Below are 57,671 nucleotides of genomic sequence, written 5' to 3'. Positions count from 1 at the left end.
GACGGGCGCAACATCACCGTGCTGACCGATCCGATTCGGCTGAGCTCCACGCTGGCCAGCGCCCGCGCCCGCCCCGACATCTCGCCGGACGGGCAGACGGTGCTCTACACCGTGGCTCAGTTCACCCCCGACACGTTGTGGACCGTCCCGTCGGACGGCAGCGCGGAGCCGACGGCGTTCCCCTTCGCGCCGCTCACGGCCTGCGAGCAGGGCGCCGCGCGGGCCTCGTTCAGCCCCGACGGCTCAGAGATCGCCTACCTCGGCTGGATGGAGGTGGGCACGGGGTCCGATGCCACGTGCGAACTGGCCCTCCGCGCCGTGTCCGTCGACGGCGCGACCGACCGCGTCGTGTTTGGCCCGCTCAACCGCGGGTTCGACGAGGACTGGTTTCCGACTGAGATCGCCCTCGACTGGAAGGCCGACCGCATTCTGTTCAGCTGGCCCACTCGTCGCGTGGGCGCTGGCAGTTCCCTCGCCCGGCGTGTGTCGGTCGTGAGCGTGACCTCGGGCGAGATTCTCCACGAGGTGTCCGAACTGGCCGACGTGAGCTACGACTCGTATCAGCTCTCGCCCGACGGTCGGTCGGTCGGCTACCTGAAGTACCAGCACCCCGGCAACCACTGGGTCGAGGTGCGCCGCCTGGCCAACGACGCCCTCGTGCTTGACCTCGAAGCGGTCTACCAGCACGGCGCGCGACCCTTCTTCGACTGGGCGGACGCGGAGCCGGTCCCGGAGCCGGCCCGGCTGTTGATCCAGCGCGACGTGATGCTGTGGTTCGGCCGTCGGGTCAATCTCGCGCCGCGCCTGCTCGATGCCGACGGGAACGTGATCTCGTACGTCGTAGACACCTGGAGCTACGAGCGCGGGGCAGTCCCGACGTCTGTTCCGAGTATCAACCACTTCACGAACCGGATCTGGGCGGCCCGTCCGGGCCCGGGGGTGGCGGGGAACGGGTTCCACAACCAGGTGTGCGCCCAGCAGGCGGGTCTGGAGACGTGCCGGACGCACAACGTGGTGAACACAGCCATTTTCGATTTCGAGGTGCTGGACGACGACATCGCCGAGCAGGGGCGCAACCCCGGTCGCATTCGCGCCTACCGCTATGGCCCTCATGATGAGACGGCGAGGCCGTTGCTCCAGACTTCGGGCACCCCGGTTCACTACCTCGACTACACGCTTTCGACGCCCCCCGGCTCGTACCGCTGGGGCGCCAGTTCAAACCTTGCCGACACGCTGCAGGTCCGTGAGATCACGCTGACGCCCATCGACGACGCGGTGGCCGAGGCGGAAATCGAACAAGGGGACATCAGGCTTTCGTGCACCAATTTCCCGACGGAGCTGAACGAAAACTGTCAGATCGCGTCGCCAGGCCAGGTCCCAGGTCTAGCGAATGGACTCGGCGTTTCCAATCAGGCCGGGCTCGGCTGGCGCTTCGAGATCCAGTCGAACGGGGCCGGGGCGGGCGTCGGCATCGCGAGCAGCCGCCCGCAGCGGGCCTCCAACCAGGCGCCCGCGACGCTCGTCGTGCTCGGCCAGGGCTTCGGCGACGACGCCGTCGCGACGCTCTCCGGCCCGAGCACGTTGACCGCGGACGTGACACGCGCGTTCGAGAACGGGGCCCGCCTGCGCGCCGCGTTCGACCTGGAAGGCGCGCCGCCCGGCACGTACGCCCTCACCGTCACCTCGGGCGGCGCGTCGTCAACGCTGCAAGGCGCGCTCGTGGTGGAGGCCGTCGAGCCGACGGTCCAGGTCTGGACCTCGATGATCAACAACTCGCTCCGCGTCGGCTTCCCGCGGACCTTGCGCGTGGTCTACGGCAACGACGGCAACTCCGACGCCGTGATGGTCCCGATCCGCGTTGCCTTCCCGTGGTCGACGGAGGTGACGGTCCAGAACGAGTTCTACAACCCGGTCCTCGAGAACGAGATCGACCAGGACTTGATCTGGATCCGCGAGACCATCCAGCCGGCCGAGATCTGCCCGCCCACGTCGCCCGCCGGTGCGCCCTGTCCCACGGTGACCCCGATGGACGCGCGCATCGCCGTGTTCTACATCCCGGTCATCCCGGCCGGATCGTCGGGCGAGCTGCTGCTGTCCGTCGCCGCGACGGCGCCCATGGCCAACGACAATTGGTCGGCGAGCGCCGGCCGGCCGCTCAACACGCTCGACTGGGACGCGCTGACGGGGGAGGGGCTCGTCCAGACCGGCGACTTCGCGGTCGTGTGCGACGCGTCGCGGAGTGAGGCGGCCGTCAATGAAGGGCTCGCGGCCTGCGTGTCGTGCCTGCAGGGGCTCTTCAGCGAACTGCTGCCCGACTCGTGCATCGGCGATGCGTTCAAGACCGCCATCGCGTTCGGCAACGCTGCGCTGGCCGCGACGACGGGGGAGGGCGCCGTGATTTCCGGCTACTCCCTGGGCGCGCAGTTGATCGAAACGGCCGTCTCCTGTGGGGCCATCGCCCTTCCGGGCGGTCAGGTGATCGCGGCGGGCTTCACCCTCTACGAGCTGTTTACGTCGATCAACAAGCTCGCCGGAATCGCCCAGCTGGCGAAGAACTGCTCCGACTGCTCCAGATACATCGTCAGCGACTGGCTCGGGCTGGCCCAGTTCTGGTCGTTCGACCCGAACGAGAAGACCGGGCACATCGGGATCAGGCCGGAGCGCTACGTGGCGTCGTTCGGACGCATCCCGTACGTCATCTCGTTCGAGAACCTGTCGACGGCGACCGCCTCGGCGGTGGAAGTGACCATCACCGACACGCTCGACGTGGCGACGCTGGACCTGTCGACGTTCTCGCTCGGCACCTTCGTCCTCCCGGACACGTCGTTCACCGCCCCGGCGGGCCTGGCGGCCTGGACGACGTACTGGGACCGGCGCCCGAGCGAGCCCTCGCTCGTCCGCCTCGACGCGGCGCTGGACGTGGAGACCGGCGTGGTGATGTGGCAGATGTCGGACCTCGACCCGACGGACTACACCTTGCGCACGTCGGCCGAGGCGGGCTTCCTGCCGCCCAACGGGGCCAATGGCGAAGGGGAGGGGAGCGTCACGTTCACCATCGCCGCGAAGCCGGGGCTGCCCGATGGCACGACGATTGGCAACCGGGCCGACATCCGGTTCGACCGCAACGAACTGATCGACACCGGGGTCTGGGCGAACACGCTCGACCTGTCGTCGCCGGTGAGCGCGGTCGTCTCCGCCGACCCCGGCGCGGCCGACACGCTGACCGTCGTCCGCTTCGAGGGCACCGACGGCGGGTCGGGCGTCGGGCGCTACGACCTGTTCGCACAGGCCAACGGCGGCCCGTTCGAGAAGGTGGCGACGGTGGAGGGGGGCGACGAGGTCGTCTTCCAGACGGTGCTCGGCACGACGTACGGCGTGTTCGCGCTGGCGACCGACCGCGTCGGCAACGCCGAGGCGCCGAAAACGGTCGCGGAGCTGACGTTCGTGGCGGGCCAGGTGGCCGCGGAGGGCGAGTCGTCGCTGCCGACGGAGCTGGCGCTAGCGTCGCCGTACCCCAACCCGACGCGCGGCCCGGTGGTGCTGCAGGTCGGCGTCCCGCAGGCCGGGGCCGTCCGCGTGACGGTGTACGACCTGCGGGGCCGCGAGGTGGCCGTCGTGGTGGACGGCCCCCTCGCCGCGGGGTGGCAGGCTCTCCGATGGGACGCGTCGGGGCTGGCGTCGGGCCTCTACGTCGTCCGCGCCGAGGGCGGCGGCCAGGAGGCCACGCAGCGGATCTCGGTGGTCCGGTGAGGCGCGGGGCCCTCGGCAGGGGAGTCCCTGCCGAGGGCGTCCGTAGGGACACGGCGGACGTGGGGTGAAACGCGGGCGAAGCCTGCCGAGAGGGCGTTTTTTAGATCGGGGCGCCGGTACCTTCTCGATCCGCTACGCCCCGGCGTAGTCTCACTTGCGCGGGAGCCGGAGACCCCGGCGTTTGCACCGCACCCCGATATGGCAAAGAAAATCGACGGCTACATCAAGCTGCAGATCAAGGCCGGGCAGGCATCGCCCGCGCCGCCGATCGGCCCGGCGCTCGGCCAGAAGGGCGTCAACATCATGGAGTTCTGCAAGGCGTTCAACGCCGCGACGCAGGAGAAGATGGGCCTCGTGATCCCGGTGGTCATCACGGTCTACGGCGACAAGAGCTTCACGTTCGTCACCAAGAGCCCCCCGGCGGCCGTGCTGCTGAAGATGGCGGCCAAGGTCCAGAAGGGCGCCGGCGACCCGCTCCGCGAGAAGGTCGGCAAGGTGACCTGGGATCAGTGCCGGGACATCGCCCAGCAGAAGATCGAGGACCTCAACGCGACCGACCTCGACAACGCCGCCCGCATGATCGCGGGCACGGCCCGCTCGATGGGCCTCACGGTCACGGGCGCTCCGATCGTCGACTAGTCACGGCTTCGGGGTTCGGAGGTCGATCCGACGGACTCTGAGCGCTGAACTCACAAGCGGGAGCCAGCCGACGCTGGCGTTCGCACCGCACATCCAAGAAACCCATGGCAAAGAAAGGCAAGCGTTACCGCCAGGCCGCCGAGCTCGTCGCTGCGGCGACCGAGGAGGCCGGAGGCGCGCTCTCGCTCGACACCGCCGCCGAGCTGGTCAAGAAGACCAGCGGCGCCAAGTTCGAGGAGTCCGTCGATATCGACGTCCGTCTCGGCGTCGACCCCCGCCACGCCGACCAGATGGTCCGCGGCTCGGTCGCGCTCCCGCACGGCACCGGCAAGACCGTCCGCGTGCTGGTCCTGACCAACGAGGGCAAGCAGGCCGAGGCCCGTGACGCGGGCGCCGACATGGTCGGCCTCGACGACTTCGTCGACAAGATCCAGAACGAGGGCTTCACCGACTTCGACGTGCTGATCGCGTCGCCGGACGTGATGCCGCAGGTCGGCCGTCTCGGCCGCGTGCTCGGCCCCCGTGGCCTGATGCCGAACCCCAAGTCGGGCACGGTCACGAACGACCTCGCCGACGCCGTCGAGGCGGTCAAGGCGGGCCGGATCGACTTCCGCGTCGACAAGGCGGGCATCATCCACACGTCCATCGGCAATGTGTCCTTCTCGCAGAACCAGATCCGCGACAACGCGGACGCCTTCCTGAAGGAGATCGTCCGTTTGCGTCCCGCCGCGGCCAAGGGCCTCTACGTCAAGAGCGTCACGCTCTCGACCACGATGGGTCCGGCCGTCCCGGTCGACCGCGCCGCCGTCATCTCCACCGCCCGCTAGGTCTGTTGGATCGTGGGACGGGCGACGCTGAAGGGATTCCTTCGGCATGGCCGTTCAGCTTTCCACTCTCCAACGTTCAACGCCACACGACATGCCGCTCACTAAAGCGCAGAAGCAGGAGGCCCTCGGGGCCATCGAGGAGACCCTCGATGGTGCCAACACGGTCTACCTCACCGACTACCAGGGCCTGACGGTCGAGCAGGCCACGGGCCTCCGCCGCGCCTTCCGCGAGGCCGACGTCCAGTACAAGGTCCTCAAGAACACCCTCCTCCGTCGCGCGATGGAGAAGCGGGGGGGCTTCGACGAGCTGTTCGACGAGCTCAACGGCCCGACGGCCGTCGCGTTCACGAACGACCCGGCCGGCCCGGCCAAGGTGCTCAAGAAGTTCCTGGAGGACAACAACCTCGAGGTGCCCCGCTTCAAGGGCGCCTACATCGACGGCGCCATCTACAGCGGCGGCTCGCTCGACGAGCTGGCCAAGCTGAAGAGCAAGGACGAGCTCCTCGGCGACATCCTGGGCCTCCTCATGGCGCCCATCACCAACGTCGCGTCGGCCCTCGGCGCGCAGGGCTCTGGCCTCGCCAGCGTCATCCAGCAGATCTCCGAGAAGGAGGAGGCCTAGGCCTTCGGGCCGGTTCCGGCCCTGCTGACTCCGCCCGCCTCGGCACGCTGCCGGGACGGACACCCTCATCCATAATCAGCGACGCAGCCCGACCGGGCCGAGACCGTCGCAGGAACACCCCACACCCATGGCAGACATCAACGCAATCGCCGAAAGCCTCGTCAACCTCACCATCAAGGAGGCCAACGAGCTGCTGACGGTCCTCAAGGACGAGTACGGCATCGAGCCGGCCGCCGCCGCCGCCGTCGTGGCGGGCCCCGCCGCCGCCGCTGGCGCCGAGGCGGAGGAGCAGACCGAGTTCGACGTGATCCTCGCCGGCATCGGCGGCAACAAGATCGCCGTCATCAAGGAGGTCCGCGGCATCACGGGCCTGGGCCTCAAGGAGGCCAAGGAGCTCGTCGACAACGCGCCGTCCCCGATCAAGGAGGGCGTCTCGAAGGACGAGGCGACCGAGATCCAGGGCAAGCTCGAGGGCGCCGGCGCCTCGGTCGAGCTCAAGTAAGTCCGCGCGGGCGGCTCGCGTCGCCCGCGTCGTCGCGTCTCGCCCGCTCTCCCCGGCACTGCCGTGTGGAGGGCGGGCGTTCGCGGCATCCGGCCCCATCCGTTTTCGGACGGGCCGACCTGCGCGCCGAGGCCTCCTCGGTCCCGCACACGAATCGAACGGAACACTGAGTTCCGCCGCCCGGTTCAGTCCGGTGGTCCCGCCACGTGCGGGGCCCTGGATGCCCGCGTCGGCCGAGTCATCGGTCGGCGCCGCCCGGCGGCTCCCCGTGAGCCGCGGCCGGGCCCTCTCGCATCAGCGGTCATCACACCCCAGGGGTACGCCTTGAGCAACAGCAAGAGCGCGGCGCGACCGGCGCCCAGCGGCGAAAGCACTCGCCAGTCCTTCGCAGACATCGCGCCGGTCCTCGACTTTCCGGACTTCCTCCAGATCCAGCTCCAGTCCTACCACGACTTCCTCCAGGCGGAGCTGGTCCCGGAGGAGCGTGACGAGAAGAAGGGGCTGGAAGCCACTTTCCGGGAGCACTTCCCGATCACGGACACTCGCGAGCGCTACACGCTCGAGTACCTCCACTTCACGCTGGAGGCGCCCAAGCACTCCATCGAGGAGTGCCTCGCGCAGGGCCTGACGTTCGCCCTCCCGCTCAAGGCCAAGCTGCGCCTGAGCGCCAAGGAGGACGAGGACGAGGACGAGCCCGAAGAGGCGATCCAGCAGGACGTCTACCTCGGCAACCTTCCGGTCATGACCGAGAAGGGGACGTTCGTCGTCAACGGCGCCGAGCGCGTCATCGTCAGCCAGCTGCACCGCAGCCCGGGCGTCTTCTTCTCCCAGTCGGTCCACCCCAACGGGACGGACCTGTACAGCGCCCGCGTGATCCCCTTCCGGGGCTCGTGGATCGAGTTCTCGACCGACGTCGCGAACGTGATGTGGGCGTACATCGACCGGAAGAAGAAGCTGCCCGTCACGGCGCTGCTCCGCTGCCTGGGCTACTCGTCGGACGCTGAGATCGTCAACCTGTTCGACCTCGCCGACGAGGAGAAGGTGACGACCAAGAAGGCGTTCTCGAAGCTCGTCGGCCGCGTGCTGGCCGCCACGGTCACCGTGGAGGTGAAGCACGAGGTGATCGACGAGGACACCGGAGAGGTGCTTCAGGAGACTTCCGAGCGCGAGGTCATCCTCCCGGCCGAGCATGAGCTCACCGAGGACGACTACGGCATCCTCAAGGACGCCAACGTCGAGACGGTCATCGTGCGCCGCGAGGTGGACGAGGACGACAACACGTCGCTCGACATGTCGACGCTCCTCAACACGATCAAGAAGGACACGACGCACTCGTCGGACGAGGCGCTCAAGCACCTCTACGAGACGCTCCGCAGCGCCGAGGCGCCCGATGTGGACGCCGCCCGTGCGCTCCTCGACCGCCTCTTCTTCTCCGACAAGCGCTACGACCTCGGCGCCGTCGGCCGGTACCGCATGAACAAGCGGCTCGGCCTGTCCGGCGAGGACACGTCGGTGACGCTCTCGAAGGAGGACATCGTCGCGATCATCACCGAGCTGGTCAAGCTCCAGAACGGCAAGTCGAACGTCGACGACATCGACCACCTCGGCAACCGCCGCGTGCGGACCGTCGGCGAGCAGCTCCAGAGCCAGTTCTCGCTCGGCCTCGCCCGCATGGCGCGGACGATCAAGGAGCGGATGAACCTCCGCGACGCGGACAAATTCACGCCCCAGGACCTCGTCAACGCGCGGACCGTCTCGTCGGTGATCAACACCTTCTTCGGGACGAACCAGCTGTCGCAGTTCATGGACCAGACCAACCCGCTCGCGGAGCTGACGCACAAGCGTCGGATGTCCGCGCTCGGGCCGGGTGGTCTGACCCGTGAGCGCGCCGGCTTCGAGGTCCGCGACGTGCACTACACGCACTACGGCCGTCTCTGCCCGATCGAGACGCCGGAAGGCCCGAACATCGGCCTCATCTCGTCGCTGTGCACCCACGGCGTCGTGAACCAGTTCGGCTTCATCGAGACGCCGTACCGGAAGGTCAAGAACGGCAAGGTGACCAAGCAGATCGAATACCTCTCCGCCGAGGACGAGGACCGCTACACGATCGCGCAGGCCAACGCGCCGCTCAACGAGGACGGCACCTACGCCAACGAGCTGATCCGCGCCCGCATCGGCGGCGACGTGCCGCTGGTGACGGCGGACCAGATCGACTACATGGACGTGGCGCCGAACCAGATCATCTCGCCCGCGGCGAGCCTGATCCCGTTCCTGGAGCACGATGACGCCAACCGCGCGCTCATGGGCTCGAACATGCAGCGCCAGGCCGTGCCCCTTCTCCAGCCGTCCGCGCCGTACGTCGGCACGGGTCTAGAGGGCCGCATCGCCCGTGACAGCCGCGCTATCCTCGTCGCCGAGGGCGACGGCGTGGTCGAGTACGTCGACGCGACCAAGATCACCGTCCGCTACGACGAGACGCCCGAGGACGCCGACGCGGCGTTCGAAGAGCCCGTCCGCACGTACTCGCTGATCAAGTTCCGCCGGACCAACCAGGACACCAACGTCACCCAGAAGCCCCGCGTCGCGGTCGGCATGAAGGTGAAGAAGGGCGACCTGCTGGCCGACGGCGCCTCCACGGAGCGTGGCGAGCTGGCGCTCGGCAAGAACGTCCTCGTGGCGTTCATGCCCTGGAAGGGGTACAACTTCGAGGACGCCATCGTCATCTCGGAGAAGGTGGTCAAGCAGGACATCTTCACCTCGGTCCACATCGAGGAGTTCGACCACCAAGTCCGCGACACGAAGCGCGGCGAGGAGGAGCTCACCCGTGAGATCCCGAACGTCTCCGAGGAGGCCACCAAGGACCTCGACGAGCGCGGCATCGTCCGCGTCGGCGCCGAGATCAACCCGGGCGACATCATCGTCGGCAAGATCACGCCGAAGGGCGAGACCGACCCGACGCCGGAGGAGAAGCTGCTCCGCGCCATCTTCGGCGACAAGGCCGGTGACGTGAAGGACGCGTCGCTGAAGGCCAAGCCGGGCATGAACGGCGTCGTGATCGACACGATGCTCTTCTCGCGCCGCAAGACCGACGCCATCACCAAGAAGGCGGAGGAGAAGCGGCTGGAGGAGATCCAGCGCCAGCTCGGCCGCGAGGTCGAGGCGCTGCAGCAGTCGTTCTACGAGCGGTTCTTCCAGCTCATCGGCGCCAAGAAGGCGGGCTCGGCCATCGAGCTCCGCGATGGCACCGTCGTGGTCTCGGAGGGCGGCAAGCTCAACAAGACCGCGTTCAAGGAGATCGAGCCGGCGGATCTCAAGATCCGCCAGGCTTACACCAACGACGACGAGACCAACCGTCAGGCGTGGAAGCTGCTCGCCAACTACCAGCGTCGCCACCAGGAGGTGACCGGCGCGGCCGAGCAGGAGGAGTACCGGATCCAGATGGGCGACGAACTGCCCCCGGGCATCGTCCAACTGGCCAAGGTCTACGTGGCCAAGAAGCGCAAGCTGCAGGTCGGCGACAAGATGGCCGGCCGCCACGGCAACAAGGGCGTGGTCGCGAAGATCGTGCCCGAGGAGGACATGCCGTTCCTCGAGGACGGCACGCCGGTCGACATCTGCCTCAACCCGCTGGGCGTCCCGTCCCGCATGAACCTGGGGCAGATCTTCGAGACGCTCCTCGGCTGGGCGGGCGACAAGCTCGGCGAGACCTACGCCACGCCGGCCTTCGACGGTGCGTCGATGGACGACATCGCCGCCAAGCTGCGCGAGGCGGGCCTCCCCGAGGACGGCCGCGTGCAGCTCTTCGACGGCCAGACCGGCAAGGCCTTCGACCAGAAGACGACGGTCGGGCAGATCTACATGCTCAAGCTGTCGCACCTCGTCGACGACAAGATCCACGCCCGGTCCATCGGGCCCTACAGCCTCATCACGCAGCAGCCGCTCGGCGGCAAGGCCCAGTTCGGCGGCCAGCGCTTCGGCGAGATGGAGGTGTGGGCGCTCTACGCCTACGGCGCCTCGAACGTCCTCCGGGAGCTCCTGACCGTCAAGTCCGACGACGTGCAGGGCCGCTCGAAGGCCTACGAGGCCATCGTCAAGGGCGACAACCTCCCCGAGCCGAACGTGCCCGAGTCGTTCAACGTCCTGCTCCGCGAGATGCAGGGCCTCGGCCTCGAAGTGAAAATCGACTAGGGGCCTGCCGACGCGCGTGCCGAGGGGGGCCACCCCGCCTCGGCATCGCGCCCGACACCCCCACACTCAACTACCCTAGTCTATAGATATGGCATTCGGCCTCCAGCCGGCCCAGCCGGCCCAGAAGAAGTACTACAGCTCGATCACCGTCAGCCTGAGCTCGCCCGAGACGATCCTCGAGCGCTCGTTCGGCGAGGTGCTCAAGCCGGAGACGATCAACTACCGGAGCTTCAAGCCGGAGAAGGACGGTCTCTTCTGCGAGAAGATCTTCGGCCCGGTCAAGGACTGGGAGTGCCACTGCGGCAAGTACAAGCGCATCCGCTACAAGGGCATCATCTGCGACCGCTGTGGCGTCGAGGTGACCCAGAAGTCGGTGCGTCGTGAGCGGTTCGGGCACATCACCCTGTCCGTGCCGGTCGTCCACATCTGGTACTTCAAGAGCCTGCCGAACAAGATCGGCGCGCTCCTCGGGATGCGGTCCAAGGACCTTGACCGGGTGATCTACTACGAGGCGTACGTCGTGGTGAACCCGGGCGGGGCCGTCAACCTCGGCATCGAGAAGGGCACGCTCCTGACGGAGAACGAGTACTTCGACGTGCTCTACCAGATCCGCGAGGACAACAACCGCCTGGCCGACGACGACCCGGAGAAGTTCGTGGCGATGATCGGCGGCGAGGCCGTCGAGGAGCTGCTCAAGCGGATGGACCCGGACATGCTCGCCACCGAGCTCCGCTTCCAGGCCCGCACCGAGACCTCCCAGGCCCGTAAGGCCGAGGCCCTCAAGCGACTCGGCATCGTGGAGGCCTTCCGCGCGGCCAACGCCCGGATGGAGAACAAGCCGGAGTGGATGGTGATGAAGGTCATCCCGGTGATCCCGCCGGAGTTGCGTCCGCTGGTTCCGCTCGAGGGCGGCCGGTTCGCAACGTCGGACCTGAACGACCTCTACCGGCGCGTCATCATCCGCAACAACCGCCTCAAGCGCCTGATCGACATCAAGGCCCCGGAGGTGATCCTGCGCAACGAGAAGCGGATGCTGCAGGAGGCCGTCGACTCGCTGTTCGACAACTCCCGCAAGGCCAACGCCGTTCGTTCGGACTCGAACCGCGCGCTGAAGTCCCTGAGCGACATGCTCAAGGGCAAGCAGGGTCGGTTCCGTCAGAACCTGCTTGGCAAGCGCGTCGACTACTCCGGCCGTTCGGTCATCGTCGTCGGCCCGGAGCTGAAGCTGCACGAGTGCGGTCTGCCCAAGCAGATGGCGGTCGAGCTGTTCAAGCCGTTCATCATCCGCAAGCTCATCGAGCGCGGCATCGTCAAGACGGTCAAGTCCGCCAAGAAGGTGGTCGACCGGCGGACGGCCGACGTGTTCGACATCCTGGAGAAGGTCATCGACGGCCACCCGGTGATGCTGAACCGCGCGCCGACGCTGCACCGACTTGGCATCCAGGCGTTCCAGCCGGTCCTCATCGAGGGCAAGGCGATCCGCTTGCACCCGCTCGTGACAACGGCCTTCAACGCCGACTTCGACGGCGACCAGATGGCCGTCCACGTGCCGCTGTCGCACGCGGCGGTGCTGGAGGCGAGCATCCTCATGCTCGCGTCGCACAACATCATGTCGCCGGCGCACGGTGGGCCGGTTGCGGTGCCGTCGCAGGACATGGTCCTGGGCATGTACTACATGACGAAGGACCGGGCCGGCGAGAAGGGCGAGGGCATGACGTTCTCGTCCACCCGCGAGGTCCGGCAGGCCTTCGACCAGGACGTGGTCTCGCTGCACGCCCGGATCAAGCTCCGCCTCGCGGAGCCGACGTTCGACGGCAAGCATCAGGCGGGCGAGTTCATCGACACCGCCGTCGGCCGTGCGCTCTTCAACGACATCGTGCCCGCTGGCGTCGGCTACATCGACCAGGTCCTGACCAAGAAGAACCTCCGTGGCATCATCGCGGGCGTCTTCAAGGCGACCGACTTCCCCCGCACGGCGGCCTTCCTCGATGAGGTCAAGGACCTCGGCTTCGGGCAGGCCATGCTCGGCGGCCTGAGCTTCTCGCTCTCCGACATCGTGGTGCCGGACGCCAAGGAGAAGCTGATCCAGGACGCCGACTCGCGCGTCGATGACATCCGCTCGAACTACGAGATGGGCTTCATCACCGAGGCGGAGCGGTACAACCAGGTGATCGACGTCTGGACCTCGACGAACAACGAGGTCTCGGACGTGCTCTACACGTCCCTCCAGAACGACCAGGAGGGCTTCAACGCCATCTACATGATGGCCGACTCGGGCGCGCGTGGCTCCCGCGAGCAGATCCGTCAGCTCGGCGGCATGCGTGGCCTCATGGCCAAGCCCCAGAAGTCGGCCGCGGGCTCGGCGGGCTCGATCATCGAGAACCCGATCAAGTCCAACTTCAAGGAGGGTCTCTCGGTCGCCGAGTACTTCATCTCGACGCACGGTGCCCGCAAGGGCCTTGCCGACACGGCCCTCAAGACGGCCGACGCCGGCTACCTGACGCGCCGCCTGGTCGACGTGTCGCAGGACGTGTCGATCCAAGAGCACGACTGTGGCACGCTCCGCGGCGTGCGCATGGAGGCGCTCAAGGACAACGAGGACATCGTCGAGTCGCTCCGCGACCGCATCGTCGGCCGCGTGTCGGTCCACGACGTGCGCGACCCTGAGTCGAGCGAGACGATCCTCCGCCGGGACGACCTCATCACGGACGAACTGGCCGACCAGATCGCCGCGACCGCCATCGAGACGGTCGAGATCCGCTCGGTGCTGGCCTGTGAGGCCAAGCGCGGCGTGTGCGCGCTGTGCTACGGCCGCGACCTCGCCAACGGGCGTCTCGTCCAGACGGGCGAGGCGGTCGGCGTCATCGCCGCCCAGTCCATCGGTGAGCCCGGCACGCAGCTGACGCTCCGCACCTTCCACATCGGTGGCACGGCCTCCCGCATCGCGGCCGAGTCGACCATCGAGGCGAAGTTCGCGGGCACCGTCGCCTTCGAGAACCTCCGGACCGTTACCGACGACTCCGGCGATGTCTCGCGCACGATCGCCCTCGGGCGCTCGGGCGAGGTCAAGATCCTCGACGCGGACGGCAAGCAGCGCATCGCTTACACGATCCCCTACGGCGCCGACGTGGCGGTCTCCGAAGGCCAGTCGGTCGAGAAGGGTGACGTGATCGCGACGTGGGACCCGTACAACTCGGTCATCGTGGCCGAGACCGCGGGTACGGTTCGCTTCCAGGACATCATCGAAGGGACGACCTACCGCGAGGAGTCGGACGAGCAGACGGGCTTCCGCGAGAAGGTGATCACCGAGTCGCGCGAGCGGACGCTGACCCCGGCCCTCGTGGTCGAGGGCGACGGCGGTCGCGAATACACGATGCCCGTCCGGGCGCGTCTCCAGGTCACGGCCGGTGACGTCATCAAGGCGGGCTCGGTGCTCGCCAAGCTCCCGCGTCAGTCGGCCGGTACCCGCGACATCACGGGTGGTCTGCCGCGCGTCATCGAGCTGTTCGAGGCCCGTCAGCCGTCCGACCCGGCGGTCGTGACGGAGATCGACGGCGTGGTCAGCTTCGGCGGTCGCAAGCGCGGCTCGCAGGAGGTGATCGTGACCTCGCGCGACGGCGCCACCGAGAAGACCTACCTGGTGAGCCTTGGCAAGCACCTGCTGGTCCACGAGAACGACTTCGTCCGTGCGGGCGAGGCGCTCTCCGACGGTCAGATCTCGCCGCAGGACATCCTCGCGATCCTCGGGCCCACGGCCGTCCAGGAGTACCTCGTCAACGAGGTCCAGGAGGTGTACCGCCTCCAGGGCGTCGGCATCAATGACAAGCACATCGAGGTGGTCGTCCGCCAGATGATGCAGAAGGTTCGCATCTCCGACCCCGGCGACACGCCGTTCCTGGAGGGGGACCTCGTGGACCGGCTCCAGCTGGAGCGGACCAACGACGAGCTCTACGACAGCTTCGTGGTGGTCGACGCCAGCGAGTCGGACTTGCGCATCGGGCAGTCGATCTCGCGGCGCCAGCTGCGCGACGCCAACTCGACGCTCAAGCGGGAGGACAAGCCGGAGATCGAGGTCCGCGACGCGGAGCTCGCCGTCGCCGAGCCCGTCCTCCTCGGCATCACGCAGGCCGCGCTCCGCACGGACTCGTTCATCTCGGCGGCCTCCTTCCAGGAGACCACCAAGGTGCTCACCGAGGCGGCCATCGCGGCTCGCCAGGACGACCTGCTGGGTCTCAAGGAGAACGTCATCATCGGTCACCTCGTCCCGGCCGGCACTGGCCTCCGCGACTACCGCGACATCGTCGTCGGCAGCCGTCAGGAGCTCGAAGCCCTCCAGGCCACGCAGGACGCGCTCGACCGCGGGCTTGCGACCGGCGACGGCGACCTGCTCGGGGAGCCCGCCTCGCCGAGCGGCGCGGACGACGAGACGCTCGCCGAGATCAACCGCCGCCTGGGTTAGTCCCCGACGGCTCTGACGACCGGACGCCCCGGCTGCTTCGCGCGGCCGGGGCGTCGCCATGTCGGTCCCCCTCGGTCACCGCCCCGAGGTGGGTGCGGGGTCATCGTATCGTAGCGAGCCCCACCCCTCGCTGCTGGTGCATCTCAGACCCCCTTTTATCGCGCTCCTCGTGCTCCTCGGCGGCTGCGACGGCGCTGCCCCAACCCTCCCGATGGAGGAGGAGCTGATCACGTCGCTTTCTGTGTCCGTCGACCCAAGCGGCCGGGCGCCGCTGACGGCCGAGGCGCTGCTCTCGACGAGCCGCCCCGTGTCGGTCGAGGTGACCGTCGAGGGGAAGGGCGGCGCGGGCACCGAGATCCGGCACCGGTTCGGCACTGTCGAGCGTGGGCACACCCTTCCGATTCTCGGCCTCTACCCCGGAGAGGCGACTGCGGTGACGCTGGAGCTGTTCGGCGCCGATGGCGCCTCGCTGGGCACGCGAGACCTCTCAGTGGTCGCGCCCGCCCTCCCGGCTGACTTCCCGGAGGTCACCATCGATGTGGCGCCCTCGGGGACCCTCCAGCCGGGGCTGACCCTTGTGAGCTACTTCGGGCATGCGGGAAGCGCGACCCCGCAGCGGGCCTTCGCCTTCGACGTGACGGGCGCTATCCGCTGGGCACTGGACTTCTCGGGCGACGCCACGTTGGGAGGGCTCTTCTTCGACAACGGGGTGGAGCGGCTCGCGAATGGCAACCTCTACTTCGGGGATGGCAACACGGACCGGATCTACGAGGTGGACATGGCTGGCCGGGTACTTCGGTCCTGGGGGATGCCCGGCTTCACGTTCCACCACAACGTTCTGGAATTGCCGTCCGGGGACTTCCTCGTCACCGTGAACCGGCAGGGGACGACGACGGTCGAGGATCACGTCATCCAGATCGACCGTGCCATCGGCGCCGTCGAGACCGTCTGGGACCTGCGCCAGTCGCTCGACCCGACGCGACGCGCGTGGCCGACCGACCTCGCCGACCTCGATGTCGACTGGTTCCACGGCAACGCGCTCGCCTACGACCCGACCGACGACACCATCCTGGTCTCCGGTCGCACGCAGGGCCTTGTCAAGCTCACGCGCGCCAACCAGGTGGTCTGGATCCTTGCGCCACACCGCGAGTGGCGGTCGGATCTGGCGGCCAAGCTCCTCCAGCCGCTCGACGCCGCCGGGGTGCCCATCACGGACGCCGCCGTCCTCGATGGCGCGGTCCCTCACCCGGAGTTCGAGTGGTCGTGGTACCAGCACGCGCCCGCCATCCTCGCGGATGGGTCCGTCGCGCTCTTCGACAACGGCGACAACCGGGGGTACCAGTTCCCGGGGACCTACAGCCGCGCCGTCGTCTACCGCATCGACGCGGAGGCGCGGACGATCCAGCAGGTCTGGGAGTACGGGCGCGAACGCGGTGCAGAGACGTTTTCTCGTATCGTCTCGGACGTGGACGAGCACCCGGAGGCCGGAACGATTCTCTTCGCGCCCGGGGCCGTCGCCTCGCCGGTCGGGCCGGTCGGGCGCATCGTCGAGGTGGACCGGGCAACGCGGGCGGTTCGCTTCGAGGCGACCGTTCGGGCTCCGCAGGTGCCCTTCGGGATCACGTTCCACCGCGTCGAGCGGTTGCCGCTGTACCCGGATCTCTAGGTCGCCAGGCTCGATCCTGCATCTGTCGGGTCGTCGGGCATCTCGAACTCCAGCGTGATCGTGTGGTCGGCGCCGAAGACGACGGTGCCGCGGAGGCCAGCCAACGCGCCGGTGCCAGAGCCGGGAACGATGCTGCCGAAGGACTGGGGCTCTGCCTCGGGCGCGGCGAGTCCCCCATGCTGCATCACGAAGGTACCGGCGCGTCCACCGAGGCGGCCGGTCACGCGCTCCGACACCATGTATCCCGCGCCGTCGGCCGGGGTCTGAAGGCCGCAGAACAGCCCCTCGCCGACGCTCTCACCGGTCAGGTCGCCCTCGAACGTCTTGGTGAGCGTGACGCGGGTCAGCGCCGGACCGTCCTCGGGCTGGTCGTAGACCGTCGGCTCCCAGGAGGTGACGTCGAAGCGGGCGGTGGCGATCATCGGGAAGGGGGAGAGGGAGTCTCCAGCATACCCCCTCTTGGGGGACATTCCCGCGTCGTCAGCTCCGTTTGAGCGCGAACCCCGCAGCCAGGGCGAACAACGGACCCCACAGGAACCACGGGCCACCCGTCGTGGCCGCGATGGTGCCCGCCACCAGGGACGCACCCGAGAGGAGGCCCGTCCGCAGACCCGACAGGGGCGACGGGTCCGTGCTCCGGATGCGCGACTCGATAAACCGGATGCCTTCAGCCATCAGCGTCGGGCTCTTCACGATCAGGTCCACCAACTCCGGCGCGCCGCGGAAGCTCTCCTTGAGCAGCGCGATCGGGTTGAACTGGCTCATAAAGAGCTTGTTGACGTGCTTGCGGCTCACCTCCGCCACGTCGAACCCTGGCAGGAGCGTCTGGCCGACGCCCTCGAACGTGACCAGCGCCTTCGTCATCAGCACCATCTCGACCGGGAAGTACATCCGGTATTGGCCCGCCAGCCCGACCGACTCCATGATCAACTGGCCGACGTTGACGTCGCCGTGACGTTGCGCGCGGTAGAAGCGGCGGCAGAGCTCCGCCACGGCACGCTGGAAGCCGCGCGGGTCCGCCTTCTTGCCCGCCTCGGACACCGAGGCGAGGTAGCGGGCTGCGTTCTCGGCGTCGCCGGTGACGAGCGAGAAGAAGTAGTAGAGGAGCGTCCGCCGAAGGTCGCCGTCGAAGTAGCCCACCATGCCGAGGTCGATGAAGCCGACCTTGGGGTGGATCTCGCCATTCTTATCGGGCTCCGTGTCGAGCACGAACATGTTGCCCGGGTGCAGGTCGGCGTGGAAGAAGCCGTCCTGGTAGAGCATCCGGATGATGGCGAGCGCGCCCAGGTCCACGAGCCGCTCGCGGGCGTCCAGGGGGAGCGCCGTGCTCGCGGGCGTGTCCGGCCGGATGCCCCGGAAGCGTCCCATCGTGAGCACCAGCCTCGACGAGTACTGGCGGTAGACCTGCGGGAAGAGGATGTCCGGCTGGTCGGCGAAGTTGAGCGCCATCTGCTCCAGGTTGTCCGCCTCGCGTCGGAGGTCGACCTCTCGGAGGGTGTACTCGGCGAACTCGTCCAGCACCTTCTTGGGCTGGTAGCGGCTGAAGAAGATCTGCAGGAAGGAGCCGAAGAAGCCCAGCAGCCGCGCGTCCCGCTTCAGGATGACGTAGATGTGCGGCTTGACGACCTTCAGGATTACGTCGTCGCCCTCGACAGTCGTCGCAGCGTGGATCTGGCCGATGGAGGCGCTGCCGAGGGGCTTCGGGTCGATGAAGGAGAACATCTCGTCGACCGGGCGCCCCAGGCCCTTCGCGATGCGGTCGAGGTACTCCGGAAACGGCATCACCGGGAGCCGGTCGAGCAGGTTCTTGAGCTCCTCCGTGATGAACGGCGGCAGCAGGTCCTCGCGGAGGGCCAGCACCTGCCCGAGCTTGATGTACGTCGGCCCGAGGATCTCCAGCCGGCGCCGGAGCTGCTGCTCGATGGGCAGGTCCCGCAGGTCGCGGCGGACCAGTGGACGGACGAAGAACGCGGCCAGCTTGATCAGGAAGAGCGCGAAGCCCTTCACCATCGGGAACTGGTCGCGGTCTCGCGCCACCGCCACGGCGCTGCCGTACACGAGACCGGTGGCGTTGCGGAGCGTCGTGAAGTAGCGCCGCGCCAGCGACGGCGGCTCGCCGACGTCCATGACCTCGAACCCTGCGCGCCGGGCAACCTCGGTGCCCTCGTCGAGGGCGGGCACGTCGCCGGTGCCGGATCTCCGGCGCAGGCGGGCCAGCCGCCGGAGGTCGGCCGCGACGGCCTGCTCGCTCTCGGGCCGAGGGAACGACACGGCCCGCGAAGGCCCCGGGGCGGGCGGGCGGGTCGGGTTGGCGCGGACCGGGCCGGGGGCCGCCTCCGCGTGGAGCGTCGCCTCGGGGCTGTCGCCGGTCGGACCTGCCGGACGGGCGTCGCCCTCGTCCGCGACCTCCTGCTCCGCCTCGGTGATGGAGGGCGTATCTCGGTGGGGGAGGGCGTCGCCGTCCGCCCCGTCGCCTTCGAAGGTCGCCGCAGGCGTCGGGCCGTCAGCCGCCGCGTTGGGCGGATGCAGGCCTGGCGCCGCCTCCGATACGGGGACGGGCTCGGCGTCGGGGTCGCGGTCGGGTGCAGACATGGGCGTTGGACGTGGAGCGTGGGCGGTCGGTTCGCGCCCGGCTCCTCCGGTCCGCTACCGGTTGCGCCCGAACTTCTCGTGGCTCGACACCCAGTCGTTCGACGAGATCGCCGAGGCGAGCGAGACCTCGCCCGCGAGCACGACGCCCGCGATGATCTCGGCCAGCTTGTGGACGCCGCCCTTGCCGTAGCAGCCGAGCATCTCCAGACACTCGCGCTGGGTGGCGAGGCCGGTGCCACCGCCGTACGTCGCCACGATCAGGCTCGGGATCGTGATCGAGAGGTAGAGGTCGTCGTCGTCGGTGTGCTCGGCATAGAGGATCGCCGCGGACGACTCGGACACGTTCGCCACGTCCTGGCCGGTCGCGATGAACATCGCCGTGATGCCGTTCGGCGAGTGCAGGCCGTTGTTGTTGGCGCCCGACAGCACCGAGCCGATGCCCGCGGCGACGCCCCAGTGGTAGGCCAGCCCCGCGGGCTCGACGCGCATCACCTCGCGGAGCACGTCACCGGAGATCTTGCACTCGGCCGTGACGCGCTTGCCGCGGGTCTTCATGATGTTGACCATCGACGCCTTCTTATCGGTCGCGAAGTTCGACTCGAGGTAGAAGCGGCGGATGGTGTCGTTGTTCTCCAGAATCCAGGAGCACGCCGCGAAGGTGGCCCGGCCGACCATGTTCTGGCCCGCCGCGTCGCCGGTCGAGAAGTTGAAGCGGCTGAAGGCGAAGTGGTTCGAGAGGTACGTGTCGATCTCCTTGAGCTTGCCGACGCTGGTCGTGGACTCGGCCTGGGCGGCGATCTCGTCGAAGTGCTCGGCGAGCCACACCTTGAAGTCGCGCGCGCCGCGGGCATCCTCGAAGATGAACACCGGCGCCCGCTGCATGGCGTCGTCGGAGATGGTGCACTTCACGCCGCCGGACAGGTTGAGCACCTTCATCCCGCGGTTGTAGCTCGCGACCAGCGTGCCCTCGGCGGTCGCCATCGGAATGAGGAACTCGCCCTGGGCGTGCTCGCCGTTGACCATCAGCGGCCCCGCCACCCCGATCGGCACCTGGGCCACGCCGATGAAGCTCTCGATGTTGCCGCCCGTGATGTGCGGGTCGAACGAGTAGTGCTTGACGTGCTCGAACGCCTTTCCGGTGTACTCCTCCACGAACGCCTGCCGCTCCCGGATGGCGGCCTCGGAGAAGTCGTCGGTGCGGTCGCGGGGGACCGTCACGCGGTCGGGCCGTGCCGGGGCGACCGAGTCCTTGACCTTGAACGACAGGCTGCCCATGCCTTCGATCGAGAACGCCAGCTTCAACTCGTGGACCCCCTCGTCGGCCGTGACGCCGGGCACGTGGATGGTCACGATCTTGCGCAGCGGGAAGTCCACGGGGTTGGCCGCCGAAATGCTGGTCGCTGGCCGCGTGCTGCCGTCGTCCAACGTGAGCGTCAGTTGCTCGGCGCCGACCGTCCTCCCATCCACCGTGACGCTGGCGAGTTGGGTCAGCTTGGCATCCGTGAGCCGGTTCTTGAGGCTGAACGCGACGCCGTCGCCCGTCGGCGTGAGGCTCCCGTTGGTGTAGAGCTGGCGGAGGACGAGCGAGGGGATCTTCATCGGGGGCGGGGAAGGAGGGGAGGTGAACGTAACTCGAAAGCGGTTCCGGGGTTCACAGCCGGGGGGCGGGACCACAGCCGCGCGGTGGGATGCTCCGTCGGCGTCCGGTCCTGCGTTCGCTTACACCTCCCGCCACATCACGTAGTGCGGCCCGATGCCGGGGATGTCGAACTCGGGGCCGACGGCGGCCATGCCGAGGCGGGCATAGAAGGGGACGGCCACGAGCCGGGCGTTGCACCACAGCACCGACCCGCTGCGCTCGCGCACTACGGCGAAGCACTCTTCCAGCACGAGCCGCCCCAGCCCGGCGCCGCGCGCGGCCTCCGAGGTCGCCATGCCGCGGAGGCGCCAGCTCGCACCGTCGGCGTAAGCCGTCTCGGGGATGGCGTCGCGGTTGTCGTCCGGCGGCGCCTCGGCGTAGATCGTGCCGACGCCGTGCACCGCGTCGTCGCCGTCGAGGTACGCAGCGACGTGGACGGCGACGGTCTCGTCCTGGTCGTACGTCGCCAGCCGGTCGGTCCAGGTGGGACGGAGGATCGCCGTTCGCAGGGGGCGGACGACGGCAGCGGGGACGCGGCGGACGGTGGGCATCTCGTACTGGTAGAGGAGGGGGGGGTGCCGGGCAGCGCGAGGACGGACAGCAAACTACCGGACCGATCGTGCCCTGGCGCACGGCTCGACCCGGAGGTGGGAGGCGATGCACGTCCGGTTCTGCAGTCGAGGCCCGTACCGGCACCGGGGTCCGGGTTGATCCTGAACCTCGTGCCCCGTACAATTCTCGGGCTGTCGGTTCCATACGACATGTTTCGTGCTCACTCGCTTTCCTCCTTCGGCATGTGCTTTCGCTACCTCTCGACGCTCTTCCTTGCCGCCAGTTCGCTCGCCGTTCAGGCGCAAAGCGTGACGGCCTCCAACCCTCGCAGCCTGGTCGATGCGCTCCAGTCGGCGGGGTACCGCGGGGAACTCGACGCCGACAGTTCGGGCGACCCGCTGGTTCGAAGCGCCTCGGAGGGGACCAACTGGGCGATCTACTTCTACGGCTGTGAGAACAACCGGAACTGCTCGTCTGTGCAGTTCCACGCCGGGTTCGAGGTCAGCGACAAGCTGCCCCTCGCCACCGCCAACGAATGGAACCGCAGCTGGCGGTTCGGCTCGGCGTACTCCGATGTGAATGGGAACGCCCACCTGCAGTGGGATCTGAACCTGGACGAAGGCGGCATCAGCCGGGCGCTCTTCCTCGATACGCTGGAGTTGTGGAACCTGGCCGTCGGGCGGTTCCGGGACCACATCGGCCGATGAGCGGAGGAGAGTAGGGACCGGTCCGGCAGGCCCTCCACGAGCGGGGCAGAAGCTGGACCGACCGCGATCCGCGAGATCCCTGTGGGAACAATGGTCGTTCAAACAAATAAATGGGACGCCGACCCGGTCGGCATCCCTTCAACCATCCCCCTGTTCCCATGCCTACGCTCCAGGAATCCGTCGCCGACCTCAACGCCCGCATCCTCCAGGGCGACATCCTCGGCGCCTTCGAGGACTACTACGCCGACGATGTCGTCATGATCGACCAGGGCATGCCGCCCCGTGAAGGCAAGGACGTCAACCGTGCCTATGAGGAGGCCTTCGTGAACGGCCTCACCGAGTTCCGCGGCGCCGAAGTCAAGGCTGTCGGCATCGACGAAGAGGCTGGCAAGGCGCTCGTCGAGTGGTTCTTCGACTTCACCCACGCGGACTACGGCTCGCAGACCTACGACCAGGTCGCGGTCCAGACGTGGAAGGACGGCAAGATCGTCGAGGAGCGCTTCTACAAGATCGCGTAGCGCTTCGCGGCCGGACCTTCGTCCCGCTCCGCCCGCCTCGGCCGCTGTGCCGAGGCGGGCGGTTTCGTGTGGAGCCAGGCGCAGAAATCGTGCGGGCCAATGAGCCGGTCGGGGCGGAGATGTCGTCTTCCTGATCGACCTCTTCTCCTACGACCATGACACGACGGCTACTGGTTCTCCTCGTCACGCTCCTCGCGCCCGCGGCCCTCGCGCAACCCTGCACCACGTCCTGGACCGACGCCGCCGGCGGGGCCTGGGCGGACGGCAGCAAGTGGGACAATGGCGTCCCCACGGCGACATCGGTCGCCTGCATTACGCTGGACGGCACCTACACGGTCACCGTCGGTGGCATCACCACCGACGTGCTCCGCCTCGGGGCCACATCGGGGACCCAGACGCTCGTCGCTGGAGGCACGCTCGCCTTCAGCACCTCGGCCGAGATCTCGGCCAACGGCGTCTTCGAGTGGACGAGCGGGTACATGACCTCGGGCACGATGACCAACTCGGGCCTGATCCGGCTGACCGGCAGCACGGGCTCGCGCGGCGTTAATGGCACGACGCTTCGGAACCAGGGCACGGTAGAGCACAGCGGCACCGGGCTGTTCTACATCTACCTGGGAGGGCGTGTCGAGAACACGGCGGAGTGGACCGTGACCGAGGCGGGAGACCTGGTCGGCTCGACCGGCCCGGGCACGTTCGCCAACGAGGCGACCGGCACCCTCACCAAATCCGGCGGCGGGCTGTCGACCGTCAGCGGCGGCAACCTCACGTTCGACAACGCCGGAGTCATCGACGTACAGGAGGGCGAGTTCCGCTTCGACAGGCCCTCGCTCCACACCGACGCGACGCTCACCACCGCCAGCGAAGCCGTCCTCCGGTTCAACACCGGCGGCGCGACGTTCGTCGGCACCATCGCGGGCGAACAGGCGGGCACGCTGCTCACCAACGACACCATGGTGGCCGGGGCGGGTGCCGAGTGGGCGTTCTCGGGCACCGGCATCGAGTGGACGGGCAACTACCTCAACGCGGGCACGCTGCTCAACTCGGGCCTGATCCGGCTGACCGGTACCACCGGCTCGCGCGGGGTGCGCAACGCCGACGTGGTGCTGCGCAACGAGGGCACCGTGGAGCACTCCAGCACGGGCGCGTTCTACGTCTACCTGGCCGCGGCTGTCGAGAACGCGGCGGTGTGGAACGTGACCGGCGCGGGCGACTATCTCGGCTCGACCGGCCCGGGCACGTTCGTCAACGAGTCGACCGGCACCCTCACCAAATCCGGCGGCGGGCTGTCGACCGTCAGCGGCGGCGGCCTCACGTTCGACAACGCCGGAGTCATCGACGTACAGGAGGGCGAGTTCCGCTTCGACAGGCCCTCGCTCCACACCGACGCGACGCTCACCACCGCCAGCGAAGCCGTCCTCCGGTTCAACACCGGCGGCGCGACGTTCGTCGGCACGGTCTCGGGTGAGCAGGCGGGCACGCTGCTCACCAACGACAACATGGTGGCCGGGGCGGATGCCGAGTGGGCGTTCTCGGGCACGGGCATCGAGTGGACGGGCAACTACCTCGACGCGGGCACGCTGCTCAACTCGGGCCTGATCCGGCTGACCGGTACCACCGGCTCGCGTGGGGTACGCAACGCCGACGTGGTGCTGCGCAACGAGGGCACCGTGGAGCACTCCAGCACGGGCGCGTTCTACATCTACCTGGGAGGGCGTGTCGAGAACGCGGCCGTCTGGGACGTGACCGGCGCGGGCGACTTGGTCGGCTCGACCGGTCCGGGCACGTTCGTCAACGAGTCGACCGGCACCCTCACCAAATCCGGCGGCGGGCTGTCGACCGTCAGCGGCGGCGGCCTCACGTTCGACAACGCCGGAGTCATCGACGTACAGGAGGGCGAGTTCCGCTTCGACAGGCCCTCGCTCCACACCGACGCCACGCTCACCACCGCCAGCGAAGCCGTCCTCCGGTTCAACACCGGCGGCGCGACGTTCGTCGGCACGGTCTCGGGTGAGCAGGCGGGCACGCTGCTCACCAACGACAACATGGTGGCCGGGGCGGATGCCGAGTGGGCGTTCTCGGGCACGGGCATCGAGTGGACGGGCAACTACCTCGACGCGGGCACGCTGCTCAACTCGGGCCTGATCCGGCTGACCGGTACCACCGGCTCGCGTGGGGTACGCAACGCCGACGTGGTGCTGCGCAACGAGGGCACCGTGGAGCATTCCAGCACGGGCGCGTTCTACGTCTACCTGGCCGCGGCTGTCGAGAACGCGGCGGTGTGGAACGTGACCGGCGCCGGCGACTATCTCGGCTCGACCGGTCCGGGCTCCTTCGCCAATGCCATCTCGGGACGGCTGACCAAGGCAGGGGAGGGGACGCTGACGCAAGTGACCGGCGGGGGGCTCGTCTTCGAGAACGCAGGGCGCATCATCGTCGAGAGCGGGGAGCTCGATATCAATCTCCCGTTCACGCACGCCTCGACCGGGGCCATCAGCGGAAACGGAACGCTGGATGTCCTCGGCGCGGGCGCGCTGATGCTGGACGGCATCACCAAGCCGGGGTCGTCGCCGGGCCTGCTGATGTGGGAGGGCGACTGGTCGCCGACGGCGGAGGCTACGCTCGGGATCGAGGTCACGGGCGCGACGCCGGGCACCGAGTACAGCCAGCTGGCGGTGACGGGCACGGCCACCCCCGGCGGCCTGCTCCGGATGGCGTTCCTCGACGGCTACACCCCGGAGGTCGGTGACACCTATACCATCCTCACGTGCGTGACCGCGTGCACGGGGGAGTTCGACGAACTGGGCCTCCAGCCCGGCATCGGAGCCACCGTGACCGTCGAGGCGAACGAGGTCGTGGTCACGATCACCGAGGTCGGCCTCACGATCTCACGGTTCCAGCCCGCAGGCCAGTTCATCGTGGCTCCGGAAGGCGGCCAGTTCCGGATCAAGACGGTCACGGCCAACCCCACCAGCGCGGCGATCTCGACGCAGACGTGGACCACGCTGACACAGCCCGACGGCAGCACCATCGACCTCACGGGGGCGCAGCCGCTCGACCTGGCGCCCGGCGAGACCTCACGCAACGCGACCCTGATCGTGCTGGATGGGGAGGCGGATGCGGGCTTCTACACCTACCGCCGCTACGCTGGGACGCAGGGCGTGGACACGCTGGCGGTCGGCATCTACGAGTTCGAGAAGGCGACCCTCGCCGCACGGGAGGAGGTGCCGGAGACCGACTTCCTCGCGGAGCCGAACGAGACCGTGGTCGAAATCACCGCCGGCGAGGTCACGGTCGACGGTATGCCGACGGACGACGAGGAGTCTCCGCTGGCGGCGGGGCTGCCGACCGAGACTCGGCTCCGCGCGCCGTTCCCGAACCCGGCGTTCGGTCGCGCGACGGTGGCGTTCGACCTGGCCGAGGCGTCGGAGGTGCGGGTGGCCCTGTACGACATGACGGGCCGCGTGGTGGCAGTGGTCGCCGACGGTCCGGTGGCGGCGGGCCGTCACGCGGTGCCGCTCGACGCGTCACGGCTCTCGACGGGCGTCTACGTGGTCCGGCTGACGGCCGGGGCGCTCGACGCGACGCAGCGCCTCACGGTGGTCCGGTAACTGCGCGGAGGTGGCCGCGCAGTCCCGCCCGCCTCGGAGTGTGTCCCGAGGTGGGCGGGGTCGGGTCAATAGGGCGGGTTGAGCGTCTCGGGGTCGGCCGGGGCGTTCTGGAGCTCCCAGTCCTCGAAGCGCGCGAGGTCGTCGCGGATGGCCTTCATCACATAGGCCACCACGACGGCGTCATCCAAGAACCCCGTTCCCAGGATGAAGTCCGGGATCAGGTCGGCCGGGGTGACGAAGTAGAGGAGCCCGGCGGCGATGAGCACGATGCTCTTCCAGGGCAGGTGGCGGTACTCGCCGCGCGCGATGGCCGAGGCGAGGCGCGTCAGGCGCGGCATGTCGGCGCGGAGCGAGCCGATGCGGCTGCGGTCGTCGCGGAGCTGGGTCTGCGCACGGCGGATGATGGCGCGGAGGCGGCTCGGGTGGGCGGCGAGATCCTCGGCGTCGTCCTGGACGAGGCGGAGGCCGCGGCGGGCGGTGGAGCGGTCGGAGGTGGACACGGCGAGCGGGGGGGAGGCAGCGGCAACGTACGGTCTCGCCCCAACGCTGCGAGACGGGTTCAGGTGCCCGGCCCCGACGCACCGGGTACCTTCGCACGTCACCCGTCCGACCGATGCGCCGCTTCTTCGCCCTGGCGAGCCTGCTCGCCACCCCCGTCTTTGCCCAGCCCGTCCCCGAGGCGACCCCCGCCGCCGTCCGCCTCGATGCGGCCGTGGAGCGAGCCGGACTGGCCGAGCGGTCGCCGGTCGCCGAGGTCCCGTTCCGGTCTGTCGGCCCGACCGTGATGAGCGGGCGCGTGACGGACGTCGAGGGGAAGGTCGGCGACCCGTCCACCTTCGTCGTCGCCTACGCCTCCGGCGGGGTGTGGATGACGCGCAACGGCGGCGCCAGCTTCACGCCGCTCTTCGACCAGATGCCGACCCTCACCATCGGCGACGTGGCGGTCGACTGGGCGGACCCGGAGGGCGACGGGCCGACGCTGTGGGTGGGCACCGGCGAGGCCAACTCGTCGCGGTCGTCGTACGCCGGCACGGGCGTCTACCGGAGCACCGACGGCGGCGCGACGTGGGCGCACCTCGGGCTGGAGGAGACGCACCACGTCGGTCGCATCCTCCTCGACCCGGCCGACCCGGACGTGGCGACGGTCGCGGCCGTCGGCCACCTCTACTCGTCCAACCCCGAGCGCGGCGTCTACCGCACGACGGACGGCGGCGCGACGTGGACCCGGACGCTGTTCGTGGACGACGAGACCGGCGCCATCGACCTCGTCCGCGACCCCGGCGACCCGGCGCGGCTGTATGCCAGCACGTGGACGCGCGAGCGCCGGGCGTGGGACTTCCGCGAGGCCGGGCCGGGCTCGGCGATCTGGGCCAGCGACGACGGCGGCGCGACGTGGAGCCGCCTCTCCGTCGAGGGGTCGGGCTTCCCAACGGGCGCCGAGGTGGGCCGCATCGGGCTGGACGTGCACCCGAGCGGGGCCGTGTTCGCGGTCGTCGACAACCAGGCGCGGCGGCCGGACGAGCCCGACGAGGACGCGCCCGCCGTCACGCGGGACCTGCTGCGGACGATCTCTCGTGAGGCGTTCCTCGACCTGACCGAGGCGGACCTGAACGCCTTCCTGGATGCCAACAACGTCCCCTACAACTACACCGCCGAGTCGGTGCTGGAGGACGTGCGCGACGGGCGCATCGCTCCGGCTGACCTCGTGGCGTACCTGGAGGATGCCAACGCGCAGCTGTTCGATACGCCGGTCATCGGCGCGGAGCTGTACCGCTCGGACGATCAGGGACGGACGTGGACACGGACCCATGAGGGCTTCCTCGAGGACCTCTACTACTCGTACGGCTACTACTTCGGCATCGTCAAGGTGGACCCGGCGGACGTGGAGCGGGTCTACCTGCTGGGCGTCCCGCTGATCGGATCGGTGGACGGCGGCGCGACGTGGCAACGCGCCGACGCCGACCACGTCCACGTCGACCACCACGACCTCTGGTTCGACCCGACGCGGCCGGGCTTTCTGCTGTCCGGCAACGACGGCGGCCTGAACCTGAGCTACGACGCGGGCGCGACGTGGACGAAGCTCAACACGCCCGCCGTGGGCCAGTTCTACACGGTGCAGGTGGACGACGCCGAGCCCTACAACATCTACGGCGGCTTGCAGGACAACGGCGTGTGGGTCGGGCCGAGCACCTACGAGGCGTCGCCCGAGTGGCAGGCCGAGGGCCACTACCCGTACCGGCGCCTCTTCGGCGGCGACGGGATGCAGATCCAGGTGGACGATCGCGACGGGACGGTCTACACGGGCTTCCAGTTCGGCAACTACGCGCGGATGCATCGGAGCGGGGAGGGCCGCGCCCAGCGGACGGTGCCGCAGCACGAGTTGGGCGAGCGGCCGTTCCGCTTCAACTGGCAGACGCCGATCTGGCTGAGCCGGCACCTGCCGGACGTGCTCTACTTCGGCTCCAACCGCGTCCACCGGTCGCTGGACCGGGGGGAGACGTGGGAGGAGCTGAGCGACGACCTCACCTCGGGCGGGCGCCCCGGCGACGTGCCGTACGGGACGCTGACTTCGATCCACGAGTCGCCGCTGGAGTTCGGGCTGCTGGCGGCGGGGTCGGACGATGGGCACGTGTGGGTGACCGAGGACGGCGGGCGGACGTGGCAGGACCGGAGCGCCGGGCTTCCGGCCGACCTGTGGGTGAGCCGCGTCGAGCTGTCGGGCCACGCCCGCGAGCGTCTGCTGATCGCGCTGAACGGCTACCGCTGGGATCACTTCGCGAGCTACGTCTACACCTCCGACGACCTCGGGCAGACGTGGACGCGCATCGGCACCGACCTGCCCGCCGAGCCGGTGAACGTGGCCAAGGAGGACCCGGCGAACGGCGACGTGCTCTACGTCGGGACGGACGGGGGGCTGTACGTGTCGCTGGACGGCGGGGCGACGTTCGCCGCGTTCCACGGGCAGCGGGCCGCGGCTCCCGAGGCGGCGGGTCCGTTCGCCTCGGCGCAGGAGGGCGTGCGGCTCCCCAACGTGCCCGTGCACGATCTGGTGGTGCAGGCGCGGGAGCGGGAGCTGGTCGTCGGCACGCATGGGCGGTCGATCTGGATCGCGGACGTGGGGCTGGTGGCGCAGTTGACGCCTGAGACCCGCGCCCAAGCGCTGCACGTGTTCGAGCCGCCCACGACGGAGCACCGGTCGAACTGGGGAAGTCGGTCCTACACCTGGGCCGACCCGCGCGAGCCGTCGGTCGATCTCGCGTACTGGACGACGGGCAGCGGAGAGGCGCGCGTGCGCGTGCTCGACAGCACCGGCGCGGTGGTCCGCCAGTGGAACGACGCGGCGGAGCCGGGCCTCAACCTGCTCGCCTATGACCTGCGGGCCGACCGCGCCCTCGCCGACGGCGCCGAGGCGGGGGAAGACACGGGGGCGTTCTACCTCGTGCCGGGGGCGTACACGGTCGAGGTGACGCTCGGGCGCGACACGTCCACGGCGGCGCTGACGGTCGAGGCCGGGCCGGAGCCGCCCAGCCGGGCGCGGAAGAAGATGCCCTGACCGGGGAATCAGGCGGTCGCGACAGGCGTGCTTCCTGCCGATGAACCGCCCCTGTCGGGTGGCGGCGCGCCTCTGCGAGCCGGTGGACAGGCTCCCCGGGGAGGTGGGGTGCCACGGCGGGCGGGAGGAACGCGATCGAGACGGTTGTGGGATCTGTCCGACACGCTCGGCTCCCCGATTCCGACGCGGGTCCGGGTGAGTCGCTGCTTTCGCAGAGTCTGCCGAACCAGGATGTTGAGCGTGCCTCTCGGGGCCACTCTCTCCACCTTCGACTCCCACATGTCCATTCGTACTTCTGCCGCCGCGCCCGTCCGCTGGCTCCGCCGCCTCACCGTCCTTGTCGCGCTCGTCGTGGCCGCGCCCGCCTTCGCCCAGGGGGCGGTGCTCGGCGCCTCGCTCCAGGACGCCCTGTCCTCCGTCACGAGCCCGCTCTCCACGCTGGAGGTCGTCGTGACCTACGACCAGGAGGGTCCGCTCTCGCTCGTCCAGCGGACCGCGCTCAGCGCGCTCGGTGGCGGCGGCGTCTTCTTCGAGAGCCTCCCGATCGCGGGCATCGTCGCGACGCCAGCCCAGATCGGACAGATCGCGTCGCTGCCCGGCGTCACGTCGGTGTGGCTGAACGAGGAACTGCAGTACTCCAACGAGGACGCGCGTCAGCTGACGGGCGTGGACCGGCTCCGCACCGACCAGTCGCTGCGCACGAGCCAGGGCCTGCCGTTCTCCGGCCAGGGCGTCGCAGTGGTCGTGAACGACTCGGGCATCGACGCGACGCACGCGGACCTGCCGATGGGCACGAAGGTGCTGGAGAACGTCCAGGCGCTGACCAACCTGAACGCGCTCTCGACCCTGTTGCCGATCTCCTACATCGAGGGCACGCCCAACACGGACACCAACTCGGGCCACGGCACGCACTGCGCGGGCACCGTCGCCGGGCTGGGCGTTCGCAGTGGCGGCCTGTACGAGGGCGTCGCGCCGGGCGCGAGCCTGGTCGGCTACGGCTCGGGCGGCGTCATTCTGATCCTGGACGGCCTAGGGGGCTTCGACTACGCCATCACCCACCAGTTCTCGTTCGAGGACCCGATCCGCGTCATCACCAACTCGTGGGGCTCCGACGGTGAGTTCCAGCCGGAGAGCCCGATCGTGCAGGCGTCGTACCGCGCCTACCAGCGGGGCATCAACGTCCTGTTCGCGGCGTCCAACTCGGGGCCGGGCGAGGACACGCACAACATCTACGCGCAGGCGCCGTGGGTCATCTCGGTCGGCGCGGGCACGAAGACCGGCGCGCTGGCCGACTTCTCCAGCCGCGGCCAGAAGGGCGAGAGCTACGACTTCCAGACCTACGACGGCGAGACCTGGACCTACACGAACGACGTGAGCATCACCGCTCCGGGCGTCGACATCATCTCGACGCGGGCGCTGACCAACGGCGGCGCCAACGGCGGAGAGGGCGACGTGGACGCCATTCCCCCGGCGTTTCTGCCCTTCTACACGATGATCTCGGGCACGTCGATGGCGACCCCGCACGTGGCGGGCATCGTGGCCCTCCTGCTGGAAGCCGATCCGACGCTCGACCCGCTGGAGGTCAAGGCGGTGCTGCAGCGGACGGCGACCAACATGCCGGGGCGTGAGCCCTGGGAGGCGGGCTCGGGCTACGTCAACGCGCACGCCGCGGTCGCGTCGGTGCTCGGCCAGCCGGTCGGCTCGCAGCGGATGGTGAACCAGTTCGCGCCGTTCCGCTCGGAGGCGCTCCTGGTGGACGCAGGCTCGTTCCCGGTGTCGGCCTTCTTCAACCCCGTCGGCGAGCCCGAGACGGTGTCGTTCGAGGTGCCGGAGGGCGTGACGCTGGTGAAGGCCCGCGCGACGGTCCCGGCCAACACCATCGCGATCGTGCTGACCGACCCGGCGGGCAACCGCTACGGCTCGGGCATCACGCTGCCGGTCCTCGGCGAGGTCGCCGCGGTCGCCGCGCCCGGCATGGCCGGGACGTGGACGTACTCGGTGAGCGGCATCGGGAGCGTCTCGGGCGTCGGCCTCGACCCGCTCGGCGTGACCAACGGCACGGCGCTGCCGGGTCAGATCGACGCGGTCGTGTCGCTGGTGGCCACGGACGGCTTCACCGGCCTCGACGACACCGAGGGGCACCCCGCCCGCGGCTTCATCGAGACGGCGGTCGTGGAGCGTCTGGCCGACGGCGTCAACAACCGCTGGTTCCAGCCGGATGTCCGCCTGCGCCGCAACGACATGGCGCGCTTCCTGGTGATGGGCACGGGCGTCCGCCAGGCCGTCCCCGAGGACGTGCCGGACTTCCCGTTCGTCTCCGGTGGCTTGCAGCCGTACTTCGAGGCCGTTCTCGCCGACGGCGGCGCGCTCAAGGACCGCGACGGCTTCGACGGCCCGGTGCTCCAGCTGGTGGAGGGGGAGGCGGCGCCGGACCGCGGCGTGACGCGCCCCGAACTGGCGTACTCGCTCGTGAGCGCCCTCGGCCTCCAGGGCGTCGCCGACGGCTACACGGGCGACGTGTTCGCCACCTTCCAGGGGGAGCGGATCCGCCTCGCAGACAGCGACCAGATCCCGGCCGAGTACCGCGGCTACGTGCAGCTGGCCCTCGACGCGGGCCTGCTCAACGCCACGTTCTCGATCGTCAACACGATCCCCGGACCGGTGGTGATGGCGCGCTTCGGCCCCAACACGTGGGTCACCCGCGCCGACTACACCGTCGCGGCAGTTCGCCTGCACGACATCTACGACAGCGTGGACCCGGATGCGGTCGCCGCCGGGGGCGCGGCTTTCGCGTCGGCGCCGTCGGCCCGCAGCAGCGCGGTCGTCAGTGAGGTGTCGCTCGAGGCCAACGCGCCCAACCCGTTCGGCGCCGAGACACAGATCGCGTTCACGCTCGCCGAGGCCGGTCCCGCTCGCCTCGCCGTCTACGACGTGCTCGGCCGCGAGGTCGCCGTCCTCGCGGACGGCCCGATGGCCGAGGGCCGTCACGAGGTCCGCGTGGATGCCGCCGGTCTCTCGACGGGCACGTACGTCTACCGCCTCTTCGCCGGTGGCCAGTCGCTCGTCCGGCAGATGACCGTCGTCCGCTAACGTGTCTGGGGAAGGACACCGACGCGGGGCGTCTCTTTCGGGAGGCGCCCCGCGCTGCGTTCAGGTCTACCGGCCCGTCGCCTTGTCGAAGGCGTCCGCGAGGCGGCGCCCGGCGTCCGCGGAGAACTGGGACAGCATCGGCTCGTCGTCGGACGTCGCGCTCTCGAACGGCGACGGCTGGCCGTCCACCATGTCGATCTCGATGCGGCCGTTCTCGTAGCGGAGGTCGCGGACCTCGTCCAGCGGTACGCTGACGCTGGCCGCCAGCCCCTCGGCGACGGCGCCGGTGACGGCCCTCGCGATGGTGCCGCCGAGCCCGGTCTCGTCGGCCGTCTCGTCGTCCATCTCGGACTGGATCTCGTCGCGGAGCGACTCCGAGAGGCGCGAGAACAGCACCTCGTCGGTCACGCCGAGTTCGATGTGTCCGTCGTCGGTGGTGACGACGTCGACGAGGGAGCCGGGCAGCTCGGAGGTGACTGCGAGGTCGCCGAGGTCGAGGTCGATGTCGCCGGTCGGACTATCCGCCTCGGGGGCGGACTGGATCGTCTCGTCGTCGGGGGAGGGCTCGTCGGGAGCGTCCGGGGAGCCGCAGGCGGCGAGGAGCAGGGCGGGGGCGAGGAGCAGGGCGCGGGTCATGGGCAGGGGAGGGGGTCGTCCAGCGGGATGCCGAGGTGGGGCATACGGATGGCGCGGCGCCGGTTGCAGGGGGCGCAGGCCGCGTCAGTCCGCCATCGACTGGCGGCGGGTCTCCGCGAAGGCCTCCGAGGGACGCCATTGGGGGGCGAGGTCGCTCGCTGCGAGCGCGTAGCCAAGACGGAAGGCCACACGCGTCTGCTGGAGGATGCCGCCGAAAGAGAGGTCGTCGGTCAGCTCGTCGGACGGCTGGTGGTAGCGGTCGGCGCGGTAGGCGTCGCGCATCCGCTGGCCGTAGTCCGCGTCCTGGCCGACGAACCGGTCGCCGGTGTTGATGAATACGGCCGGGACGCCGCCGCGCGCGAAGGCGAGCTGGTCGGACCGGAAGAACAGCCCCTGGTTGGGCGCGGCGTCCGGCGAGACGGTCAGCCCCTCCGCCTCGGCCGTCGTGGCGAGGAGGCCGCGGAGGTCGCTCCGCTCCGAGCCGATGCCCACGATGTCCTCGGTGGGCCCGTAGAGGTTGCCGCTGTCGACGTTGACGTTGGCGACCATCTGGGACAGCGGGATGGGCGGGTTCTGGGCGAAGTACGCCGAGCCGAGCAGCCCGGCCTCCTCGGCCGTGAACGTGACGAAGTAGATGGTCCGCTCCATCTGGCCCGCTGCCGCGAACGCCTTCGCGATCTCGATCATCATCGCCACGCCGGAGGCGTTGTCGACGGCGCCGTTGTAGATGCCGTCCTGGCCCGCGGCCACCAGCTCGTCGTTGGTGCCGAGGTGGTCGTGGTGGGCGCCGAACACGACCCCCTCCGCCGAGCGGCCGGGCAGCTTGGCGACCACGTTCTGGCCGACGAGGTCGGCCGTCTGCTCGACCTCCATCGTCAGGTCGGCGACGACGGGCAGTTCGACCGGCGCGAAGTCGCGCTGTGCGGCCATCTCCATCCAGGCGTCGAGCGACGAGCCCGACATCTCGGCCAGCGCCTCGCCCGCGCGCCGCGAGATCCAGCCGCGGACCTCCAGGGCGCCCTCCGGCACGTCGGCGCCCGCGGGGTGCGCGCCGAACGCGTCGTCGGCGACGACGCCGAACGGGTAGCCGGCCATCTCCTCGGTGTGGACCAGCAGAATGCCCTTCGCGCCGCGGCGCCGGGCCTCCTCGTACTTGTACGTCCATCGGCCGTTGTAGGTCAGCGTGTCGGCCTGGAAGAGGGCGGGCTCCTCGGCCGTCGCAGGCGGGTCGTTGACGAAGGCGACCAGCACCTTGCCCGACACGTCGGTGTCGCCGAAGTCGTCCCAGTCGTAGCCGGGCGCGGTGATGCCGTAGCCGACGAAGACGAGGTCGGCGCCGTCGAGCGCGACGGAGGCCGCGTCGGTGTCGGTGCCGAGCGCGGCGTCCTCGACGAAGTCGAACGACGCGGGCTCGCCGACATCGGGGCGGAAGGTCAGCGGCGAGGCCTCGGTGACGCGGATGCTCCGTAGCGGCACGTCCTGCGTGAACGACCCGTCGGGCATGCCGCCCTCCAGCCCGGCGGCGCGGAACTGCTCGATGATGTAGTCGACCGCGAGCTGCTCGCCCGGCGTGCCCGTGCCGCGCCCGCCCATCGCGTCGTCGGCGAGGGCGGCGATGTGGGCGCGGAGAGCGACCGTGTCGATGGCCGCCAGGGCCGCCTCGGGCGGCGCCGGAGCGGTGCTGGCGTCGAACGGCGCTGCGGGCGCGTCGGCCGGAGCGTCGGCGTCGCCGCAGGCGACCAGGGCGAGGAGAGGGAGGACCAGGAGAAGTCGGCGCATCGGGGCGGGGGAGAGGCGGACCTCAAGTCTACGGCTCGGCCCGGCACCATCGCGTGGGATGCGAGTACGTCCGGCCCGCCTCTCCCTGCCCATGCCCTACTCGACTGACACCCGCACCCTCCAGCCCGGCGACACCTACGTCGCCATCCGCGGCGAGACCCACGACGGCCACGCCTTCGTCGCCGACGCCGTCGCGAAGGGCGCGACAGCGCTGATCGTCGAGGAGGCCGTCGATGTGCCGGAGACGGTCCAGGTCGAGGTGGTCGAGAGCAGCATCCAGGCGCTCGTCGAGCGGGCGTCGGCGCGGGTGCGCGAGGTCGGCTGTCCGGTCGTGGCCATCACCGGCTCGGTCGGCAAGACGACCGCGCGGGCCGCCGTCGTGTCGGTGCTCCAGCAGGCGCGGACGGTGAAGGGGTCGGAGGGCAACAAGAACACGCCACTCGGCCTCTCGCTGACGCTCCTCAACGCCGACCTGACGCCCGAGACGGTCCTCGTGCTCGAAATGGGCGCCCGCCTCCCCGGCGACATCGAGGAACTGTGCGACGCCTTCCCGCCGACCGTCGGCGTGGTCACGACTGTGCGGCCGGTGCACGTCGAGACGCTGGGCAGCATCGACGGCGTCGAGCGCGAGAAGTCCGAGATCGTCCGCGCGCTTCCTGAGGCGGGCACGGCGGTGCTCAACGGCGACGACCCGCGCGTGCGCCGCATGGCCGAGGTCACCGACGCCCGCGTGCTTCTCTACGGCACCACGCCCGACTGCGACGTGCGCCCGGACCACATCACGGCGATCCTCCCCATGCTCGGCGACCACGCGATGTCCACCGCGCTGCTGGCGACCGCCGTCGGCCGTGCGTTCGACATGGACGACGCTGCGATCACACGTGGGCTGGAGGCGATCCGCACCGAGGCCGGGCGCCTCCGGCGGCTCGCGGGCGTCGGCGGGAGCACGCTCATCGACGACACCTACAACGCCTCCCCGGACGCGGCGCTCTCGGCGCTGGGCGTGCTCGCGTCGCTGCCCGGCGCGCGGCGGACGGCCATCCTGGGTGACATGCTGGAGCTCGGGCCGTCGGAGGTGGACCAGCACCACCGCGTCCTCGCTGAGGCGCTCCAGGTCGCCGACCGCGTCTGGGCCGTCGGGTCGATCATGCACGACGCGGCCATGCGGGTGTCCGACGCGACACGACTCCGCCTCTTCGCCACCTCCCGCGACGCCGCCGAGGCGGTCCGGGCTGGCGACCTCGGCCTCGGGCCGGACGACGTGGTGCTCGTCAAGGGCAGCCAGGGCGCGCGGATGGAGCGCGTGTCGGAGGGGGTGCTTCACCCTGACCTCGACCCGGCCGCCGAACTCCCGCGCCAGTCGCCCCAGTGGAAGGCGATTCCATAGCCGGAGCGCGAAGGCACCTGCGCCCAGCTACAGCCGCCCGACCAGCGCCCGCGCGCGAAGCTCCCAGACCTTGCCCATCGCCTCGCGCACGATGCCGCTGCTCATCTTGCTCTCGCCCTCGCTGCGCTCGGTGAAGATGATCGGCACCTCGACGAGGGTGAAGCCGCGCCGCCACGCGCGGTAGTTCATCTCGATCTGGAACGAGTAGCCGTTCGACTTGACGCGGTCGAACGGGATGGCCTCCAGCACCTCGCGGCGGAAGCACTTGAAGCCCGCCGTCACGTCGCGGATGGGGAGCCGCGTGATAAGGCGCGTGTAGACGCCCGCCCCGTAGCTCAGCACGAGGCGCCCCAGCGGCCAGTTGAGCACCCGGAGCCCGTCCACGTAGCGGCTGCCGATGGCCACGTCGGCCCCCCGGCCCCCCTCTGCCTCGGGCGCGCAGGCAGCGATGAGACGCGGCAGGTCGTTCGGGTTGTGCGAGAAGTCGGCGTCCATCTCGCAGAGGCGCGAGAAGCCGAGGTCCAGGGCGACCCGGAAGCCATCGAGGTAGGCCGTGCCGAGGCCCAGCTTGCCCGCACGCCGGAGCAGCCCGACGCGGTCCGGGTGCTGCTGGCGGAGCGCGTCCACGAGGTCGCCGGTGCCATCGGGCGAGCCGTCGTCGACGACGAGGACGGCGAGGTCGCCGGGCAGGCCGAGGACCTGGCGCACGATCGCCTCGATGTTCGCCGTCTCGTTGTACGTCGGGACGACGACGACGGCGCCGCCGGGAGCAGGGGGGGAGAGGAAGATGTCGGCCACGGCGGGAAACTACAGGGGGAATGCGGCGGGGCGATGCCTGCGTTCCGTTGAGAGACGGCTGAGACGGCGGCGGGGTGCACTCGGCCGTGCGCCGAGGGACGGGGCGGCGGTAGCTTTTCGCCCCGGCGGATCCCCTACCCCCGTCGCCGGTACGTCTCCGCCCTCCCCGACCACCCCTTCCTCATGGCCGGTACGACCTCCACGAAGCAGGCTCCCGACGCCGACGCGACCTCCAACGGGTCCGCCAACGGCGCTGCGACCTTCACGCCCGACGTCCCGGACGTCACCATCTTCCGCAACTCGGGCCACACGCACGAGTCGCTGGGCCTGAGCGCGGACGACGTGCTGGCGATGTACCGCAACATGCTGCTGCAGCGCCGCTTCGAGGAGCGGGCCGCCCAGATGTACGGTCGCCAGAAGATCGCAGGCTTCCTGCACCTCTACATCGGTCAGGAGGCCGTTTCGACCGGCGCCGTCTGGGCGATGCGGGACACCGACCCCATCATCACGGCCTACCGCGACCACGGGCTCGCGCTCGCGCGTGGCATGAGCGCCGACTCCGGCATGGCCGAGCTGTTCGGCAAGATCGACGGCTGCTCGCGCGGCAAGGGTGGCTCGATGCACTTCTTCGACGTCAGCCGCCACTTCTACGGCGGCCACGGCATCGTCGGCGGGCAGATCCCGGTGGGCGTCGGGATGGGCTTCGCGTCCAAGTACAAGGAGGACGGCGGTTGCTCGATGACCTTCTTCGGGGACGGCGCCATCAACCAGGGGGCGTTCCACGAGGCGGCCAACCTCGCGGCGCTCTACGACGTGCCGGCGCTCATCATCGTCGAGAACAACGAGTACGCGATGGGCACCTCCGTGGAGCGCTCTCGCGGCGACGCGCAGCTCTACAAGCAGGGCTACCCGTACGGCATGAAGACGGCCGTCATCGACGGCATGGACCTGTTCGAGGTCTACGGCGCCTTCAAGCAGATCGGCGACGACGCGCGCGGCGAGACCGACGGCCAGACGAAGCCTTACTTCGTCGAGGTCCAGACGTACCGCTATCGGGGCCACTCGATGTCCGACCCCCAGAAGTACCGGACGAAGGAGGAGATGGAGGCCAAGAAGAACGAGGACCCCATCGTCCGCACGCGCCTCTACATCCTGAACCACGACCTGGCGACCGACGAGGCGCTGGAGGCGATCGATGAGGAGGTGAAGGCCGAGGTCATGGCGTCGGTCGAGTTCGCCGAGCAATCGCCGGTGCCGCCCGTCGAGACCATGTACGAGGACGTCTACGCGTCCGGGCACTTCCCGCCGACCGTCTAGTCCGTCCCATTCCCTGACTTCCCTCGCCTCGGCAGCGTCCGCGAGACGCCCGAGGCCGACGACCCCACCGACCGACACATGGCAGAGCTGCAATTCCGCGAGGCCCTTCGCGACGCGATGACCGAGGAGATGGTGCGCGACGAGAGCGTGTACCTGATCGGCGAGGAGGTGGCCGAGTACGACGGCGCCTACAAGGTGTCCCAGGGCATGCTCGACCAGTTCGGGCCCAAGCGGATCATCGACACGCCGATCTCGGAGGCGGGCTTCGCCGGTCTCAGCATCGGCGCGGCGCTGATGGGGCTCCGGCCGATCGTCGAGTTCATGACGTGGAACTTTACCTTCGTCTGCTTCGACCAGATCGTGTCGAACGCGGCCAAGGTGCGCTACATGTCGGGCGGCCAGTCCAAGGTGCCGATCGTGTTCCGCGGCGGCAACGGCGCGGCGGGCCAGCTCGGCGCGACGCACTCGAACTCGGTCGAGGCGCTCTACTCGAATGTCCCCGGCCTCAAGATCATCGCGCCCTCCAACCCGGACGACGCGAAGGGCCTGCTCAAGGCCGCCATCCGCGACGACGACCCGGTGCTGTTCCTGGAGTCCGAGCTGATGTTCGGGCTGCGTGGCGAGGTGTCGGACGCCGAGGACTACATCATCCCGATCGGCGAGGCGCGCATCGCCCGCGAGGGCGACGACGTGACCATCGTGGCTCACTCGAAGAGCTACTGGCTCGCGATGGAGGCGGCCGAGGAGTTGGCCAAGCAGGGCATCGAGGCGACGGTCATCGACCCGCGCACGATCCGCCCGTTCCCGGTCCAGGCCGTCGTCGACTCCGTCAAGAAGACCAACCGGCTCGTGATCGTGGACGAGAGCCAGCCGTTCGGGGGCATCGCGGCCGAGATCGGCTTCCAGATCCAGCGCGACTGCTTCCACTACCTCGACGCGCCCGTCGAGCGGGTCACCGCCAAGGACGTGCCAGCGCCGTACGCCAAGAACCTCATCGCCGCCTGGATGCCGTCCACCGAGGGCGTGATCGAGGCCGTCAAGAAGACGCTCTACCTGTAGAGAGCGGGGGGCAGGAGCCGACCGGCTCCCTGTCTGCGCCCCTCGCCTCGTGCCCCTTCCCCCCTTTGCCCTACCCCGATGGCGATTGCAGTTGAAATGCCCAAGATGAGCGACACGATGGAGGAGGGCGTCCTCGTGGCGTGGCTCGCCGAGGAGGGCGCCAGCGTGTCGGCGGGCGACGTGATCGCCCAGGTCGAGACCGACAAGGCCACCATGGACCTCGAGGTCTACGACGACGGCGTGCTGCTGAAGCGCGTCGTCGGCGAGGGCGACTCGGTGCCGATCGGTGCCCTGATCGCCGTCCTCGGGTCGGAAGGCGAGAGCCCGGATGCCATCCTCGGCCAGTACGGCGGCGACGGCGCCTCGAGCGCGTCGGAGGCCACCGACGTCGCGCCGGTCGACGCCCCCGAGGCCTCGGGCGATGGCGCGGCGACGGAAGTGCCGCCAGCGGCGCCCTCTACTGACGGCGGACGCGTCAAGGCGTCGCCCCTGGCGCGTCGGATGGCGGAGGAGGCGGGCCTCGACCTCGCCAGCATCGCAGGCTCAGGCCCCGACGGCCGCGTCGTCAAGCGCGACATCGAGGCGGCCCAGGCGGGCGGCACGAGTTCGGCACCCACCCCCGTCGAGGTGCCCGCGGCGGCGCCGACCCCCGCCCCCGTGCCTGCACCGTCGAGTGCGGTGGCGCCGGTCGCCGCGACCACGGACGCCAGTCAGGACCTCCGCATCACCCAGATGCGGAAGACCATCACGCGCCGCCTCGGCCAGTCCTTCCTGCTGCCGCACTTCTACCTCACGGTGGACGTGGACATGACGGCGGCCATCGCATTCCGCGCCGAGATCAACGCGCTGACGGAGAAGCAGGGGCTCGCCAAGGTCAGCTTCAACGACCTCGTCACGAAGGCCGCTGCCTCGGCGCTCGGTCGGCATCCCTACGTCAACGCGAGCTACCTGGAGGACGAGGGCGTCATTCGGCAGCACGCCGGCGTCCACGTCGCCATCGCAGTGGCCATGCCGGAGGGCCTCATCACGCCGGTCGTTCGCGACGCCGACCGCAAGGGGCTCGCAGCCATCGCCGCCGAGACGCGCGAACTGGCGGGCCGCGCCCGCGACGGCAAGCTGGACCCGTCCGAGTACGCGGGGTCGACGTTCACCACGTCCAACCTGGGCATGTTCGGGATCTCCGAGTTCACGGCCATCCTGAACCCGCCGAACGCCTGCATTCTCGCCATCGGCGGGATTCGCGACGAGCCCGTCGTGAAGGACGGCGCGGTGGTGCCGGGCAAGCGCATGGCGCTCACGCTGACCTGCGACCACCGGGTCGTGGACGGCGCGACCGGCGCCGCCTTCCTCGGCGACGTGCAGGCGATGCTGGAGAACCCGTCGCTCATGCTGGTCTGATGCGGGTACGGAGTCCGGGGTGCGAGGTACGCGTTCGTCCATGATGGAACCCGCATCCCGTACCCTCGCCCATCTCTCCGACATCCACTTCGGGAAGATCGCGGACGAGCGCGTGGTCGGCGCGCTGGTCGAGGAAGTGAACGCGGCCGCGGTCGACCTCGTCGTGGTGTCCGGAGACCTCACGCAGCGGGCGCGCCGGCACGAGTTCAGAGCGGCGCGGGCGATGCTGGACGCCTTCGAGCCCCCCGTGGTGGTGGTCCCTGGCAACCACGACGTGCGGGCGTGGTGGCATCACCCGGTCGACCGCCTCTGGCGGCCCTCCAAGCGGTTCCGCAAGTACATCGCCGACGACACGACGCCTGCGTTCGCCATCGACGGGCTGGCGGCGTTCGGGCTCAACTCGGCGCACGGGTGGACCATCAAGGGCGGACGGATCCGCTCTCGCCACGTCGCGGAGATGGAGGCGTTCTTCGCCGAGCAGCCTCCCGAGACGTTTCGCGTGCTGACGCTCCACCACCACTTGCTCCACCTCGACGCACTCGGGGACCACGACGTGTCACGCAACGCTCGCGCCGCGCTCGACGCGGCTCAGCGCGCGAACGTCGACCTCGTGCTGTGCGGCCACCTCCACCGCAGCCACGTCCAGTTGGTCGAACTGCCCGTCGAGGCGGGGGGGCGGACCGGCCTCGTGATCGCGAGCGCGGGCACGGCCACGTCGTCGCGCGGGCGAGGCTCCAACAAGGGCATCAACTTCTACAACCGCGTCGAGATCGAGGGGGCGGCGTTCACGGTGGCCGAGCGGCAGTTCGACCCCGCGTCGGGCGGGTTCGAGGAGGCCCGGCGGACGACGTTCGAGCGGAGCCTCTCGTAACGAGGCGGCGCCGCGCGCGTAGGTTCGCGCATCGCCGTGCCTGACCTCGCCCTCCCACCGCCCGACCTCGTGACCCCGGATCCGCCGGGGGAGGACACCGTCGTCTCCGACGCGGACCGGCTGGCGCACCAGCCGCCGACGACGTGCCTCAACTGCGGGGCCGTGCTGCCGGGCCAGTTCTGCCCCGACTGCGGGCAGCGCGACCAGCCGATCCGACAGCCCGCGCACGTCTTCATCGGCGAGTCGGTGTCGGAGTACTTCGGCCTCGACGGTCGGCTGTGGCGGTCGCTCGGGCTGCTCCTGTTTCGTCCCGGCGTCCTGACCGAGGCGTACCTCGACGGTCGGCGGACGCGCTACCTGCGCCCGCTGCGGCTCTACCTCACGGCGACGCTGCTGTTCTTCTTCCTCCTGTCGCTGCTGGACCCGCTCCAGGGAGGCACCCTGAGCATCACGCTGGACCCGGTTCGCGCGGACACGACGCTGACGGCTGCGGACCTGGCGGAGCGACTCGACGAGCGGGGGGACGTGTATGGCATCGAGCGCGACGCGGTGCTCTCGGCGGCTGTCCTCCTGCCGGGCCTCGGCCGTGGCGACTCGCTGCGGGCCCTGGCCGCCGACCTCGCCGAGGCCGATACGCTGTTTCAGGCCTGGGAGGATTCGCTGGACGCGTTCCCCGAGGACTCGCTCGTCGCAGTGTCCTCGCTCCCGGTCGCGGTCGCCTCCGCTCTGGCCGACACCGGCCGCGTGGAGGTGAGCACGGTCGGGCAGGGATTGATCCAGGGCATCGACGACAGCATCCCCGAGTGGGCGAAGGGCAGGCTCGCGCAGCGGCTCGAAGCGACCGAGTCGCCCACCGAGCGTCGGCTCCTGACGGCCCAGTACCAGCGAGCCGTCGTCCAGCAGGTGCCGACGGCGCTCTTCCTCGTCCTGCCGCTGTTCGCGCTCCTGCTCAAGCTGTTCTTCGTGGCGGGGGCCGGGACCGCGCCTCGGCACCGGCCTCGGCCGTCCCGGCCTGCGCCGGATGCCCCCTGGTGGCGACAGGCCGCCGCCCAGGTCGCGTTGGGGTGGTGGACGGTAGGACGCTGGCGGGAGGCGCGTCGCGTCCGCCGCCGGCGGAAGAAGCTGCGTCTGGCTCGACGGCGGCGCATCCGTGGAGCCGTGCGGCGGCTTCGGGGCGTGGTCTGGTCGCTCCCCGCGCTCCGGCCGTGGAGGGTTCGGAGGCTGCGGCAGCTTCGCGCGGCGGTCCGCAACGCCGGGAGCCCCTATTACAGCGAACACCTCGTGTTCGGGCTGCACGTCCACGCGTTCACGTTCCTGGTCGGCGCCGCGTTGCTCATCGTCACCCGCCTCGGAGGGGAGGGCAGTGCGTGGGTCTCCCAGATGCAGGTGGTGCTCGCCCTGTCGATCCCGACGTACTTCCTGTTCGCCCAGAAGCGGGTCTACCGGCAATCCTGGCCACGGACTGTGTTGAAGGCGACGGGCATCGCGATGATGTACACGGTGATCGTGAGCATCGGTACCCTGGTGGCCGCGGGCCTGGCGCTCCGGCTGAGCTAGCTGGCGAGTCGCCGCTCGGCCTCGGTGGGGGAGAGGACCGTCGCGCCCGCAGCCGTGGCGGCGGCTGCCAGCAGCCGGTCGGCGGTGACGAGAGGGGCGCCTGCAGAGAGCGCCAGCGCCGCGAGCGTCTGGTCGATGACGCCGTCCGCCCCCGATACGGGGCCGACGGCCAGCGGGGCCGCGACCTGTCCCGCCTCGGGGAAGAGAAGGGCGAGGTCCTGGTCTTCGAGCGGGGGGATCTGGCCGAGAATGCGCTTCGCCTCGGCGCGCGTCGCGTCGGTCCAGAGTGCGAGCAGGCGGCCGCCCCTCGTCGCCGCGACCAGCCGACCGGACGCAGAGTCCGGCCGGAAGCCCGCGGCGACGAGCACGTTCGTGTCGAGGACGACGCGCGGCGTGGCTATGCCGTCTCGCGCAGCGGCCCCGCGAGGCGGACGGCCTCGGAGACGTTCTCGCGGTACTTCTCGAAGTTGTCGGCGAACATCTCCGCCAGCTGGGCGGCCTTGGCGTCGTAGGCGGCCGAGTCGGCCCAGGTCTCGCGCGGGTGCAGGACGGCGTCCGGCACGCCCGCGATGGCGACCGGCACGGCGAGGCCGAAGACCGGCTCCGTCTGTGTCTCCACGTCGTCCAGTTCCCCGGCCAGCGCGGCGTTCACCATCCGGCGCGTGTAGGCGAGCTTCATCCGCTCGCCAGTGCCGTACGGTCCGCCGGTCCAGCCCGTGTTGACGAGGAAGACGCGGGCGCCGGTCTGCTCGATCCGCTCGCCGAGCATCTCGGCGTAGCGACTCGGCGGGAGCACCATGAATGGCTCGCCGAAGCAGGCCGAGAACGTCGCCTTGGGCTCGGTGACTCCGCGCTCGGTGCCCGCCACCTTGGCCGTGTAGCCGCTCAGGAAGTGATACTGCGCCTGGTCCGGCGTCAGGCGCGAGATGGGCGGCAGCACGCCGAAGGCGTCGGCGGTGAGGAAGACGACCGTCTCCGGGATTCCGCCCATGCCGCTCTCGCTGGCGTTCGGGATCTGGTCGATGGGGTAGGAGAGGCGTGTGTTCTCCGTGATCGTCGCGTCGTCGAAGTCGATGGTCCGGTCGGGCCGGAGGGCGACGTTCTCGGCGAGCGTGCCGAACTCCTGCGTGGTGGCGTAGATCTCGGGCTCGCCCTCGGGGCTGAGGCGGATGGCCTTGGCGTAGCAGCCGCCCTCGAAGTTGAAGACGCCCTCGTCGCTCCAGCCGTGCTCGTCGTCGCCGATGAGCACGCGGCTGGCGTCGGCCGAGAGGGTGGTCTTGCCGGTGCCGCTGAGGCCGAAGAAGACGGCCGCGTTGCCGCCGCCGACCGCCTCGTTCGCCGAGCAGTGCATGGGCAGCACGCCCTGGGACGGCAGGGAAAAGTTGAGGGCAGAAAAAATGGACTTCTTGATCTCGCCCGCGTAGTTCGTCCCGCCGATCAGGACGAGCCCGCGCCCGAGGTGGAGGAGGACGAACGTCGACGAGTTGAGCTCGTCGTTGACCTTTTCGGTCGCCTTGAAGTCGCAGAGGTCGAGCACGGTGTAGTCCGGCTCGAAGTCCTCCAGTTCCTCCAGCGTGGCCGGGCGGATGAACATGTTGTTGGCAAAGATCGAGTGCCACGCCTTCTCGGTGATCACGCGGACGCGGACGCGGTAGCGCGGGTCGGCCCCGGCGTAGCAGTCACGCACGAACACATCGCGACCCGTCGCATAGCGCGCCATCGCCCCGTGGAGGCGCTCGAAGGCGGTTTCGGAGATCGGCCGGTTGGTGGCGCCCCAGGCGACGGCGTCCTCGCTGGAGGGCTCGCGGACGATGAAGCGGTCGTTGGGGGACCGGCCCGTGTGGGGGTCGGTGCGGGTGGCCAGCGGGCCGCCGCTGGTCAGGCGGCCTTCGCCACGGCGGACGGACAGCTCGATGAGCCGGGCCGACGGGAGGTTGTAGTACACCGTCTGGGTCCGGTCGAGACCCAGCTCGGCGAGGTGGCGAAGGACGGGTTCCGGGGCATTCATGAATCGAGGAGTCAGGCGACAGGAAGCGCTTCCGGAAGTTGGACGCGGAGCGCGGCGCAGAGTTCGAAACTACGGGGTCTCCGCAGGCACCACGACCGGGCCGGGGGGCAACGCACGTTATCTTCGCCCCGTCCGTTCTGGTCCGACACCCGCATTTCTGAACCGCATGCCCCGTTTTTATTCCGCCGTCCTCCTGGCCGTGCTCTCCCTGTCCGCCTCGGCGGTCTCGGCCCAGGAGGGCGTCATCTTCCGTCCGGATGTCGCGACGTTCCGCTACACCGAGGATCAGGCGCTCGTGGAGTTGTACCTGTCGTTCCGTGCCGAGACGCTGCCGTTCGCCGCGGCGGCGGAGGGCTTCGAGGCCACGGTCCCGACGCATGTGGTCGTGCGCCCCGTCGCGCAGGCGGCGCCCTCGTCCGCTGAGGTCACGCCCGCCTTCGACCAGACGCTGCCCTTCGCCTACGCCCTCGCCGACACCGCGGCCCTGTCGTCCAGCCAGGTCTTCGTCGAGCAGCTCCGGATGGCCGTCGCGCCGGGCGAGTACGAGGTCGACGTGACGCTCCAGCCGGAGGGGCAGGCGGAGGTCAAGGCGCTGCTCAACCTGACCGTTCCGGACTACGCCGGAGCGGAGGGCACCTCCATCTCGGCGATCCAACTGGCGACGGCCATCCAGCCGTCCACCGACGCGACGAACCCGCTGACCAAGAGCGGGCTGATGATCCGCCCGAACCCGGACGCCTTCTATGGCGGCATCGGGGCGACGGTCAGCTACTACACCGAGGTGTACAGCCCGCCGTCCGACACGGACACCTACACGCTGGTCTCGTTCATCGCGGAAAGTGCCGGAGGCGCTGCGCTTCCGGCGCACGAGACGCGGCTGGCGCGCACAGCCCGACCCGTGGACGTGGTCGCGGGACAGATCGACGTGAGCACGTTGCCCAGCGGCATCTATCATCTCCGGCTGGTGGCCCTGAATGAGGCCAACGAAGCGGTCGCGGAGCAGACCAAGCGCTTCTTCGTCATCAACCCGGACGTGGAGCGGGCCCTCTCCGCGGCGGACATGATGTCCTACGAGGAGACACTGTACGCGGCCATGGGCGAGGAGGAACTGGACCTCAACATTCGCCACGCGCGGGTGATCGCGACGGCTCGCGAGGAGGCCCAGATCGCGGCGCTCGCCACCGACGAGGACCGCCGCCGCTTCCTGGTCTCGTTCTGGAGCTCTCGTGACCAGGACGAGCGCCCCAGCATCAACGATGCGCGGCAGACCTTCTATGGCCGGTTGCGGACCGTCATGGCCAACTACAGCGAGTTCGGCCAGGAGCCCTACGAAACCGACCGGGGCCGGATCTACCTCACCTACGGCCCGCCGTCGGAGATCGACCGGCGCCCGTTCGAGGCGGACCTGCTGCAGCACGAGATCTGGAGCTACGAGAACATCCCCGGCGAGGGCCGCTCGCTGTTCGTGTTCGTGGACCGCTACTCGTCGGACCGCTACGAGCTGCTGCACTCGAACGTGACCGGCGAGTCGTCGGTGTTGGACTGGCAGAACGAACTGCGCCGCTTCTAGGCGGCGCGTGCGCGGGCGCCCCCCGTCGGGCGCCCCGCCTCGGTGACGGCGCCGAGGCGGTCGCGCGGCGTCGCGGCCCTCTTCTCCCACGCTCTACGCGCGGCGGCCCCCGCGGCGACGGTAGCTTCGGGCTTCCCCCTGCGCCCCGTCATGACCGAGCCGTTCGTCCGCGTCCACGCCCTGCCCGAGTCCACCGGTGAGACCGTCACCGTGAACGGGTGGCTGTACAACGCCCGCGGCTCGAAGGGACTGATGTTCCTCGAACTGCGCGACGGCTCCGGCATCGTGCAGGTGGTGGTGAACGAGGAGCAGGTGGACGCTGCGTCGTGGGAGGCCGCGGCGTCGCTGACGCAGGAGAGCGCGTTCCGCGTCGTCGGCACCGTCCGGGCGGACGACCGGCAGCGGGGTGGGGTGGAGGTGCAGGCGACCTCCCTGGAGGTCATCGCGCTGGCCGAGCCTTACCCGATCACGCCCAAGGAGCACGGCGTCGAGTTCCTCATGGACCGCCGTCACCTGTGGCTGCGGAGCCAGCGCCAGTGGGCGGCCATGCGGATCCGCAACCGCATCATCATGGCCATCCACGCCTACTTCCAGGGCGAGGACTTCATCCAGATGGACGCCCCGATCCTGACCGGCAACGCGGTCGAGGGCACCTCGACGCTGTTCGAGCTGGACTACTTCGACGAGCCCGCCTACCTGACCCAGAGCGGCCAGCTCCACGGGGAGGCGATGGCGATGGCGCACGGCAAGATCTACACCTTCGGCCCGACCTTCCGGGCGGAGAAGTCGCGCACCCGGCGGCACCTGACGGAGTTCTGGATGATCGAGCCGGAGATGGCGTTCTACGACCTGTCCATGAACATGGAGGTGGCGGAGGAACTGCTGGTGGCGATCCTGACGGCGGTCCTGGCCGACTGCCGCGACGAACTGGCGGTCCTGGAGCGCGACACGGGCGCGCTGGAGGCAGCGGCGGGGGCTCCGTTCCCGCGCCTCAGCTACTCGGAGGCGGTGGAACTGCTGACGAGCGACCAGACCCAGCTGATGCTCGACGCCGAGCAGGAAGGGCTGGAGGACGAGCAGAAGGCCCTGGAAGACGAGCGCGACCGCAACCGCGGAGCCTACGGACAGGCCAAGAAGGGCGAGAAGCGGCGCATCGACGCCCGCGAGATCGAGATCAACGTCCGTCTCGACGAGATCGCGGAGGGGCTGCGCAACATCCCGACTTGGAAGGCCAGCGCGGCGGGCTTCGAGTGGGGCGCCGACTTCGGGGCGTCCGACGAGACGATCCTGACGAAGCACTTCCCGACGCCGGTCATCGTGCACCGCTACCCGGCGGCAGTGAAGGCGTTCTACATGAAGCGCGACCCCGAGGACGACCGGCTGGCGCTGGGCATGGACGTGCTCGCGCCGGAGGGCTACGGCGAGATCATCGGCGGGGGAGAACGCGCGACCGACCTCCAGTTCCTGAGGGATCAGGTGGAGGCGCACGGACTGCCGGAGAGCGCCTTCGACTGGTACTTCGACCTGCGCAAGTACGGCAGCGTGCCGCACGCGGGCTTCGGGCTGGGCCTGGAGCGAACCGTGGCGTGGGTCTGCGGCCTGTCGCACGTTCGCGAGACCGGGCCTTTCCCGCGGCTCCTCGGACGCCTCCACCCGTAGTGGCAGGGCCGCTCCCGACGATCCCGTACACCGTCGACCCGCTGACCGAGGCGGAGTCGCTGGAGCGGGCGGAGGCGTTCTTCGACGTGATGGACGCGCGGCGCTCGGTGCGCGAGTTCTCGGACCGGCCGGTGCCGCGGGCGCTGATCGAGCACGCCATCGCGACGGCGGGCACGGCGCCCAGCGGGGCCCACATGCAGCCGTGGACGTTCGTGGCCGTCTCGGACCCGGACCTGAAGCGCCGCATCCGGGAGGCGGCGGAGGCAGAGGAGCGGGCCAGCTACGGCGGGCGGATGTCGGACGAGTGGCTGGAGGCGCTCGCGCCGCTCGGCACCGACTGGCAGAAGCCGTTCCTGGAGACGGCGCCGTGGCTCGTGGTGCTGTTCGCGCAGCGGACCGGCGTGACGGCAGACGGCACGAAGCGGAAGCACTACTACGTGCAGGAGAGCTGCGGCATCGCGGCGGGGCTGTTCATCGCATCGCTCCACCGGGCTGGGCTGGCGACGCTGACGCACACGCCGTCGCCGATGCGGTTTCTCTCGGAGGTGCTGGAACGCCCGGCGAACGAGGCGCCGTTCATCCTCTTCCCGGTGGGCTACCCGGCGGAGGGGGCGAGGGTGCCGGACCTCCAGCGGAAGCCGCTCTCGGAGGTGGTGATCTGGCGCTGAGGCGCGAGGGGGCCGCTCGCGTCGAGCGCGCAGACTCGGTTCTGGAGGGCGCCGGCCGGGGTGAAGACCTCGCCACCCCATGCCGACGATGGGCTCCTGCATCCTCGGGCGCCGCAGTCTCCGGCGGCGTCCATAGCTTCGCGGCACCCCTTCCTCTGCCTGTCGCGGCCGAACGTCCGACAGATGCCTCTGGACTACGCCATGCCCGACGTCAATCCAGAAACGACGAGATCCTTTGCCTCACCCGAAGCCCTCCGCGAGTGGCTGACGGCGAACCACGCGACGGAATCCGAGCTCTGGGTGAAGGTGTTCAAAAAGAAGTCGGGACTCCCGAGCGTCGGCTGGGACGACATCGTGGCCGAGACGCTGTGCTGGGGCTGGATCGACGGCATCAAGAAGTCGCTCGACGACCAGGCCTACCTCCAGCGGATCACGCCCAGGACGGCGCGGAGCATCTGGTCGAAGCGCAACACCGAGCACGTGGCGCGCCTGATCCGCGAGGGCCGCATGGAGGAGCCGGGCCTCGCGCAGGTGCGTGCGGCGAAGGCGGACGGCCGATGGGAGAACGCGTACCCCCCGCCGAGTGAGATGGAGGTCCCGGCAGACTTCGTGGCTGCGCTGGAGAGTCGGCCAGTTGCGAAGCGGTTCTTCCAGACCCTGAACAAGTCGAGCCGGTACGTCATCGCATCCGGGTTGATGACGGCGAAGAAGCCCGAAACCCGGCGACGGCGGTTCGAGACGTTCCTCGACAGGTTGAGCCGAGAAGAGAAGCCGTGACGAGGGGCCGATCGGAGCGCCTGGCCCCCAATGTGGGCCTCACGTGGGGGGCAGGACGGGCGCCACATGGGGGGATGAAACGGGCCGACGGCATGGTCCCCCGGCGCTCCGCTCACGCGAGGTCGTCGGGGCCAACGCGCACGACCAGCTTGCCGAAGTTCTGGCCCTCCAGCATGCCGATCAGGCCCTCGGCCGCGTGCTCCAGGCCGTCGACCACGTCTTCGCGGTAGTGCAGCTTGCCGTCGGCGACCCAGGGGCCGACCGTCTTCAGGAACTCGCCGTACCGGTCGCCATAGTCGTCGAAGACGATGAAGCCCTGCATGCGGATGCTCTTCTTGAGCAGCGTGCCCGTCAGGACCGACATGCGGTCTGGGCCGGGAGGGAGTTCGGTGGCGTTGTACGTGGCGATCAGGCCGCAGAGCGGGATGCGCGCCCGGGTGTTCAGGAGAGGGAGGACGGCGTCGAAGACCTTACCGCCGACGTTCTCGAAGTACACGTCGATCCCATCCGGGCAGGCATCCGCGAGGCGTCCGGGGAGGTCGTCCTGGCGGTGGTCGATGCAGGCGTCGAAGCCCAGCGTGTCCACGACGTAGTCACACTTCTCCGTGCCGCCCGCGATGCCGACCACGCGACAGCCCAGCAGCTTGGCGACCTGGCCGACGACGGAGCCGACCGCGCCGGAGGCCGCGGCGACGACCACGGTCTCGCCGGCCTTGGGCTGGCCGATGTCGGTCAGGCCCATGTAGGCGGTGAAGCCGGGCATGCCGAGGATGCCGAGCGCCCAGGAGGGCTGCATGCGGGTCGGGTCGAGCGCCGTGAGGCCCTGGCCGTCGGAGAGCGCATAGTCCTGCCAGCCGGTGTAGCCGAGGACCCAGTCCCCGGCGGCGTAGTCCGGGTGACGGGAGATCTCCACGCGGCAGACCGTGCCGCCGACCATCAGGCCGCCGACCGCGACGGGCGCGGCGTACGACGGTGCGTCGCTGATGCGGCCGCGCATGTACGGGTCGAGCGACAGGTAAACGGTGCGCAGCAGAAGCTGGCCCTCGGCGGGCTCCGGCACCGGGTCGTGTTCGAGGCGGAAGGTGTCCGGGGTGGGGGCTCCCTCGGGGCGCGCGGCGAGGACGACGCGTCGGTTCGTGTCTGGAGTCTGGGGCATGGTGGGATCGGTGTGGGTGCGCGCGCGGACGGTCGGGTGCCGTGGGGCGTTCCAACCGGAGCGGCGACACGCGGCCTCTTCCCGAAGCCTGAGTCGCACCTTCGCCGGGCCGTCTCTCAGCGGTCGTCTTCTGGGCTCCGGGTGCGATCGCGGTATCCTCGGGTATCCCCGCACCGAGTCGCCTACTCCAGGCGGCGGAGTCTCCGTCTCATGTCACGCACTCCCTTCTCACGTCTCCGGCACGCCTGGTTGCGCCTCGCAGAGAGGAACGTGGAGCGGCTGGAGGAGCAGGGCGTTCTGAAGGACGGGAAGCCCAATCCCGAGTACGCCAACGCGGGCATGCTGAACCTGGCCTACGTCGTGGGGCTCGGGGGCCTCCTGTACGTCGGGGCGGGCATCCACCTCCTCGCGATGTGTCTGCTGCTCAGCCTGGGCCTCGGCGTCGCGACGGTGTTCGTGTGGAGGTCGGGGGCGGTCCCGCCGTTCTTTTTCGGCCGCGGGTGGCGGACGGTCCGATACGCCGAGGCCCCCACGCTCTTCTGGCTCAACCTGAGCACGCTGGTCGTCGGGTTCGGCGTGTCGGCCGTGGTCACGGTGTGGGTCGTCGCCAGCGCCGCGGCTAGGTAGCGGAGGGGGCGCTGCGAGGTGACGCAAAAAAACGAGCGCCCGACGGTTTCCCATTGGGCGCTCGCGAAAGGAGGCGGCCGTCTTACGGGACGGCCGTCTCGGACTAGGTCGTGGCGCGGACGCGGCGGACGCCGTGCGCAGCCACACCCGCCATGCCACCGCGGACGGTGAACTCGACCGCGTCGCCGTGGGCGAACTGGCGGTCCTGGGCGTGGCGCACCGAGAACGGGATGCCCGATTCGGCGTGGTGATGGCGGACGAAGCCCGTGCCGCGGCGCGGGTCGAAGTGGGTGATCGTACCCTTGGTCATAAGAGGCTCGCCGGACAGGACCGGCGGTTCGTTGTGGATGGCCAGCAAGGAACGGATCAATCGGCCGTGGGTGACGGTGGGTTGAGGGAGGCCCGGCAAAGGCTCTGCACGGGCTCGGCAAAGGCCGCGCGCGGGTCCGGAGAAGGCCGGCATGGGTTGAGTAGGGGCGCGAGGTCGCCGATACCGGGGGGGAACCGTCGCCTGACCCGTGCCCGTCGCTGCCCCGCCGCCTGCCCCTGCCCGCCTCGGTGAGTCTGCCGAGGCGGACGTCCCTGACGTGGGCGCCGCGCTCCACAAGCTGGTCGCGGAGTGGCTGCCGTTCCGGCGCGGGCTAACGGGCGCCGGGCTCCGCGAACAACTCCTCGCCATCAGCGAGCGGGTGCCGATGCGGATCTCGGAGGTCCCCAGTGGCACGAAGGTGCTCGACTGGACGGTCCCCAAGGAGTGGCGCGTCCGCGAGGCATACCTGGCCCGCGAGGACGGGACGCGGATCGTGGACTGGGCGGACAGCCCGCTCCACCTCGTCCAGTACAGCGTCGCCGTGCGCGACACGATGCCGCTCTGGGCGCTCCGGGCGCACCTCCACACGCTGCCCGAGCAGCCCTCGCTCGTCCCGTACCGCACGTCTTACTACGCGCCGACGTGGGGCTTCTGCCTGACGCACGACGCGCTCGACGCGCTGGCGGCCGAGATCGGAGAGGGGGGCGAGGTCCGGGTCGTGATCGACGCCGAGCATGTGGACGGGAGCCTGACGATGGGGGAGGTGGTGATCGAGGGCGAGACGAGCGACGAGATCCTGTTTTCGGCCCACGCCTGCCACCCGGCGCTCGCCAACGACAACACGGCCTCGCTGGCCGTCGCCACGATGCTCGCCCGCCGCCTGCTGAACGGCCCGAAGCGGCGCCACACGATCCGGTTCCTGTTCGCGCCCGGCACGCTGGGCGCCATCACGTGGCTCGACCGCCACCACGCCGACCTCGGGCGGATCCGCCACGGCTTGGTGCTCGCCAACCTGGGCGACGCGGGTGGTTTCACGTACAAGCAGACGCGCGCCGGGACGCTCGGCGCTCCGCTGGCCGTCGACCGCGCCGTGGCCGTCGCGATGCGCGATCTCGGCCGCGACGTGGACGTGCGGCCGTTCGAGCCGACCGGCTACGACGAGCGCCAGTTCGGGAGTCCCGGCTTCGACCTCCCCGTCGGCCGCTTGACGCGGACGCCGCACGGCGAGTACCCCGAGTACCACACCTCCGGCGACGACCTCGGCCTCGTCCGCCCCGAGGCGCTCGCGGCCTCGCTGTCTGCCCTCGAAGCCGTCGTCGACGTGCTCGACGGCGACCGCCGTTACCGCAACACGCAGCCCTACGGCGAGCCGCAACTGGGCCGACGTGGCCTCTACGCCAGCCTCGGCGGTCTCCCCGAGGGCCCTGCCGCCCAGCAGGCCGCGCTCTGGGTCCTCAACCTGTCCGACGGCACGCGCTCGCTCCTGGATGTGGCCGAGCGGAGCGCCCTGCCGTTTTCCACCGTCCGCGCCGCCGCCGACCGTCTGGCCGAGGCGGGCCTGCTCGTCGCCGCCTGAGCCCATGTCGCCTCTCGACCCCTACTTCGACCGCTTCGCCACCAGCCGCGCCCACCAGGCCCGCGCGCATCGACTGATTCCGGGCGGCGCGCACACGTATGCCAAGGGCGACGACCAGATGCCCGAGTGGATGCCTGTCGTGGTCGACCGCGGCGAGGGGGCGCATGTCTGGGACCTCGACGGCAACCGATTCATCGAGTACGGCCAGGGGCTGCGGGCGGTCACGCTGGGCCACGCCGAGCCGCGCGTCGTCGCGGCGGCGGTCCGGCAGATGGAGCGAGGCACCAACTTCTCCCGTCCGGCACGCGTGGAGCTGGAGGCTGCCGAGGCGTTCCTCGACCTCGTCGGCGCCGAGTGCGTCAAGTTCTGCAAGGACGGCTCGTCGGCGACGACGGCGGCCGTCAAGGTGGCCCGCGCCGCGACCGGCCGCGATACCGTCGCGATGTGCGGCGACCACCCGTTCCTGTCCCAGGACGACTGGTTCATCGGCACGACGCCGATGGACGCGGGCATCCCGCAGGCCGTCAAGGACCTGACGGTGGCGTTCCCGTACGGCGACCTCGGTGCGCTGGTGGACGTGCTCGACGCGCACCGGCCCGCGTGCGTCATCATGGAGGCGGTCCGCGACGAGAGCGACCCGACGGACTACCTCCGCGCCTGCATCGCCGCGTGCCGCGAGCGGGGCGTGGTGTTCGTGCTGGACGAGATGATCACCGGCTTCCGGTGGTCGGCCCGCGGCGCCCAGGGCCTGTTCGGCCTCGACCCCGACCTGTCGACGTTCGGCAAGGCGCTCGCCAACGGCCACTCGGTCAGCGCCCTCGCCGGGCGCCGGGACCTGATGGCGGCGGGCGGGCTCGACACGGACGCCGACCGCGTCTTCCTGCTCTCCAGTACGCACGGCGCCGAGACGCACGGACTGGCCGCGGCAGTCGAGACGATGCGGATCGCTCGCGCCGAAGACGTCGAGGGCCAGCTCATGCGCCAGGGCGCGCGACTGCGAGAGGGCGTCGCCGAGGTCGTCCGCCAGTCGGGCGCGGAGGGCTTCGTGGGAACGGCCGGCCGGGACTGCAACCTCGTGTTCTATACCCGAGACCCCGATGGCGCGGCGTCCCAGCCCTACCGGACCCTCTTCCTCCAAGAGCTGACGCGCCGTGGCGTCCTCGCGCCGTCGTTCGTGATCACGACGGCCCACACGGACCCGGTGATCGACGAGACCGTCGAGGCGGTCGCGGGCGCGCTGGCGGTCTACGTCCGCGCCCTCGACGCGGGCACCACGGACGGCTTCCTGCTCGGCCGACCGGTTCAGCCTGTGTTCCGGAAGAAAGCCGGGACGGTTTGGACCTCTGTATCGCGATCCGGCGGCGACGGCGCCGTTTCTGCACATCCGCGCATCCGCGCGACCCCCCAAGACTCATGAAAGTCGTCCTGTTCTGTGGAGGAGAAGGCATGCGCATCAAGGAGCACTCGGGCCCGGTCCCGAAGCCCATGGTGTGCGTCGGCTACCGGCCGATCCTCTGGCACCTGATGAAGTACTACGCCCACTACGGCCACAAGGACTTCATCCTCTGCCTCGGCCACGGCGCCGATCACATCAAGCGCTACTTCGTCGACTACGACGAGACCGTCTCCAACGACTTCGTCCTCACAGGCGGGACGTCGGTGGAGTTGCTCAAGAGCGACATCCACGACTGGCGGATCACGTTCGTCGACACCGGCCTGAAGGCCTGCGTGGGGGAGCGACTGCTGGCCGTCCGCGAGTTCCTCGGCGACGACGAGTGGTTCCTGGCCAACTACGCCGACGGCGTGACCGATGCGCCCCTGGACGACATGATCCAGTTCGCGCAGCAGAGCGACCGGGCGGCGACATTCCTCGGCGTCCAGCCGAACTACACGAGCCACGTCATCGAGACAAACGACTCGGGCGCCGTCACGATGGTCCGCCACGTGACCGAGGTGGGCCTCCGCATCAACGGGGGCTTTTTCGTGATGAACCAGCGCTTCTTCGACTACATCGAGCCCGGCGAGGACATCCTGGGGCCGCCCTCGCACCGCATGGCGGCCGTCGGCCAGCTCGGGTCGTACGACTACGGCGGCTTCTGGGCGTGCATGGACACGTTCAAGGAGAAGACCATGCTGGAGGACATCTACAACGAGGGCCACGCGCCCTGGGAGGTCTGGGGCGCCCACCGGGCCATGGGCGACGGCGTGGCGCCGGGCGCGTCCTCGGCGCCGCCCGTCCTCGGCGATGGCGCCGACCAGCGGCCCGTGCTCCGGAAGGTGTAGTGTTCGCTCTCGACCCTGCCCTCGGGCGTGCCGAGCCGCTGCGCGTGGTCTGCCTCGGCGCCCACGCCGACGACATCGAGATCGGGGCCGGAGGGACGCTGCTGCGCCTGCTCGCTGAGCGGCCGCGCACCGAGGTCACCCACGTCGTCTTCTCCGGCTCGGCCGACCGCGCCGCCGAGGCCCGCGCCGCCGCGGACGCGTTGCTGGCCGACGCCGCTCGCGCCGACGTCCACCTGCTGTCGCACCGCGACGGCTTCTTCCCGTTCGAGGCGAGCGACATCAAGGCCTTTGCGCGGGAGACGCTCGAATCCGTCCGCCCCCACCTCGTGCTGACGCACCGCCGCGACGACGCCCACCAGGACCACCGGGTGATCGCGGACCTCGCGTGGCAGACGTTCCGTGGCGCGGCGATCGCGGCGTACGAGATCCCGAAGTGGGACGGCGACCTCGACCGGCCCAACGCCTACGTCCGCCTCGACGCGGCCGTGCTGGACCACAAGCTGGCGATCCTCGACGCCCACTTCCCCAGCCAGGCCACGAAGGGCTGGTACGACGCCGAGACGTTCCGTGGCCTCGCGCGCCTTCGCGGCGTCGAGGCCGGGGCGCGCTACGCCGAGGCGTTCCACTGCACCAAGCTGGTCTGGTGACGCCCGCCGACCCCGGCGCCTCGGCGGCCCTCACGGCGTCCTGGATGGCCCTCGCGGCCTCCGGCCTCGTGCTCGTCGCCTCCTGGCTGACGCTCGCGCTCTCCGGTTGCCACGACGATCCCCCCCGTCCGCTCACCGAGGCGGCCTGGGACGACCTGGAGCCGAGCGACGTGTGCGGATCGGACGCCGACTGCTCCGATCCGCTGGCGGCCTTCGCGGCCCCAGGAAGATCTACCTACGTCGTGGCGGGTGCCGACCCCTCGGCGAGTGACCGCAACCCCGGCACGGCCGAACGGCCCTGGCGGACGATCTCCCGCGCAGCTCGTGCAGGCGCTCTCCGGCCCGGCGACGCCGTGCTGATCCGCGCGGGCGTCTATCGGGAGTCGGTTCGCCCTGCGTCTGGGGGGACCGGCCCCGACGCGCGCGTCACGTTCGCCGCCTATCCCGGCGACACGGTCGTCATCACCGGTGCGGACCCGGCCGACGGCGGCTGGGAGCGCCAGCGCGACGGCGCGTGGCGGCGGCCCTGGACGGGCGGGCAGATGCTCACCTACTCCGACGACCCGACCTTCCGCCTCGAGCAGGTCGTCGCCGCAGGGCGCGTGCTGCGGCCCGTCGGCCAGCGCGCCGACCTCGCGCCAGGGCGGTTCTGGCGCGAGGGCCCGGACGCCCA

At 69.9% G+C, this 57,671-nt stretch carries 40 protein-coding genes and 1 pseudogene (2 of these 41 running past the window's edge); 29 read left to right on the top strand and 12 right to left on the bottom strand.

Annotated features, from left to right (window positions below; translation table 11 throughout):
• The 8 genes from B1759_RS01795 to B1759_RS01760 all read left to right on the top strand — a co-directional run.
• Positions 1 to 3,750 carry the 3' portion of a T9SS type A sorting domain-containing protein gene (locus B1759_RS01795; RefSeq protein WP_095513316.1) on the top strand. Its footprint begins 372 nt before the window's first position, so the window shows 3,750 of its 4,122 coding nt (coding positions 373-4,122); the start codon falls outside the window, past its left edge; its stop codon occupies positions 3,748 to 3,750.
• A 198-nt stretch (positions 3,751 to 3,948) separates the two neighbouring features.
• The gene (gene rplK, locus B1759_RS01790; RefSeq protein WP_095513315.1) at positions 3,949 to 4,389 is read left to right on the top strand and encodes a 50S ribosomal protein L11; all 441 of its coding nucleotides are present in this window, start codon (positions 3,949 to 3,951) and stop codon (positions 4,387 to 4,389) included.
• 104 nt (positions 4,390 to 4,493) lie between these two features.
• Positions 4,494 to 5,216, top strand: coding sequence for a 50S ribosomal protein L1 (gene rplA / locus B1759_RS01785; protein WP_095513314.1), 723 nt, complete (start codon positions 4,494 to 4,496; stop codon positions 5,214 to 5,216).
• A gap of 91 nt (positions 5,217 to 5,307) precedes the next feature.
• Positions 5,308 to 5,838 (top strand): 50S ribosomal protein L10, encoded by a 531-nt coding sequence (gene rplJ, locus B1759_RS01780; RefSeq protein ID WP_095513313.1) that lies wholly within the window; start codon positions 5,308 to 5,310, stop codon positions 5,836 to 5,838.
• Between the two features lie 127 nt (positions 5,839 to 5,965).
• Positions 5,966 to 6,340: a 50S ribosomal protein L7/L12 gene (rplL, locus tag B1759_RS01775; protein ID WP_095513312.1), complete on the top strand. Its 375-nt coding sequence runs from the start codon at positions 5,966 to 5,968 to the stop codon at positions 6,338 to 6,340.
• A gap of 324 nt (positions 6,341 to 6,664) precedes the next feature.
• The gene (gene rpoB, locus B1759_RS01770; protein WP_095513311.1) at positions 6,665 to 10,528 is read left to right on the top strand and encodes a DNA-directed RNA polymerase subunit beta; all 3,864 of its coding nucleotides are present in this window, start codon (positions 6,665 to 6,667) and stop codon (positions 10,526 to 10,528) included.
• Between the two features lie 88 nt (positions 10,529 to 10,616).
• On the top strand, positions 10,617 to 14,987 hold the full coding sequence (gene rpoC / locus B1759_RS01765) for a DNA-directed RNA polymerase subunit beta' (protein WP_095513310.1): 4,371 nt from the start codon (positions 10,617 to 10,619) through the stop codon (positions 14,985 to 14,987).
• Positions 14,988 to 15,123: 136 nt separating this feature from the next.
• Positions 15,124 to 16,653, top strand: a complete 1,530-nt coding sequence (locus B1759_RS01760) for an aryl-sulfate sulfotransferase (RefSeq protein ID WP_158225066.1) — start codon at positions 15,124 to 15,126, stop codon at positions 16,651 to 16,653.
• Here B1759_RS01760 and B1759_RS01755 read toward each other — a convergent pair.
• The 4 genes from B1759_RS01755 to B1759_RS01740 all read right to left on the bottom strand — a co-directional run bounded on the left by B1759_RS01755 (position 16,650) and on the right by B1759_RS01740 (position 21,435).
• The gene (locus B1759_RS01755) at positions 16,650 to 17,075 is read right to left on the bottom strand and encodes a DUF3224 domain-containing protein (RefSeq protein ID WP_158225065.1); all 426 of its coding nucleotides are present in this window, start codon (positions 17,073 to 17,075) and stop codon (positions 16,650 to 16,652) included. The two genes, B1759_RS01760 and B1759_RS01755, sit on opposite strands and share 4 nt — an antisense overlap.
• A gap of 58 nt (positions 17,076 to 17,133) precedes the next feature.
• Complete coding sequence (locus B1759_RS01750; RefSeq protein ID WP_095513307.1) at positions 17,134 to 19,245, bottom strand: AarF/ABC1/UbiB kinase family protein; 2,112 nt, start codon at positions 19,243 to 19,245, stop codon at positions 17,134 to 17,136.
• Between the two features lie 54 nt (positions 19,246 to 19,299).
• Complete coding sequence (locus B1759_RS01745) at positions 19,300 to 20,844, bottom strand: hydroxymethylglutaryl-CoA reductase (protein WP_095513306.1); 1,545 nt, start codon at positions 20,842 to 20,844, stop codon at positions 19,300 to 19,302.
• Positions 20,845 to 20,964: 120 nt separating this feature from the next.
• Positions 20,965 to 21,435, bottom strand: a complete 471-nt coding sequence (locus B1759_RS01740; RefSeq protein ID WP_095513305.1) for a GNAT family N-acetyltransferase — start codon at positions 21,433 to 21,435, stop codon at positions 20,965 to 20,967.
• A 243-nt stretch (positions 21,436 to 21,678) separates the two neighbouring features.
• On the opposite strand from B1759_RS01740, the gene B1759_RS01735 reads away from it, so the two are divergent.
• From B1759_RS01735 to B1759_RS01725, 3 genes are all read left to right on the top strand, one after another.
• Entirely contained in the window at positions 21,679 to 22,143 is a 465-nt protein-coding gene (locus B1759_RS01735) for a YbjN domain-containing protein (protein WP_158225064.1), read from the top strand.
• 158 nt (positions 22,144 to 22,301) lie between these two features.
• A complete protein-coding gene (locus tag B1759_RS01730) occupies positions 22,302 to 22,661 on the top strand; it encodes a nuclear transport factor 2 family protein (RefSeq protein WP_095513303.1) in 360 nt (119 codons plus the stop codon).
• A 155-nt stretch (positions 22,662 to 22,816) separates the two neighbouring features.
• Complete coding sequence (locus B1759_RS01725; protein WP_095513302.1) at positions 22,817 to 26,272, top strand: T9SS type A sorting domain-containing protein; 3,456 nt, start codon at positions 22,817 to 22,819, stop codon at positions 26,270 to 26,272.
• A gap of 65 nt (positions 26,273 to 26,337) precedes the next feature.
• Here the strand turns inward: B1759_RS01725 and B1759_RS01720 are convergent, their stop codons facing one another.
• Entirely contained in the window at positions 26,338 to 26,772 is a 435-nt protein-coding gene (locus B1759_RS01720) for a YkvA family protein (protein ID WP_095513301.1), read from the bottom strand.
• A 113-nt stretch (positions 26,773 to 26,885) separates the two neighbouring features.
• On the opposite strand from B1759_RS01720, the gene B1759_RS01715 reads away from it, so the two are divergent.
• Both B1759_RS01715 and B1759_RS01710 read left to right on the top strand, forming a co-directional pair.
• Positions 26,886 to 29,825 carry a sialidase family protein gene (locus B1759_RS01715; protein ID WP_095513300.1) on the top strand — a complete coding sequence of 980 codons (2,940 nt, stop codon included), beginning with the start codon at positions 26,886 to 26,888 and terminating at the stop codon, positions 29,823 to 29,825.
• Positions 29,826 to 30,104: 279 nt separating this feature from the next.
• Positions 30,105 to 32,915: a S8 family peptidase gene (locus B1759_RS01710; protein ID WP_158225063.1), complete on the top strand. Its 2,811-nt coding sequence runs from the start codon at positions 30,105 to 30,107 to the stop codon at positions 32,913 to 32,915.
• 66 nt (positions 32,916 to 32,981) lie between these two features.
• Here the strand turns inward: B1759_RS01710 and B1759_RS01705 are convergent, their stop codons facing one another.
• The gene (locus B1759_RS01705) at positions 32,982 to 33,551 is read right to left on the bottom strand and encodes a hypothetical protein (RefSeq protein WP_095513298.1); all 570 of its coding nucleotides are present in this window, start codon (positions 33,549 to 33,551) and stop codon (positions 32,982 to 32,984) included.
• Positions 33,552 to 33,635: 84 nt separating this feature from the next.
• Positions 33,636 to 35,330, bottom strand: coding sequence for a M20/M25/M40 family metallo-hydrolase (locus B1759_RS01700; protein ID WP_143537230.1), 1,695 nt, complete (start codon positions 35,328 to 35,330; stop codon positions 33,636 to 33,638).
• A gap of 91 nt (positions 35,331 to 35,421) precedes the next feature.
• Between B1759_RS01700 and murF the strand changes: the two genes are divergently transcribed.
• Complete coding sequence (gene murF / locus B1759_RS01695) at positions 35,422 to 36,717, top strand: UDP-N-acetylmuramoyl-tripeptide--D-alanyl-D-alanine ligase (protein WP_158225062.1); 1,296 nt, start codon at positions 35,422 to 35,424, stop codon at positions 36,715 to 36,717.
• A 27-nt stretch (positions 36,718 to 36,744) separates the two neighbouring features.
• On the opposite strand, the gene B1759_RS01690 is transcribed toward murF, so the two are convergent.
• Positions 36,745 to 37,515, bottom strand: coding sequence for a polyprenol monophosphomannose synthase (locus tag B1759_RS01690; RefSeq protein WP_095513296.1), 771 nt, complete (start codon positions 37,513 to 37,515; stop codon positions 36,745 to 36,747).
• 183 nt (positions 37,516 to 37,698) lie between these two features.
• On the opposite strand from B1759_RS01690, the gene pdhA reads away from it, so the two are divergent.
• The 5 genes and pseudogenes from pdhA to B1759_RS01665 all read left to right on the top strand — a co-directional run bounded on the left by pdhA (position 37,699) and on the right by B1759_RS01665 (position 43,717).
• The gene (gene pdhA / locus B1759_RS01685; RefSeq protein WP_095513295.1) at positions 37,699 to 38,832 is read left to right on the top strand and encodes a pyruvate dehydrogenase (acetyl-transferring) E1 component subunit alpha; all 1,134 of its coding nucleotides are present in this window, start codon (positions 37,699 to 37,701) and stop codon (positions 38,830 to 38,832) included.
• Between the two features lie 57 nt (positions 38,833 to 38,889).
• Positions 38,890 to 39,891 (top strand): annotated as a pseudogene (locus tag B1759_RS01680) (pyruvate dehydrogenase complex E1 component subunit beta); the annotation flags it as partial.
• Between the two features lie 78 nt (positions 39,892 to 39,969).
• Positions 39,970 to 41,289: a dihydrolipoamide acetyltransferase family protein gene (locus B1759_RS01675; RefSeq protein ID WP_095513293.1), complete on the top strand. Its 1,320-nt coding sequence runs from the start codon at positions 39,970 to 39,972 to the stop codon at positions 41,287 to 41,289.
• Positions 41,290 to 41,329: 40 nt separating this feature from the next.
• Entirely contained in the window at positions 41,330 to 42,160 is an 831-nt protein-coding gene (locus B1759_RS01670; protein ID WP_233134377.1) for a metallophosphoesterase, read from the top strand.
• Positions 42,161 to 42,196: 36 nt separating this feature from the next.
• Positions 42,197 to 43,717, top strand: a complete 1,521-nt coding sequence (locus B1759_RS01665; RefSeq protein WP_158225061.1) for a DUF3667 domain-containing protein — start codon at positions 42,197 to 42,199, stop codon at positions 43,715 to 43,717.
• Here B1759_RS01665 and B1759_RS01660 read toward each other — a convergent pair.
• Positions 43,714 to 44,085 (bottom strand): hypothetical protein, encoded by a 372-nt coding sequence (locus B1759_RS01660; RefSeq protein WP_095513291.1) that lies wholly within the window; start codon positions 44,083 to 44,085, stop codon positions 43,714 to 43,716. The genes B1759_RS01665 and B1759_RS01660 overlap by 4 nt on opposite strands.
• A gap of 29 nt (positions 44,086 to 44,114) precedes the next feature.
• Positions 44,115 to 45,725, bottom strand: a complete 1,611-nt coding sequence (gene pckA, locus B1759_RS01655) for a phosphoenolpyruvate carboxykinase (ATP) (protein ID WP_095513290.1) — start codon at positions 45,723 to 45,725, stop codon at positions 44,115 to 44,117.
• Between the two features lie 166 nt (positions 45,726 to 45,891).
• On the opposite strand from pckA, the gene B1759_RS01650 reads away from it, so the two are divergent.
• The 4 genes from B1759_RS01650 to B1759_RS01635 all read left to right on the top strand — a co-directional run bounded on the left by B1759_RS01650 (position 45,892) and on the right by B1759_RS01635 (position 50,399).
• Complete coding sequence (locus B1759_RS01650) at positions 45,892 to 47,295, top strand: GWxTD domain-containing protein (protein ID WP_095513289.1); 1,404 nt, start codon at positions 45,892 to 45,894, stop codon at positions 47,293 to 47,295.
• Between the two features lie 150 nt (positions 47,296 to 47,445).
• Positions 47,446 to 48,954 carry an asparagine--tRNA ligase gene (locus B1759_RS01645; RefSeq protein WP_095513288.1) on the top strand — a complete coding sequence of 503 codons (1,509 nt, stop codon included), beginning with the start codon at positions 47,446 to 47,448 and terminating at the stop codon, positions 48,952 to 48,954.
• On the top strand, positions 48,954 to 49,622 hold the full coding sequence (locus B1759_RS01640; protein WP_198948713.1) for a nitroreductase family protein: 669 nt from the start codon (positions 48,954 to 48,956) through the stop codon (positions 49,620 to 49,622). Before B1759_RS01645 ends, B1759_RS01640 begins: the two co-directional genes overlap by 1 nt.
• Positions 49,623 to 49,823: 201 nt before the next feature.
• Positions 49,824 to 50,399, top strand: coding sequence for a YdeI family protein (locus B1759_RS01635; protein ID WP_095513333.1), 576 nt, complete (start codon positions 49,824 to 49,826; stop codon positions 50,397 to 50,399).
• 112 nt (positions 50,400 to 50,511) lie between these two features.
• Here B1759_RS01635 and B1759_RS01630 read toward each other — a convergent pair whose 3' ends face one another.
• Positions 50,512 to 51,555: an NADP-dependent oxidoreductase gene (locus B1759_RS01630; protein ID WP_095513287.1), complete on the bottom strand. Its 1,044-nt coding sequence runs from the start codon at positions 51,553 to 51,555 to the stop codon at positions 50,512 to 50,514.
• Between the two features lie 249 nt (positions 51,556 to 51,804).
• Between B1759_RS01630 and B1759_RS01625 the strand changes: the two genes are divergently transcribed.
• Positions 51,805 to 52,182 carry a hypothetical protein gene (locus tag B1759_RS01625; protein ID WP_095513286.1) on the top strand — a complete coding sequence of 126 codons (378 nt, stop codon included), beginning with the start codon at positions 51,805 to 51,807 and terminating at the stop codon, positions 52,180 to 52,182.
• Positions 52,183 to 52,285: 103 nt separating this feature from the next.
• Here B1759_RS01625 and B1759_RS01620 read toward each other — a convergent pair whose 3' ends face one another.
• The gene (locus B1759_RS01620; protein WP_143537229.1) at positions 52,286 to 52,552 is read right to left on the bottom strand and encodes a hypothetical protein; all 267 of its coding nucleotides are present in this window, start codon (positions 52,550 to 52,552) and stop codon (positions 52,286 to 52,288) included.
• Between the two features lie 148 nt (positions 52,553 to 52,700).
• On the opposite strand from B1759_RS01620, the gene B1759_RS01615 reads away from it, so the two are divergent.
• The 5 genes in view from B1759_RS01615 to B1759_RS01595 are tightly spaced (at most 4 nt apart) and all read left to right on the top strand, a layout consistent with a single transcriptional unit that may run on beyond the window.
• Entirely contained in the window at positions 52,701 to 54,068 is a 1,368-nt protein-coding gene (locus tag B1759_RS01615) for a DUF4910 domain-containing protein (protein WP_095513284.1), read from the top strand.
• Positions 54,069 to 54,072: 4 nt separating this feature from the next.
• Positions 54,073 to 55,485: a glutamate-1-semialdehyde 2,1-aminomutase gene (locus B1759_RS01610; protein ID WP_095513283.1), complete on the top strand. Its 1,413-nt coding sequence runs from the start codon at positions 54,073 to 54,075 to the stop codon at positions 55,483 to 55,485.
• A complete protein-coding gene (locus B1759_RS01605) occupies positions 55,482 to 56,351 on the top strand; it encodes a hypothetical protein (protein WP_198948711.1) in 870 nt (289 codons plus the stop codon). The genes B1759_RS01610 and B1759_RS01605 overlap by 4 nt, the downstream gene beginning before the upstream one ends.
• A complete protein-coding gene (locus tag B1759_RS01600; protein WP_095513282.1) occupies positions 56,351 to 56,998 on the top strand; it encodes a PIG-L deacetylase family protein in 648 nt (215 codons plus the stop codon). Before B1759_RS01605 ends, B1759_RS01600 begins: the two co-directional genes overlap by 1 nt.
• Positions 56,995 to 57,671, top strand: partial view of a right-handed parallel beta-helix repeat-containing protein gene (locus tag B1759_RS01595; protein WP_095513281.1) — the beginning only. 1,189 nt of this gene lie beyond the right edge of the window; 677 of the gene's 1,866 nt are visible here — the first part of the coding sequence; it begins with the start codon at positions 56,995 to 56,997; its stop codon lies beyond the right edge, outside the window. Before B1759_RS01600 ends, B1759_RS01595 begins: the two co-directional genes overlap by 4 nt.

It is taken from the genome of Rubrivirga sp. SAORIC476, from assembly GCF_002283555.1.
In the GTDB taxonomy this organism is placed as follows: Bacteria; Bacteroidota; Rhodothermia; order Rhodothermales; family Rubricoccaceae; genus Rubrivirga.
This window is presented reverse-complemented; position numbering and strand designations above follow the sequence as displayed.

Bases quoted from the DNA above. Each gene is read 5' to 3' on its own strand.
- B1759_RS01705 (WP_095513298.1), bottom strand. From the start codon at position 33,551: ATGACCCGCGCCCTGCTCCTCGCCCCCGCCCTGCTCCTCGCCGCCTGC.
- B1759_RS01730 (WP_095513303.1), top strand. From the start codon at position 22,302: ATGCCTACGCTCCAGGAATCCGTCGCCGACCTCAACGCCCGCATCCTC.
- rplJ (WP_095513313.1), top strand. From the start codon at position 5,308: ATGCCGCTCACTAAAGCGCAGAAGCAGGAGGCCCTCGGGGCCATCGAG.
- B1759_RS01725 (WP_095513302.1), top strand. From the start codon at position 22,817: ATGACACGACGGCTACTGGTTCTCCTCGTCACGCTCCTCGCGCCCGCG.
- B1759_RS01610 (WP_095513283.1), top strand. From the start codon at position 54,073: ATGTCGCCTCTCGACCCCTACTTCGACCGCTTCGCCACCAGCCGCGCC.
- rpoC (WP_095513310.1), top strand. From the start codon at position 10,617: ATGGCATTCGGCCTCCAGCCGGCCCAGCCGGCCCAGAAGAAGTACTAC.
- B1759_RS01740 (WP_095513305.1), bottom strand. From the start codon at position 21,435: ATGCCCACCGTCCGCCGCGTCCCCGCTGCCGTCGTCCGCCCCCTGCGA.
- rplK (WP_095513315.1), top strand. From the start codon at position 3,949: ATGGCAAAGAAAATCGACGGCTACATCAAGCTGCAGATCAAGGCCGGG.
- pdhA (WP_095513295.1), top strand. From the start codon at position 37,699: ATGGCCGGTACGACCTCCACGAAGCAGGCTCCCGACGCCGACGCGACC.
- B1759_RS01710 (WP_158225063.1), top strand. From the start codon at position 30,105: ATGTCCATTCGTACTTCTGCCGCCGCGCCCGTCCGCTGGCTCCGCCGC.
- B1759_RS01750 (WP_095513307.1), bottom strand. From the start codon at position 19,245: ATGTCTGCACCCGACCGCGACCCCGACGCCGAGCCCGTCCCCGTATCG.
- rplL (WP_095513312.1), top strand. From the start codon at position 5,966: ATGGCAGACATCAACGCAATCGCCGAAAGCCTCGTCAACCTCACCATC.
- B1759_RS01715 (WP_095513300.1), top strand. From the start codon at position 26,886: ATGCGCCGCTTCTTCGCCCTGGCGAGCCTGCTCGCCACCCCCGTCTTT.
- B1759_RS01745 (WP_095513306.1), bottom strand. From the start codon at position 20,844: ATGAAGATCCCCTCGCTCGTCCTCCGCCAGCTCTACACCAACGGGAGC.
- B1759_RS01650 (WP_095513289.1), top strand. From the start codon at position 45,892: ATGCCCCGTTTTTATTCCGCCGTCCTCCTGGCCGTGCTCTCCCTGTCC.
- B1759_RS01735 (WP_158225064.1), top strand. From the start codon at position 21,679: ATGTGCTTTCGCTACCTCTCGACGCTCTTCCTTGCCGCCAGTTCGCTC.
- B1759_RS01635 (WP_095513333.1), top strand. From the start codon at position 49,824: ATGCCCGACGTCAATCCAGAAACGACGAGATCCTTTGCCTCACCCGAA.
- B1759_RS01675 (WP_095513293.1), top strand. From the start codon at position 39,970: ATGGCGATTGCAGTTGAAATGCCCAAGATGAGCGACACGATGGAGGAG.
- B1759_RS01670 (WP_233134377.1), top strand. From the start codon at position 41,330: ATGATGGAACCCGCATCCCGTACCCTCGCCCATCTCTCCGACATCCAC.
- B1759_RS01700 (WP_143537230.1), bottom strand. From the start codon at position 35,330: ATGCGCCGACTTCTCCTGGTCCTCCCTCTCCTCGCCCTGGTCGCCTGC.
- rplA (WP_095513314.1), top strand. From the start codon at position 4,494: ATGGCAAAGAAAGGCAAGCGTTACCGCCAGGCCGCCGAGCTCGTCGCT.
- B1759_RS01630 (WP_095513287.1), bottom strand. From the start codon at position 51,555: ATGCCCCAGACTCCAGACACGAACCGACGCGTCGTCCTCGCCGCGCGC.
- B1759_RS01755 (WP_158225065.1), bottom strand. From the start codon at position 17,075: ATGATCGCCACCGCCCGCTTCGACGTCACCTCCTGGGAGCCGACGGTC.
- B1759_RS01605 (WP_198948711.1), top strand. From the start codon at position 55,482: ATGAAAGTCGTCCTGTTCTGTGGAGGAGAAGGCATGCGCATCAAGGAG.
- murF (WP_158225062.1), top strand. From the start codon at position 35,422: ATGCCCTACTCGACTGACACCCGCACCCTCCAGCCCGGCGACACCTAC.
- B1759_RS01645 (WP_095513288.1), top strand. From the start codon at position 47,446: ATGACCGAGCCGTTCGTCCGCGTCCACGCCCTGCCCGAGTCCACCGGT.
- pckA (WP_095513290.1), bottom strand. From the start codon at position 45,725: ATGAATGCCCCGGAACCCGTCCTTCGCCACCTCGCCGAGCTGGGTCTC.